This is a genomic window from Flavobacterium sp. RSSA_27, assembly GCF_051547125.1.
GTDB lineage: Bacteria > Bacteroidota > Bacteroidia > Flavobacteriales > Flavobacteriaceae > Flavobacterium.
Window position 1 is genome coordinate 1 of sequence record NZ_JBPTTN010000008.1, and the last position, 57,671, is coordinate 57,671.

Here is a 57,671-nt window from a genome sequence, read left to right on the forward strand (position 1 = left end):
AGTTCGCCCCAAGAGATATAACGGACAGCCGGAAATAGCTCCTAAAAAAAACACTACTATATATTGAAGGTGTTTTAGTAAACGTTTATATTTGCATTCCTAAAATAAAAAGAACAATGATTAGTATTACTTTACCCGATGGGTCGATTAGAGCGTTTGCGCCGGGAACCACTCCGATGGAGGTTGCCAAAAACATTAGTGAGGGATTTGCAAGGAATGTCATTTCGGCATCTTTTGAAGGCACTACTATTGAGACGAGCACCCCATTGACCACGGATGGAAGTCTTATTTTATACACATGGAATGATGCAGAAGGAAAGAAAGCTTTTTGGCATTCCACCTCTCATGTCATGGCTCAGGTATTAGAGGAAATGTTCCCAGGCATACAATTGACTCTTGGTCCAGCTATTGCCAATGGTTTTTATTATGACGTTGATTTTGGTGATCAAAAAATCACAGAAGCTGATTTCAAAGCTATCGAGAATCGTATTTTAGAAATTTCGAGAGAGAAGCATGAATTTAGAATGCGTGCTGTTTCTAAAGCAGAAGCCTTGGAAGTTTACAAAAACAATGTATACAAAACAGAATTGATTAGTAATTTAGAGGACGGAACCATAACATTTTGCGATCATGCTACTTTTACTGATTTATGTAGAGGAGGTCATATTCCGAACACCGGTATCATCAAGGCAGTTAAAATTATGAGTGTCGCAGGTGCTTACTGGAGAGGTGATGAAAAAAACAAACAATTAACCAGAGTTTATGGAACTTCCTTTCCTAAACAAAAGGATTTAAACGATTACCTAGAATTATTAGAAGAAGCTAAACGACGTGACCATAGAAAACTCGGCAAAGAATTGGAGTTGTTTGCTTTCTCTCAAAAAGTAGGACAAGGTTTGCCATTATGGCTACCAAAAGGGGCTGCTTTAAGAGATCGATTGGAGCAATTTTTGAAAAAAGCCCAGAAAAAAGCAGGTTACGAGCAAGTGGTAACTCCCCATATTGGACAGAAAGAATTGTATGTAACTTCGGGTCATTATGCCAAATATGGTGCTGATAGTTTCCAGCCCATCAACACCCCAGCCGAAGGAGAAGAGTTCTTGCTAAAACCAATGAACTGTCCTCATCACTGTGAGATATACAATGTACGCCCATGGTCTTACAAAGATTTACCAAAACGTTATGCTGAATTCGGAACCGTTTACCGTTACGAACAAAGTGGAGAGTTGCACGGACTAACTCGTGTTCGAGGATTTACTCAGGACGATGCTCATATTTTTTGTACTCCAGAACAGCTAGATGAAGAGTTCAAGAAAGTAATTGACTTGGTACTGTATGTTTTTGGGTCTTTAGGATTTGAAAACTTTACCGCTCAAGTATCTTTGCGTGATAAAGAAAATAGAGACAAATACATTGGAAGTGATGAAAACTGGGAGAAAGCAGAAAATGCCATTATCAATGCTGCCAAAGACAAAGGACTGAACACTGTTGTAGAATATGGTGAAGCCGCTTTTTATGGTCCAAAATTGGATTTCATGGTCAAAGACGCTTTGGGTAGACAATGGCAATTGGGGACTATTCAAGTAGATTACAACTTGCCAGAACGTTTTGAATTGACCTACAAAGGCTCTGACAACGAATTACATAGACCTGTAATGATTCACAGAGCCCCATTTGGTTCTATGGAACGATTTATTGCGATTTTGCTTGAGCACACTGCAGGAAATTTCCCTCTATGGTTAATGCCAGAACAAGCTATAATCTTGTGTTTGAGTGAGAAATATGAAAATTATGCTAAAAAAGTTTTAAATCTGCTAGAAAATCACGAAATTCGCGCCCTAATTGACAATAGAAACGAGACTATTGGAAAGAAAATAAGAGATGCCGAAATGCAGAAAACCCCATTTATGTTGATTGTAGGTGAGGAAGAAGAGAAGAACGGTACGGTTTCTATCCGACGTCACGGTCAGGAAGGCAAAGGAAATATAAGCGTAACAATAGATGAATTTGCCGCTATTGTTGCAAAAGAAATTAGCAAAACATTGAAAGTATTTACAGTTTAACTTAAATTATAAAGCCATAGCAATAAGAAGCAACAGAGGTTATCAACCTCGCGTAGAAAAAAAGGATGCCCACAGAATCAACAACAACATTCGTGGGATACAAGAAGTAAGACTTGTAGGTGAAAACATTGAACCTGGTGTTTTTAAATTAGCCGAAGCATTACGTCTTGCGGATGAATTTGAATTGGATCTAGTTGAAATTTCTCCAAATGCAGAGCCTCCGGTTTGTAAAATTATGGATTATAAGAAATTTGTCTACGAACAAAAGAAACGTGACAAAGTCCTTAAAGCCAAATCTTCGCAAGTGGTGGTAAAAGAAATTCGTTTTGGTCCTCAAACCGATGAGCACGATTACGAGTTTAAAAGAAAAAATGCGGAGAAATTCTTGAAAGAAGGTGCTAAATTGAAAGCGTTTGTATTCTTTAAAGGACGTTCTATCATCTATAAAGACCAAGGTCAAATCTTGCTGTTACGTTTGGCAACAGATCTTGAAGAGCATGGAAAAGTAGAAGCAATGCCGGTACTTGAGGGTAAACGTATGATTATGTTTATTGCACCGAAGAAAAAGAAATAAAGCCTCCCCCAGCCCCTCCAAAAGAGGGGAGAAAAAACTCTAACAAGATTCATAGGGTGAGTAATAATATCATTTCTCGTTTCCCCGTTTGGTGGAGCTTGGAAGGGAAAAATAAGTAAGTAAGAATAAATTAAAAATCTAGGAAAAAATGCCTAAAATGAAAACCAAATCTAGCGCCAAAAAACGTTTCAAAGTTACTGGTTCTGGAAAGATTAAAAGAAAGCATGCTTTTAAAAGTCACATCTTGACTAAAAAATCTAAAAAACGTAAATTAGCTTTGACTCACTCAGCGCTAGTTCACACAACAGATATGAAAAGCATCAAACAACAATTAAGAATTATCTAATAAAAGTATTAAGTCTTGAGAATTGAGTATTAAGACTATTACTTTACAGAATTCTTTAGGTTAAAAAACATTTAATAACCTTGGAGTATGGCCATAAGTTCCTTTGATTGAATTCAGGACGCCTGCTACAAAAAAAACAGTAAAATTATGCCAAGATCGGTAAATTCAGTTGCTAAAAGAGCAAGAAGAAAAAAAATAATGAAGCAAGCCAAAGGTTTCTTTGGAAGACGTAAAAACGTTTGGACAGTTGCTAAGAACGCGGTAGAAAAAGCAATGTGCTACGCCTACCGTGACAGAAAAGTGAACAAAAGAAATTTCCGTGCTTTATGGATTCAACGTATTAACGCTGGAGCTAGATTGGAAGGAATGTCTTATTCACAATTCATTGGGAAATTGAAAGCTAACAATATCGAATTGAACCGTAAAGTTCTTGCAGATTTAGCGATGAATCACCCAGAAGCCTTCAAAGCAATACTTAATAAAGTAAAATAAACGTTTTATCAACTCAATTTAGATTACTTACTTATAAAAAGTCCCATTCATATGAACGGGACTTTTCTTTTTCTTGTCATTACAATACTAATAACGGCGCTATAATTCCAAAATTTAATTGTCCGGTATTTCCATTAGCAACATTTAAATTATTGAGCGCATAATCAGAATACCTGTTTACATTTCCTATATAGGCAACATAGCACTTTAAGTTCAAATCTTTAAAAGGTAAATATTGGAATGTTGGTATGAAACCAAAAGAATGTAATAATAATTTTCCTCCTTTTGGATCTGGATTTCCGTTCCAACTTGCTTTACTGTTCATCAAAGTTACTAATAGACTGCATTTTGAATTTAACAAATATTCAGCACGGACCCAATTTTCAACATAGCTAACATCTTGAGCGGCATAATTTGAAATTGGCTTTATCATTCTAGAAACCACACCTTTACGGTCTAATTCTTCATTTGTGAATTTAAAATCATAAAATAAAACAAATTTTTTGAAGGAAAACTTGTTGCCTAAAGCCAGATAATTCATCCCTGTATTTTCTGCTTCATTATGGTAGCTGTAACTGTAAGTTGTAGACCACTTACCATTAAAAAACTTGCCTCTCCAATTAAAAACCATAGCCAAAGGAAACTTTGAAGGCACGATTTCTGGAGGAGCTGTTGCCCCATATTGTTCTTGGAAGGTTGCCGTCCTAGAATTTAAAAATTGCAGTCCAAACACATTTTTAGTATCTTTTAAAGCATGTGTCAACCCAGCTCCCACTAAAAAAATATCTGCATTCCCTATTATTGTATTATATTTTAGAATATCAATTGGATTAAAATCAAACTCATAACCGCCATAATCTGAAACCAATTTACCTACTGAAAGTTTGGTTTGACTACTTAGATCAAAACGTACTAAAGCTATATCGGTAGCCCGGCTCACACCGTCTAAATTTCCCGGATTAGTGTCTTTAGTATATCTATCGCGAAATCTAAAAAAGACTTTGTCATGAATTTTTCCTTTGAATTCCAATCGAAATTGATTGACATTAAAATTAGAAAATTGATGATCTCCATCGCTAAATTTGTTTTCAAATGCGATTCTAGTATTAAAAATAACATCTACATTTTTAAGAAGCGATTGTTTTGATAATGGTATGATCGACGGGATTGTATCAGGCTGGAGCAAACCTTCTTGATTCGATTGTTTTTGCATTTCTTGGCTATACCCAATTGCGATAAATAGAAGTAAAAAAATAGAGACGCTTTTTTTCATAAGTAGAAACTTTTATAAATTATTAAATGATCTCATTTATTACTTTTAGAACAACGAAAAGAAAGTAAAAATAAGCACAAAATTCTTGACCAGACACTAAGGTTCAAGAGGTTAAAAAATAAAACCTATCTGATAATTCCCTCAAATATAACAAAAAAGATAATACATTTTAACTGCTTATTGGTGCAATAATTTCAAAAAGACACTAGAACTATTGGCACTTTCAAAGTAAAACTTGTTTGGTTTTGAAATAATTTCGCTATATGTTTTAACCGCAAGGTGCGCAAAGGAAAATCACAAGCTTCAAAATGTATAGGGTCTGGTAGTTCAATTGAAAAACGTTTGCTACAATTCCACATTCGAAATTTAGAAGTAGCCAATGTCTTCAGTAATTTATAGGTAGTACTGATGATTTGTGCTAAACTCAATTATTTCAAACATTACTAATCTAAAGACTCACTTTACTATTACACTTAAGAGTTAATAAACCTAGGATTAATCAAATTATCAATAGCATAAATTTCGTCCCATTTGGCTTGTGTTATTAATTGGCGTTCCAAAACAGCAATCTGATGGACACTTTTGCCTGTTTTTAGAGCTTCTCCTGCAATACTTGCACTTTCTTCGTACCCTAAAATTGGATTCAATTGCGTCACAATTCCGATGCTGTTCATCACTAAGTCATAGCAATGCGTTTCGTTGGCTGTGATGCCAAGAATACATTTGTCTATTAAAGTATGAAGGGCATTAGATAAATAATCGAGAGAGGTAAACATAGCGAATGCTATTACAGGCTCCATTACATTCAATTGCAATTGTCCGGCTTCGGCCGCCATGGTTACTGTCAAATCTTGTCCTATTACGTAAAAGCATGTTTGATTGACTACTTCTGGAATTACGGGATTTACTTTTCCAGGCATGATAGAAGAACCAGGTTGGCGAGGTGGTAAATTGATTTCGTTGAAACCGGTTCTTGGTCCTGAGCTCAAGAGACGAAGGTCGTTACAAATCTTAGAAATTTTTACTGCGGTGCGTTTTAGTGTTCCCATGATTTGTACATAAGCGCCAGTGTCTACGGTAGCTTCGATTAAATCAGGAGAGAGTGTTAGTGGAATTCCGACTTCTTGGGCCAAATATCCCACACATTTTTCTGGGTAACCTTCTGGTGCATTTACCCTAGTTCCTATGGCAGTTGCTCCCATATTGATTTCGAGCACCAAACTTTGCGCTTATTTTAAACGTTTGATATCCTCACCTATAGTTGTCGCATAAGCGTGAAATTCTTGTCCTAAAGTCATGGGTACGGCATCTTGCAACTGGGTACGTCCCATTTTTAATACTTTACTAAATTCGCGTCCCTTAGTTGTAAATGCTTTTTCTAGTTCTTCAAGAGTAGCTAAAAAACTTTCCATTTTCAGGTACAATGCAATTCTGAAAGCAGAAGGATAAGCATCGTTTGTGGATTGAGAGCAATTGACATGATTGTTTGGGTGTAAGTATTGGTACTCCCCTTTTTTGTGTCCTAAGTATTCTAAGCCGATATTGGCGATCACTTCATTGGCATTCATATTTACAGAGGTTCCAGCCCCACCTTGAATTAAATCGCTCACAAACTCTTGGTCAAATTTTCCTGCTATCAATTGGTCGCTCCCGTAACAAATGGCTTCTGCAATTTTGGCATCTAAGACACCGCACTCTTTGTTGGCCAAGGCTGCTGCTTTTTTTACATAGCCTAAAGCTTTGATAAACAAAGGTTCTTTTGAGATTGGAATTCCTGTGATATTAAAATTTTCAATGGCTCTAAAAGTTTGGATTCCGTAATATACTTCGTTTGGAATTTCCAATTCTCCTAAAAAATCATGTTCTTTTCGTGTTGCTTTCATAAAAGTATTGTTTTTTATGTGGTGATTGGCTGAATTATGAAAAAATTTTTCTTTAAAAGACAAAATAAATAAAATATTAAACAAATGTACTAAATAATAAGTTAAATTCGTTTTATTTTTCAATAATAAGAAAAAATTAAATTCAAAGCAAAACACTTACTCTTGACGGTCTTGATGCTGTACTGTTTCCTTTTCGGGTGTTTTACCACCATTGTAATAGAAGAATAATCGAAGGGTATGGTTGGCATCGTACTGATAGCCCGAATATTTTTGTTGAAAGACATTCATATAACCAAAATCGTAACTGAGTTTTGGGGTTATGTTTTGACGGATTCCTATGAAAATTCGATTTTGATCGAGCGTATTGTACACTACTTCTTTGCCAAAATGCAGTAATAGCTCTTCGGCAACTACCACCGATGGGAGTGTCTTGTCTTTAAAAACAGGAATCGTAAAACTTAACAAATAGCGCACTCTATTGGTGAATCGGGTATCGACAGCGACGTCATTGACCATTTTTTCTTGCCATCGTTGCTCGTTTCTTAGCCTTTGAAGCACATTGATTTTTCCTATTTTGGATGTATACACCAGTTGTTGATACAAACGATTTTCATCCGCAAAATTGTTCCACTCGGGTTTGGCTGGGGCTAACCACAAATGAGCATAACCCAAAGCTAGAGTCAGCTTAGGATAAGCTTTATAAGTAATTCCGGTTCTAGCGAAATAAAAATTTTCTTTGTCGGCAAAATCTGTTCTTCGGATGTGCACATCATTCATCATGCCCCAACGGTCGTTGAATTTGTAATTGGTATTGAGACTTACCCATGTTTGGGCTTGATGATTGACTTCTTTGGCAGTTTTGGTTTGTGCGTAGTTAGAATAAAAACAACATGATCCAAAAAAAAATAATAGGAATCGGTACATTATGTGTAAATTATTTGAATAAAAAAAAACTCACTATTGTGGATGACAATTCACTCGTATTGCTTTTTTTTTACTTCCAAATTTAGGCAATTTTGGGGGACAACTGGTTGTTAATTTTTTCTTTATTTTGATTTATGGACAGGTCGCGATATGAAATTTGAACAGGTCATGATATGGAATTTGGAAAGGTCGTGATATGGAATTTTGGGCAGGTCACGACCTGTCCCTACGTATTATATTGTATTGTTTTATTTATTTTAATCATCTTTATAAATGTACTACTCCTTAAAATATTTTTTAATGATATAAGGCGTAATTGGTTTTAAGGTTTTACCTGTAGTAGGGTGTAATCCTGGTTGATTAAAAAGTTCAATCTTACCATCGATTTTAGCATACCAAACTTTTGGTTGGCCATTTTCAAAATAGGTATTTATTTTCTTTGAATCTAATTTTTTTAAACCTAATTTTTCTTTGCTTATTGGAACTCGTGAGTCAAAAAAATCACTACTCTCAGTAGAGCAATCCACAACTTCATAATGATTGGTATTCCATTGCATGCATTCATTTTTAGGGAGCAAAGTACCAAACCCAATTCCTAATCCAAACAAAACCGCACCAATTGTAAATACTTTTTTATAACGGATTAATAGCGATTTTCTTTGAAAATCATTCATCACCCTACCTCCTTCAGAAACTACAGAAAATTGTGCATCTCCTTTATTATCCTTTAAAATCATCTCCTCATTATTCAACTCGTTCCCTTCATTTTTAAAATAACTATGAAAAGGTCGTGGATTAAAATCTACAAGAATGGCGGCCAATTCTATTCGATTTCTATTTTCAGAATTTTTTTCACCCTTTAAAAAGGAAATCACTGATTTTAATTTCCCTATACCATAATTTTCTATGGCTCTAGTCAATTTTTCTTCCTCTTTTGCATTAAAAAAATACCTAAAAATCATTTCATCCTTTGGACTCATCTTATTTTCGGCCATTCTCAAACACAAATCTCTCAACTGAGCTGGTGTAACATTGGATAAGTCCCCGCTGCCATAAATCCCCACTCTTTTTATTACTTGAAATTGTGCTTTTATCCCCTCTTTGTACTCTTCAAAAGTAATTGTATTCATAAACTCCAACGGATTGTATTAGAATTAGTAGATCTCAACGGAATTACTGGAATTATTGGAATCTCCTTAGTATTAACCTCTAGAGTGGTCATTCCTTTGCTACTGAATTAGTGCTTGTTCTATTTCTTGAAACGTACAAATGTACAAAACAAGTTTAAAAAAAGTGCGGGTAAACTTTGGGTTTAGTTAACCTATAAAGAATCAATTCAGGATCAACTTTAATAGCACACTTCAATCCACATTCATATTAATACAAAGGGTTTTTAAGAATACACTCCTAATCCAACTCCTTCGATTATTTAATCGAACCGACTTTCCTATTTCAAATTTTAAATCAAATCTTATGAAAAGAATAGTTGTTTTTTCGTTTTATTTATTGGCAATTATGACATTTGTTTCTTGTACCAATGATGAATTGGAACCAATTACTCATTCATCCAACACTTCAATATTTTCTGATGATAGCGATTACACAGGTGGAAATTCGAGTGGACAAACCCCAATCACACCTCCAAAAAAATAAAAGATGACACTCTATTAATTCGAATTTATTTGATATTTTCGGGAAATGATTTTTCAAAAAACATCTATCCCTTTTTTCATGTTTCAACTGTTGTTGGGATGTTTTTTCTTTTCTTGTACTCGTAAAACTCCAATTACAAATGAGGTCCCTACTGTAAGTGCTTATGATCAATACATTACAACTGCAGAAGATTTTTATGCCAAAGGGGTTTATGACAGCGCTTACTTCTACTACAATCATATTCGCAACCAAAGTTCTGTCCAAACTGAGGCAGATAAAATAGCCTATTCCCTTATCAGAATGGCAGTTATTCAGCAAATGCTTGGCGATTATATAGGGAGTGAATCAACTGCAACTGAAGCAATCTCGTATTTTCAAAAAGACACCGAAGCCCAATACAAAGTGGCTATTTACAACACCTTAGGCATTAACTACAAAAACTTATTTGATTACCCAAATGCTATTCGGTATTATCAAAAAGCGAGTGCACTATCCGACACACCTCTTCAAAAAGCTATTCTACAGAATAACATCGCTGTGGTATATATGGAGCAACATCGTTATAAGCAAGCCATTCAACTATTAACGGCTCTATCTCAATCCCCTATCGCTTTGCAAAATCTAGAACATCAAGCGAGAGTTTTGGACAATTTAGGCTATTGCTATTTTAAAATCAACGATTCTAGAAGTAGCGCTTATTTAAAAAAGGCATTAGCCATTCATCAACAAATACAATTTGACTATGGCTTGATTACCAGTTATGGGAATTTGGCTAAATACTATCAAAAAAGTAATCCCCAATTGGCTGAAAAATACGCACTACAGTCCTATACTAAAGCCACTACCCTCCACAGTACCGAAGATCGCTTGTTTGCTTTGACACTCTTGATGGATGTAAGTGCGCCTTCAAAAATTCGCACCTTCTCTAAACAATACCTACAACTCAACGACAGTGTAAATAAGGTGAAACAAATCGCTAAAAATCAGTTTGCCAAAATCAAATACGATGCGACTCAGGAACGCAATGAAAATTTACAATTAAAAGCAGAAAAAGCAGAAAATGAGTTGACCTTAGCCCAACAAAGAATCAACAATTACCTACTGTTTTTTATACTTTTATTCGTATTAGCTTCGGTGGTATTGTTGTACCACTATCTAAAAAATAAAAGCCAGAAAGAAAAGCAAGCCGCTATAGAGGAAAGCGAAAGCCGAATGGCAAAAAAAATGCACGATGAGTTGGCCAATGATATGTATCAACTTATTGCTTTTGCGGAAACCCAGGACTTACAAAATCCCATTCAAAAAGAAACTTTATTGGATAATTTGGATAAAATTTATACTCTTACGAGAAATATATCCAGAGAAAATAGTCCGATTAGTACTGGTGAATCCTACGAATTGGAGTTAAAAGAAATGCTTTCAGGTTTTACCTCTTCGCAAGTACAAGTCATTTTAAAAAATATCAGTAGTATTCCTTGGGACAAAATAGCAAAAGAGCCAAAAATAGCATTGTATAGGGTATTACAAGAACTCATGGTCAACATGAAAAAGCACAGCCAAGGTTCTTTTGTGGTTTTGCGATTTGAAATGAATGCCAAAGCGCTCCTCGTACATTATTCAGACAATGGAATTGGCATGCCACATCCCATTCCTTCAAAAAATGGACTTCAGAATGTGGAAAACCGTATTCATGCTATTGGTGGAACTATTATTTTTGACCCTATCCACTCAAAAGGGCTAAAAATTCAACTAGTATTTCCTAAATAAAACCAAGTATGTTTCAAAAAGTATTGATTGTAGATGATATTGACTGCAATGATGTAGCAGCAATGCGTGTTTTAGAATCCTTAGACGTACCCCATATAGACTTTGCAAAATATTGTGACGATGCCTTGCTCAAAATCAGAAGAAGTTATCTAGACCATGCTCCATTCGATTTATTGATTACCGATTTGTCTTTCAAAGCAGACCATCGCTCGGTCCAACTTACTTCTGGAGAAGCGTTAATCGAAGTGGTAAAGGAGTTGTTTCCCGAAATCAAAATCATTGCTTTTTCTATTGAAGACAAATCTTATCGCATCAAATCGTTGTTTGACCATTTGGGCATCAACGGTTTTGTAATGAAAGGCCGTAATAGCATGATTGAGCTACGCAAAGCTGTAGAAATAGTGGCTAACCAAGATACCCCTTACTTATCCGCAGATTTACAGTATATTTTTCAGGATAAATTGGTTAATGAAATTGATGATTATGACATTCAATTACTAACCTATCTCTCAAAAGGCGTTTCACAAGAAGCGATGGAATCGGTTTTGAAGCAAGCCGGTATTACACCTAACAGCAAAAGCACTATCGAAAAACGCATCAGTAAACTCAAAATTTACTTCAAAGCACACAATACGACTCATTTGATATCGATTACTAAAGACTTGGGTTTGATTTAATCTAGATTGAAAAATTCAAATTTCAAATTTCAAAATCCAAATTCCAAAATCCAAATTACAAATTACAAATTCCAAAATCCAAAATCCAAAATCCAAATTACAATTCTGGAGAATAGGGATAAAAAATAGAGAAGCTTTGCTACTTTTTAATAATGAAAAACGCTGTATATAGTGAAAAGTTTAGAAAAGATTTCTGAAAACTTGCTGCAATTCATTTAGTAAAAGCACTTTTAGGAAACTGTAATTTTAACCGCAAGGTTCGCAAAGAAAAAAATCGCAAGGTTCGCAAAGTTTTCAATTGGGGTTGTAATTGAATATAGATAGGGAGGAATTCCAAAATTAAAATTTCAAATTCAAAATTCAAATTCCAAATCAAAAATTCCAAAATCCAAAATCCAAATTACAATTCTAGAGAATAGGGATAAAAAATAGAGAAGCTTTGCTACTTTTTAATAATGAAAAACGCTGTATAAAGTGAAAATTTTGTAAAGATTTCTGAAAACTTGCTGCAATTCATTTAGTAAAAAGCACTTTTAGGAAACTGTAATTTTAACCGCAAGATCCGCAAAGAAAAAATCGCAAGGTTCGCAAAGTTTTCAATCGGTGGTTTGATGCAATAGAGGTATAGAAATTCCAAAATCCAAATTACAAAATCCAAATTACAAATTACAAATTACAAAATCCAAATTCCAATATCTTATCAGGATGCCTTGGTATTAAATGCCGGGGAAATTTGATGCATTAAAAGTATGAGCTAGCTACATTTATGAGTTGTTTCTGAAGGGGTAGCACTATAAAAAAGCCTCTTTGCGGTTTCCCGTAAGGAAGTTATTCTATAGCACCCTATTTTTGACTTTTTTCAAAAACAATGCTTATGTTGCCTTGCTACCGTACTATAATTTTAGCATGTTGTTTGTTATTTTTATATCCATTGACCCTTTTGGGGTGCCATGAAAAAATAACACCACCCCAAGCAACTCCAATAGTTGTAGATAGTTTATCTCCTTTCCCGAAAAAACCTTATTTTATACCCTTCTATACCGATTCGTTGGTTGTAAAAGAGTTCCCAACCCAACAACACGTTTCCCCAAAAAAGAAAAGTATTGCCCGAAAAAGAAAAGGAAAAACCGCCTTTCCTTCCCAGTAATTTCCTTTTGCCAGTATCAGCAACTGTAAGGCCTTTTTTATAGAAAGAAAAGATGGTTGCTAAGTAAAGAACAAATTGCAAACAACTTCAATTACAAAAATAAAGGTGACTTGAAGCACCACTTCCTAACCCAATAATTATCAAAAGTTTAACACTGCATCATGACATAAATCAGCTCCTAAAACTACGTCTTACAATAAATTTGTATCTGTAAAAAAAATGCGACATCCAATACTTACTATCTTTATGTAGATTTAGAAGTTTTAATAGTTTTTTTTTGTTAGAAGCAGTATAGTTCAGTTATAAATGTAAAAAAAAGAAAACCCAACAATAAATTTATAGTAGTAGATCCTTCTGAAGATTTTTTAAAACAAAAATGGTTATACTTAAATTAATAGTGTTTCTCCTTTTTTGGACCTTTTTCACAAAGTATTATAGTAGCATTAAAAATAGTGTTATGGAAAAAATACAATCCCTTTTCAGGGGAATTAAATTCACCTTTCAACGAATATATAGATTGTTCAACGTGAAAAAAGATTCACATTATGTTTGGATGGAATTAATTAAATATCATAAAAACTCTGGACATACTTTTGGACAATTTGACAAAGAAAAATATATCGAAGGTGGTTATAAAGTTGATGATACAAACGGTATTAATTTTACACACTCCATTTGCTCAAGTGAATTGATATTTAGTGCAACAATCCTTCAAAGTTTTGATGAAGAATTTACCAATGATATATTAGTTTTAGCTTCCCATTTTAATGGAATTTTAAGATTTGGTGTCGTTAAGGTAAATGTGAAATACAACTATGTTGAATTTTATTATTCTAGGGATTTATTAATTTATTCCTTATTTCCTGAAGAAATAGCACATGATACCTACACTCATTATTATTTAACAAAAGATTGTTTTTGGTCCTTTAGAACTATGATTGAAACTGGAGATAATCCTGTGTTTGTTTTTTCAGAATTTTTGAGAAGGAAAGAGGAGAAAAACAAAAAAGATAACTAACTATTTAGTCACAATTATGGAAGGAATTACTATCAAAATAACGAAAGGTTTTAGAGGTGTTAGTGGTTTTAAAAAAAACACATTTTACGGTTTCCCGTAAGGAAATGCCTCTATAGCTATTTATATTTGGTTCTGTTAAAATCAAATTCTATGACGTCTTCCTTCCCTACTCTATTTGCATTTTACTGCTTGTTATTTTCATTTTCGTTTAGTAGTGTTAAAGGAAAAATTGTTCGATCCAGCTCCGCAGGAATTGAGACGGATGGCATCACCTCCTTACACAAAATGCCCTACGATTCCTCTTTCAACCCTCATCCCTTGGTAGTACAAGAGTTCCACAACCAAAAGTTTGTTTCCCCAAAAAAGAAAAGTAATGCCCGAAAAAGAAAAGGAAAAGCCGCCTTTTCTTCCCAGTAAATTCCTTTTCCAATGCAAGCAACAGTATGGACGTTATTATAGAAAGAAAAGATGGGTGGTTAGCAAAGAGCAACTACCAAACCCCTTTAATTATAAAAAAAGATGACTTGAAGCCCCACTTCCTAACCCAATAATTATCAAAAGTTTAACACTCTAACATGATATATATCAGCCCCTAAGACCTTGATTATGAATAATATTGCAGTACGAAAAAAAGGATTGGATTGAAGGGATTGGTGAGAAGGGAAAACGAAGAGTTTGTTTTATTAAGTCTAATAAAAAAACATTTATTAATACAATTAAACAAATTTAATAAACTAGTAAATAGTTAATATTATTAATGTATCTAAATCAAATAAAAAGAGAATTTTAAAATTATAGTAATGAATAAAAACCGTACAGTTACAATATTGTTAATATTATCAATTTTGGTTTTGCTGTTTTTTAATTGCAAACGTCATGATAGTGATAGTAAAATTGAAAATACTAAAACAAACAAAACTCCAGTAGTTACTTCTATTGACATTTACATAGAAAACTCATTGAGTATGTCAGGTTATATCAATGGAAATACGAGTTTCAAAAATAACATAAGAGAATTAATAACTGAACTTGAGTATTTTTATGGTAAAAACAAAGTGAATCTATTTTTAATTAATTCCGCTATACATCCTATAAATGTGACAAATAAAACCGATTTCGTCACACAATTAAATCCATCTAACTTCAATGTAGGCAAAACTAACGAAAGCAATTTAAATAACGTTTTCAAACAAGTTTTAAATAGGTCTAGTGAAAATAAAATTTCATTTTTAATATCTGATTGTATCTATTCTGTTAGTGGGAATGCTGCTCCTTTATCAGTACAAAAAAACGGTATTAAAAATGCTTTTTTGAATAAATCCAATAATGGAATAAATCTTTCTACTGAAATTGTGAAGTTAAATTCAAGATTTAATGGCATTTATTATGATAAGAACAACGGTAGACATCAATTAAACAACCAAGATAGGCCGTTTTACATTCTTGCTATTGGAGAAATCAATTGTATAAAAAAATTAAACTCAAAAATCCCTTTTGACAATGACCGTTTTGAAGGTTACATTGATAAGCTTATGTTATCTACTAAAAACTTCTCTGATAATTATTATTCTCTTGTTAAAACAAATTCAGATAAAGGAGTATATAGCTTTAGTAATGATAGAACAACGCAAAGTAGGTCTCATAAAAGGGGAATAGAAAATATAAGAAAAAACAACAACCAATTTTCATTTTCAATTGGAGTAGATTTTAGTGATACACCAATCCCATCTAGTTATATTTTAGATAAAAACAATTATAAAATAAGACAGGGAAGTTTTAATATTTCGAGTGTTATAGAGGTAAATGACAATGATTTAAATAGTTTAAAACCTAACTCAATAGCAATGTTAAAAAATAACAATAAAAGAATTACTCATATAATTACTTTCACTAGTACTTCCAATAGTCAAAATGATTTAGAATGTGCTTTAATCTATAAAATCCCAAATTGGGTTTACGATACAAGTATTTTAGATGACACTAGAAAACCTATTAACAAAGATAAAACTTTCGGGTTCAATTATCTAGTTGAAGGCATTAATGAAGCCAACGAATTAATTAGCAAGACCAATAAAACAATATTCACCATTAAAATTAAAATAGAATAAATATGAACGATTTTTTTGTACTTTTTTATGACAACTTATTTGCTAACCAAGACTTTTCTAGTGATTTATATGATAAAGACTTCTTTAGTTTTATTGGCACAATTACCATACTAGTATCGGTTGGTATAATGACACTTTATTATTTTTTACTTTCAAATTACAAAGATTTCTATAAAATTACTGGTTGGCTTACTTCTCTATTAATTGTTGCCATCCTAACCTTCGGAATTACATGGTATTTTGCTTCCGATGAAATAAATTTTATATACAGAGAGTCTGAAAACGGACATCCTTACAACGTAATGGACTTTGTTTTTTTAGCTTTTAGTTTAGCTCTTTATTCAATATTTTTTTCATTTGTAGCTTCACTTTTTCTCAAATTAAAAAGCACTTCTGCTTCTAAAACACCTTTCTAAAATTATGGCAAAATTATATGTATTCGGCATTGGAGGAACAGGGTCGAGAGTAATCAAATCGTTAACCATGCTATTAGCAACAGGAATAGAATGTAATGGATATGAAATTGTTCCTATTATTATAGATCCTGACCAAGCAAATGGCGATGTCACTAGAACTATCGGAATATTAAATAGTTACAAAAATATTAGAGGAGAATTAAGTTTTTCAGATACAAACATAAACAAGTTTTTTCAAGCATCTATAACTGATGCCACTAAAGGTTTTAAGCTTGAACTAAGTAATGTTAGAAACGATAAGTTCAAAGATTATATAGGTTATGCAGGACTTGACACCAATAATAAAGCACTAGCTAATCTATTATTTTCCGAGGATAATTTAAATTCAGACATGGAAGTGGGTTTCAAAGGAAATCCCAATATTGGAAGTGTGGTTTTAAATCAGTTTGATCAATCTCAAGATTTTATAGAATTTGCTTCTTCTTTTGGATCAGGTGATAGAATTTTTATAATAAGTTCAATTTTTGGAGGGACAGGAGCCGCTGGATTTCCGTTATTATTAAAAAACCTACGCAACGGAAGTAATAGAATTCCAAATCAAGCATACTTAAAAGATGCACCAATTGGCGCCATTACAATGTTACCTTATTTTGGAGTAAAACCAGATGAAAATAGCAAAATTGACAAAGCCACATTTATTTCTAAAACAAAATCGGCACTCAACTATTATGACAAAAATGTAAGCGGAACCAATTCAATTAATGCTTTATATTATCTTGGAGATGAACCCAACATGGATTATGAAAATAATGAAGGATCATTTACTCAAAAAAACGACGCTCACTTCTTAGAATTAGTTGCCGCGTTGTCGGTAATTGATTTTGCAAATATTGATTCTAATAAATTAACCAATATAGAAGGTATAGCTGATTCTCCAATTTATAAAGAATTTGGGGTTAAAGTTGATGTTAATGAACTAGAATTTTCAAATCTTGGCGATTTTTCACAAAGTATTCTCAAGAAAAATCTAACACAATATCAATTATTTCAACTGTATTTTTCTAAAAAACTAAAAGAGAATGAAGATAGAAACTGGGCACAGAAGATGGATATGAAAACCTTCTTTGGAAAACCTTTTTATAATGATTTAAAGTTATTCAACAAATCTTTCGTGGAATGGCTACAGGAATTAGAAAAAAACAGAAAAAGTTTCAAACCTTTTAATTTGAATGCCGACGATTCAAATTTATTTCAAATGGTTAACGGAATAAAACCCAAAAAGGGATTATTGGATCAAGGTGGAGACAATTATGGCCGATACAATCACATAATAAGTAAAGAGCACACCCAAATACCTTACAATTCACAGGAGCAATATTTTATCTCTCTTTTTTATAAAGCTACGGAAACATTAGTTAACGAAAAATACAATTTTTAAGATGGCAAAAGTTTTTAGATTTCATACTGACAACAATACAATTGAAGATTGGCAAAATTCTCAATCTTACGGATCAAATGCAATAAATGGCATTCAAGACCCTGAAGGAGGTAAAGCTTCTAAACAAATCACTTCTATCCCCTCCCCTTTTGCCAGAATAGATATAGTCAAAACTGCCTTTGAATATGTAACAAATATTGAATCTTTGGACGGTACAACTATTTATCACAAAATGGTATCGGACAGTTTTGATGTTGCCGAATTATTTTTCAATATAGATAAATTTTCGGATAAACTAAAAATCATAGTTTGGGACCCAAACACCGATTTATCAAATTTATTGAATTCAACAAACGAAAAACATCGATTGTTAGGTAAAACTCTTGACTTATTTCTTAAGCAAGACGCTAAAGCCAATAATTTTGACAAAATGAAACGTTTGTACTTATTGAACTACACCAATGGTCCTGACCAGATGAATATTATTGGGGGTACATCACCTGCAACTTTATTTTTCAATTCTGCAAATGATTTGAGTTATGTAAAAGCTCAATTTGGTAATGATAAAGTATTTGACAACGAGTTCCAACCGCTGTATAAAAGAAATTTTGAATTTCAAAAATACATTTACGGATTACGTCTTTCTAATCCTAATTTTAATTCAGATTTCAAAGCTGTAAACGACTATCTAAATTTAAACTACAGGCAACTTTCACAAGAAGAAAAAAATATCATAAATAATTTAACTGAAGCTGAATTTGAAAATCAATACTGCCTTCAACAAATAAATGAAGGTAATCAGGTGGAAATATTAGGTATGCCACTTCGAAAAAAAGTAGAATCTTTAGAAAGTATTGAAAAAGCAAGTGGTTTCACAATTGAAAGTTCTATTTATGACGACATAAAACCTTTGGTTTTACCTATTGATACCCTTACTGAGTCCATTAAATACATATCAGCCAACTGGGATTGCAACAATAAAGTACCATTTTTTGATAATGAATCACTTGAAAACAGAAAATTACCTTTTGAGGGAACTAAATATCCATACTTAACCGTTGGTGATTTTTTAGAAGATTACATCATCGCTACACCCTACCCAATAGACAACACGAAGTATTTCACAGCGAATTTAAATGGAGATTCTAAAAAAGGATATTTACTTCCTATAAAAGAATTATTTTTTAAGTTTTTCGATTCATCCTTTTTGATGGGACATATGCATGATGGCAAGAAAAACTTTGAAATTAAAGAAGGAATTCAAAATAGCATAACGGCAATTTTGAGAATTCCAATCAAAGACAAAAAATATATTACCTATACCAAAATTTATAAGCGCCCAATTGAAGAGCATCAAATGGCAGAAATAGATCAGGAGCGTAATATAGGGGCAATTATTGAAAATAGGTTTAACATCACAATTTATCCATTTCATAAATCTATCCAAGGAAATCCATCCTATCGCGTAGGAATCATGAATGTTGATAATCATCCACAATACCAGCATAGTGAATACAATTTCACCTTTTACAACCAAAAAGGAAAATTAAACTCTACTATTCATAAAACAAGACGAAGTAATAGAGCCAAAGGAGACGAATTAACTTCTGATTATTTTATTCTAGCAGACAATTTTAACTATATAAGAGTTGAACACCAATGGGCCAATGGAATCTTGATACCGCTTTTAAAGGAACAATATGGGGTTGGTAAATTTACATTTGCTGTTGATTTTGGAACAACCAACACACATATAGAATACAAAAAAGATGGTGGACATCCAATTGCATTTGAAATTTCTGATAACGATGCACAAATTGAGCCCCTATTCTTATGGAATGATTATACACAAGGCTTATTCAATCAATCGACTTTAGGTCTATTTAATGACAATTTAGAAGATGAACAAATTCCAAAAAAAATTAACTTTTTCCCAACGAGAACTGTTTTGAGTTCGAATGAAGAATTAAATTATAATCAAGCTGTACATACTTTAGCTGACACAAACATCCCTTTTTATTATCAAAAAAAGATCTCTAGAAAAAATACTGTAATTACATCCAATCTAAAATGGGATACAGTCGAGTTTAACGAAAAAAGAGTAGAATCTTTTCTTGAAAAAATTATACTGCTAGTCAGAAACAAAGTAATTTTAGAAAAAGGTGACCTTGATCAAACGGAATTAATATGGATGTACCCTACGAGTATGTCAACCTACAAAGTAAATCAATTTCAAAACATTTGGATTAAACTGTTTAACAAGCATATTAATAAAAATGAACCGATTAGGGTTTCTGAATCACTAACACCTTTTTACTATTATAGAAATGAAAAAGGGGTAATGGCTGGTCAAAACTCTGTACTTTCTATTGATATAGGAGGTGGCACAACTGATGTAGTAATATATAAAGATAACCAACCTTGTTTGGCTACTTCTTTCCGCTTTGCCGGAAATGCTTTATTTGGAGATGCTTTTGGGGATAGAAATGCCAATATGAGTGGATTTGTTCAACATTTTATTATTAAATATAAAAATTTATTAAGTGAAAATCATTTGATTAAATTATCTGAAGTTTTCGATCAATTAATATATAATAGAAAATCAGAGGAAATTATTTCATTTCTATTCTCTCTAGAAAATAATGAAGAAGTTAATGCAAAAGCACTTGATATTTCATTTACGAATGATTTATATAAAAACAGTGAATTTAAAATAGTAATAACTTTATTTTATGCTGCGATTATCTATCATATCGCCACAATTTTAAAGAAAAAAGATATTGTTTTCCCAAGATACATAACTTTCAGTGGGACTGGATCTAAAATAGTAAATTTAATTGGTAATCAAAGTACCCTACAAAAATTATCACAAATTATTATAGAAACAATCTTAGAAAATAAAGACAATACCAAAATAGATATTAAATCAGTAAACAATCCTAAAGAAATTAGTTGTAAAGGGGCATTGTATCAAACGCCACAGGATCGTCAAATTAATATGAAAGAGATAGAGTACACACATGTATCTAATGATGCAACTGTAACTACTGAAAAACTTAAATATTCTGATTTAAACGATTCAATTTACAATACTTCTAAGCAAGAATTTTTTGAATTTATAGATTGTTTTTTTCAAATAAAAGACAAATTTAATTTCAAAGACGAGTTAGGAATTAATCCAACCAATTTTGAAAAGTACAGAGAATATTTGGTAGAAGATACCATTGACAATCTAAAAAAAGGGGTAGAAGTCAAAAAAAGGGAGTTAAATGGAAATGTAGATGAAATTCTTTCTGAAACATTGTTTTTCTATCCAATTATAGGTGGCCTCAATAACCTTGCCTATAAAATTCATCAAGAACTTAGTTAATAGAATAATTTACACTTTGACTGCTTAACAAAGCAGTCAAAGTATTACCCAAAAACAATATTTATGAAAAAAACTATTTATTTATTTTGTTTGTTATTTTCGACCTTATATAGTATTGCACAGGATAAGCTTGACAAAGTAAAGTTTGAAAAAATTGTAGATTACATAACATGTATTTGTATTAATGATGCATTAGGAAATGGCCAAAAAAATTGCAATGAAAACATTATCACTTTAGATGAAATTGACAAATCAGAAGTAAAAACTATAGAATTATTTAATGAATTTCAGACTCTTAAAAAAAGTGGAGACAAAAACGAACGAACAATTTCATTTATAAATAATCAACTATTTTATTCAACTAAATATCAAAAAATTAAATCTTTTGCCGGAAAAAGAAAAGGCAAAAATATAGATGATATTAAAAGTAAAATCAATAGTAAAATTGAAGAACTTCAAGATAATTCTATTGTTAGTCAATCCACACATTCAAATACAACTAAAGAATTTGAAACTACAAAAAATTATCAGTATTCTGCTAATATTACCCCTACAGAAAGCAATAAAAAATCAAGCTATTTAGACACCTTTTTAATTTATTTTCCTCAAGCCATCTTGTTATTGTTGATTTTAGTGCAATTTTTATTTTTCAATAAAAAAATTAAAAAAATTAATAGTGAAATTATTGAGTTGAAAGGAATAAAAGATAAAAAAAATAACACCTTGGATATACAACCAAGTCATTCATTTCAATCAAGTTTTTTTGAGGAGAAGTTTAGAGATGTTTATAACAAAATTGATAATATTAACAATGAATTACTAAAAAAAATAAATGCATTTGAAAGAAATATTGAAAGTAAAGAAAATTTAATTAAAGAATCTAAAGAGTCAACCACTATTCAGCCAAAGATTGATAATTCTGATCCCTACTTTAATTCCTTTTATAAGCATGCACCTGACCAAAATGGGTTTGATACAAAATTTGATGTCCCATTAAATGATGCAGTATTTAAGTTTATTATTGACAAAAATAATCCAAACAAAGCAACTTATGAATTGATTAATGAGCCAAAACAAAAACAATTGATTCTAAATTATCCAAATAAATACATTAAACCTGTTTTTGAAGAAATTAATGCCTTAAATCAAAACGCACGAAATTTAATTGTTACCCCTGGAGTAGTAGAAAAAAGAAACGATTTTTGGGTAGTTACACAAAAAGCAAAAATTAAATACGAATAATATGAAGGAGCATGAACATGATATCATAATTGGACTATTAATTTTAGTCATTGTGACCATACAAATTATTGTATTTAGAATTACATTAAAAAAAATTGTACAATATAAAGCAATAATACCAAGTCAAAATAATTTCAAAACTATAAAGGTATTTATTCCAGAAAGCAAGATTGATACTATTGATTTAAAAGAAATCTATATGAGTTTAGATCAAAAGCATATAGACAATACTTTATTTGAAAATAAAACAAATAAAGATGCAATACCAATAAATCCAAGAATAAATGATATTGAAAAGGAATTGGGTTCTGATGAAAACATTAACCTACCTTACAATATAAAAGTTGAAGTAAGCACTAAAAAGGTGGTGTTGAATCAACCCATTACGGTCAAATACAGTATGAACAAGGAGGTCAGCATTGTTGCATTTAAGCCTTTTGAAGGTTTTGAAATGATAAATAAACCAAAATTAGAACATAATGATCTATTAATTGATGAAAAAGTGGTTAATGTAAAAAGTTTCACATATATGCTCAAACCAATTAAAACTGGAATTTTAAAAATTGAAAAAGTTTCTTTTCGTTTCAAAGATGTAATAATCGAATCAAAGGAAATTAATGTTGTAGTTAAGGAAGCATAGTTTTAAAACTGTAAATAATATGCAAGAAAAAAATATAGAAATGACTTTGGTCATATCTGATGAACATAATGAAGAACTAGGCAATATAATTGAATCAGTCAATACCTATTTAATTCGAAACAAAGGAGCTGTAAGCGATTTTAATCTAATAAAAGATATTGTTGATCGTAATTGTGATGCCGTTGATGAAGAAATTAATACATTACTTTCCATACCTCTGTATTTAGGATTAATGGGAACAATGGCTGGAATCATAATTGGTCTTTTTTTTATGCCTGAAATGAAGGATGATAATTTTGATAAGGCAATTGATATGCTTATTGGTGGAGTCAAAATTGGAATGATTGCCAGTTTTATTGGCCTTTTCATGACGGTGTATCTATCTGGATGGTACTACAAAGGTGCTAAATCAGTTGTGTTAAAACATAAAAACGATTTTTATTCTTGGATTCAAACCCGATTACTTCCAGTACTTTCCAACAATACAACCTCAAGTATCTATGCTTTGCAGTCTAACTTATTAAAATTCAACGATACTTTTTCAATTAATGTGCAAAATTTCAATGGCGTATTAACCAAAGTATTGCATTCATTCGACAGCCAAGTAGGATTAATGAATGAATTAAAGGAAATTGATGTTGCTCAATTAGCAAAATTAAATGTAAACGTTTTACAAGAATTGAGAACCAGTACTAAAGAATTTGAAAAATTTAACACATATCTTAACCAAGTGAATTCTTTTGTTGATAATGCACAAAAATTAAATTTTCAAATAAGCAATCAATTAGAGCGAACACAAACTATACAAACAGTTGCCGAATCTATAGGTACAAACATTGATGTAAATAAAGAATTGATTGGTGTTTTACAATCTGAATTGAGAGAAGTAGCGAATAGAAAACAATTTGTTGCTGATGCAGTTATCGATGTAGATGATTCGATAAAGAAAAGTCTAGAAGAATTAAAAAAACATATCAGTGCTCAAATAGAATCTATTCGAAATATTACCATTAAGGAAGAAAGTTTCTTAGAAAATTTATTAGGGGAAGATAGAGGAAATTTAAATGAATTAAAAAAACTAGCTCATTTAGACAAAACAATGTCTAAAATTGAAAAAGGCACATCGGAACAAAATAGAAAATTAGTGGCTTTAACAGATGGTATCTCAGAATTAACTCAAGTTCTTAAAAACCAACAGGAAAATACAAGTCCTAAATTAGAATTCGAAATTCCAAAAAAAATAGTCTACTTTACTTATGCTTTTTTAAGTACCGGTACTACGATTGGTCTTGGCTATGTATTATGGACACTTTATAAACTAATACGATAATGTCAAAAAGAGCTAAAATTTTCTGGACGAGTTATGCCGATTTAATGACTAGCTTATTTTTTATTATGTTGGTTTTATTTGTGCTTACTATTTCTTGGATGAAAAAGGAACAAAAAGCAACAAAAGATCAGTTAAATAAAATTAAGCAAATTGAAAAAACTGTTGAAAACATAAACAGAGAATACTTTAAATACGAAGAAGAATACAAAAGATATAAACTAATGATTGATGTCAATTTTTCTAGCAATAGTTCCAATATTAGAGATATTCCTGTAAGTTTAAGGGCCGATTTACTCAATGCAGGAAAGAAATTGTATGAAAAAATGATGGAGCTAGAAAAAGTCAAAGAAGTTGATTTTTTGTTAATTATTGAAGGTAACGCTCAAAAATATAATAGTAATTATATAAAAGCTCCGGATGTAGGTTACAATTTGAGTTATAACCGTTCTTTATCATTAGTTAATTTTTGGAAACAAAACGGTATTGATTTTTCTGAATTTGATAACTGTGAAATGTTAATAGTAGGAAGTGGATATTTTGGTAAAAACAGAGAATCCAATGAAGTTGAAAATAGAAAATTTACTATTCAAATTACTCCTAAAATACGTTTAGAAGATTTAAATAATACTAAAAAGAACTAGAATGAATAAATTTGTTTTGATTGGAGTTGCTTGTTTATTTTGTCTTTTTTTAATGTGTCCTCGTAAACATCGCGACAAAACAACAACTTACAATACAACCAATGAAAGAAAGTCTGTTGAAAGAAAAAAAAGTAATAAAACAAGGAATTATAGCAATTCCAATCAAGGAAGCAGCAGCATTCAAATGATTAAAGAATCAGGAGTTTATATGATTCCTGTAGAAATTAACGGAAGTTCAATGAAATTCATATTTGATACTGGTGCATCTGACATAACAATATCTGAAACTGAAGCCATGTTTTTATACAAACAAGGAACACTTGAAAAAGAAGATATTTTAGGTACTCAACAATATCAAATTGCTGATGGATCTATTGCAGAGGGGACAATTATAAATTTAAAAACGGTAAAAATTGGGAACAACCTTTTAAACAATGTAAAAGCTTCAGTAGTTCACAATAATGATGCACCATTATTATTGGGCCAATCTGCACTTGCTCGTTTTGGAAAAGTTTCAATTGATTACAAAAAAAACAAAATTACTTTTGAATAAACAACAATGATCCCTTTAAAATTAACAAATCTATTTAAACAAGCAAGTCGTTTTGTTTGTACTCATCCAAAAATATCCATAATCATAGGAATATTTGTGCTTATATTTATTATTAGTTTAATTTTCTATTTTTTAGAATCTAATAAAAAGGTAGTAAATGTCAAACAAAAAACCATCAATCTCCTAGCGATTACCTCACTTGGACTGTTAATCACTTTTTTTATTGTTTTTAAGAGAAATGATCGAAATGCGAATGACTTGGAAAACCTGAATATGACAAATACTGACTATGTTTTTGGCATTGATTTATCGCATTATCAAGGGAACATCAACTGGAAAAAATTTGAGCAAACCCATCATCCTATAGAATTTATCTTCATAAGAGCTACAATGGGAACTAATTCCAAAGATAGAAAGTTTGAGGAATATTGGAATCATCTTAAAAAAACCAATTATATTATTGGAGTCTACCATTATTACCGCCCAAATCAGGATCCAGTTGCTCAATTTGAAAATTTCAAAAATCAAGTAAGGTTATCTGAAGGAAATTTGATACCTGTTTTAGATATAGAAAAGCAAAGCATACATGGTAATAAAAAGTTAGTAGAAGGGTTAAAAAAATGGTTAGAGTTGGCTGAGGAACATTTTGGAGTTAAGCCCATCATCTATACTGGACATAAGTTTTATACCAGTTATCTACAAAGAGATTTTAATGATTATCCACTGTGGGTTGCTTCGTATAGTAGAAAAACAGAATCTTTACATTTAAGATGGGATTTTCATCAATTCACGGATAAAGTCAGAATTAAAGGCATCGATTATCCTGTTGATGGAAATAATTTTAGAGGGTCGTTATCTAATTTAAAAAGTACATTTTGTTTTTAATTGAGTACAGAGTTTAACACAAAAAATTTGTTGTATTACCTCTTGTAGTAAATTTTATTTTATGCTTAGACTTTTCTATATTCTATTTCTCCTCCTCACCTCCCTCTCTTTTGCTCAAATCAAACTTGTCTCTTGGAACATTGAAAATTTGGGGAAATCGAAATCGGTAAATGAGGTGGCGTTTATGGCGCAAACCTTAAAGGATTTTGATCTCGTGGCTATTCAAGAAGTAGTGGCTGGTGATGGTGGGGCTCAAGCTGTGGCGTTGTTGGCAGACGAATTGAACCGAAAAGGAGCAAAATGGGACTATGTCATTAGCAACCCAACCAGTAGCAGTGCCTACAAAACCGAGCGCTATGCGTTTCTTTGGAAAACAGCGCAGCTCCAAAAAATCGGGCGCCCGTGGTTGGAACAGCGCTACCATTTAGCCATTGACCGCGAACCTTTTTATGCCACTTTTGCCTACCAAAAGAAACTATTTACTGTGGTGAATTTTCACGCCATTACCAAAAGCAAACAACCGGAAACTGAAATCAAATATTTCAAATTCTTACCGGCTCAGTATCCTCAATTGAATCTGATTTTTGTAGGCGACTTCAATTGTCCCCAATCGCATAGTGTTTTTAACCCTTTAAAAAAAATGGGGTATACCTCACTACTGCGCAATCAAAAAACATCGCTAAAAAAACAATCCAAAAACGGGCAACATCTTGCCTCTGAATTCGACAACATGTGGTATTCCAAACCGGTTCAAAAGAAAAACGGAGGGGTCATTCATTTTTACAAAAGCTTTCCTTCTTTGCAAGAAGCTAGGAAAATCTCCGACCACATTCCGATTTGGATGGAATTGGATCTTTAATACCACAGACCGTTTCAATTGGGATTGTAATTGAATATAGATAGGGAGAAATTCCAAAATTCAAATTCCAAAATAAAAATTCCAAAACAAGAGAGTCAAGAGAAGAAAATTCCAAATTCCAAATTCCAATACGGAAGGCTATTGATTAGGTTTTTAACTTTTTTTTCTTTGCGGCGGGAAACAAAACATTGTTTAAGATTAGCCGATATCCTGGTGAATTGGGATGCAAATCAAGAACCGTTGCAGGATCGCCGACTTGGTGTTGGAAATCCTCTGGATCATGTCCGCCATAAAAGGTAAACATGCCTTTTCCTTTTTGGCCGTGAATATAGCGTGCTTCACCATTGAGTTCACAACTCCCTAACACAAGGATATTCGATTTGACCAATTCAGCATCGAAAGCGGTTGTTTGCCCCATAAATCCTTTAATCAATTGGGTATGATTCTGACATAACATACTGGGTATGGGGTCCCACTTGGCAGAAAATTCCATTAAGGTAAAATAATCTTTCTCCATCGGAATCTTTCTCCTTCCAGTCATATCAATATCTGAAAATTCATAAAACTCGGGGCGGCGTTCCAAAGTAAAATTTTTGAAAGCAAAAGAATGCTCATACTTTAATTGGGATTGATAGTTCGGAGTACTGGCATCACCGTCAAACATTGCTTCACAAATATCAATTCCATGAGCTGCTAAGGCAATATCGAAACTGTCGGTTGCGGAACACATGGCAAACATAAATCCCCCTCCAATTACAAAATGGCTAATTTTTTGTGCCACAGCTCCTTTTTCTTCGGATACCTTAGTATACCCCAACTTCTTTGCCAAAGCTTCGGCCTCTTTTTTTTGATCAATGTACCAGGGCGTATTCTTATAAGCTCCATAAAATTTACCATATTGACCGGTAAAATCTTCATGATGCAAATGTAACCAATCGTACAACAGCAATTGATCGGATAAAACTTCTTCATCATAAACTGCTGTAAATGGAATCTCAGCATAAGTTAGCACTAGCGTCACAGCATCATCCCAAGGTTGCTTCCCTTTTGGCGTATATACCGCAATTTTTGGCGCTTTCTCTAACAAAACCGATTCCATATTTTGGGAAGGACTTGCAATGAGATTCAGCAAATCGGTTTCCTCACTATCCGATAACACTTCAAAGCTCACGCCTCGAATTTGGCATTCTTTCCTGATTTCTGGGGCATCTGGCAGCAAAAAAGAGCCACCTCTATAATTGAGCAACCAACTGGCTTTGTAGTTTTTATCCAAACACCAATAGGTGATGCCATACGCTTTTAAATGATTTTGCTGGGCCGTTTCGTCCATGGGCAATAAAAGAAATCCCGCTTTGCCAACAACGGAAACCAATAATGCTATACCAATAAAAAATGATTTGATGGTCATACAAATGTTACTAAATCTCAAAGATAAAAGTAATAATTAATATATAAGAGCTTTTACAAAATACTTACAGGGCAAATGCATGAGTTAAAAAAAAATGACCACGAATTTCAAGAAAGCGGAAAAACTTTGACGGCAGTACGGCTAACTTTATTACCGCTGATGCGCTGATTTTCAAAGAATAAAAAAAGTTAGATAGGATGACACTACTACCCACTACTATTTGTGATAGTAAAATTTGTGTTAGTTTGTGTAATTGCTTCGCCTATTCGCTATCCCTCGGTTGTGGGTAATTATTATTCTAAACTCATGAGTTTGCTCTGAAAATACTTACTTTTTATAACAACTCCTATCTCCTTTTATTTAAACCCAGATTCCGCATTAGAAATCTACTACAACTAAATTACTTCACCATTTTTTTATTTTTTAGAGGAGTTCAGTGAATGAATTTCTTCTTCAAAAGCAAGAGCTTTTTTCACGAGTTTATATTTTTTGAGAGGAGTTCAAGATACGCTACGCTTGATTCTCCTATTTTTAAATTCAAAATACAAAAGTATTAGCTCATTGGTATATATTTTACAGAGGTATTCGCTGAACGTTGTTTCATTCTTCAATAATAGTCCGTGAGCTCTTGCTTTTATTGAATAATTCAGTTTCGCTACGAAGTCTAATGCGGAATCTGGGTTAAAAAAACTACAATTGATTCAAAATCAGGTAGAATTGCGTATTTCCATTTTAAACGATACTTCTACATTTGAACTATAAATAAAAAAACTATGAGATACATTATTAACCACCTAGATCAAAACCAAATCGATTTGGAAAATTCAAACACTTTTAGAAAAATAGGCATTGTTTTGCTCATCATTCTTTTGATCAGCTTTTATGTTTTATCTTTTCAATTTCTCTTGAGTTAAAGCCTCTTTTCACAAGAGTAAAAGCTGTTTTTTTTTCACAATCCAACCTACTTATTTACTCAAATAAATAATTAAAAGATTGTATTATGAAAAAGATTGTTTTACCATTAGTTGTTTTGTTGTTGACTACTATTATGTATAGTCAAAAAACTTATTTTATTGAAATTGATGATAGCGCTTCACTTTCTGCTAAAAAAAATGAAGGAATTGCTCTCCACAAGAACAGCAATTACAAAAATGATGCGTCTGCCGAAGGAACGGTAAAAAAATTAGAAGAAGCATTTTTACACTTCAACTCAAACATTACCTATACTGAAGGTGAAGCTGTGGTGGTAAAAATTTACTGTGCCAAAGGAGAATTAAATGCATACTATGATGCGAATTTAGTTTTACAGCGCGTTGAAGAAACGTATAAAGCGATTCAAATACCCAGCAAAGTTAGAGCTAGTGTGAGCCGAAATTACCCAGGATGGTCCATAGTAAATAGTAAGTATTTTTATAATCAAGAACAAGAAACCGTCGAAAAACAAGAATATTGGGTAAAAATTCAAAAAGACGGCCTCAAACAAAAAGTAAGAATGAATCCTGAGGGAGCAATTTTAAAAGAATAAAGAATTGTTTTGAATAGTAATTGGTGAGAGGATAACTGAAAATCAGTTATAATTTCACCAATTCGTTTTGTATAGCATACACTACCAGTCCTGCCACATTTCTTGAATCGGTTTTAAGCAGTAAATTATTTCGATGTCCTTCTACAGTTCTTGGACTGATGAATAACACTTCGCCAATTTCGGCGGCATTTTTTTGCAGACAAATCAATTGCAATACTTCAATTTCTCTTTCAGAGAGCAATGATTTATCCAAACTGCATTTTAATTTATTCCCAGACAATACTACTTCTTGAACCACTTTAAGTACTTGTTCAGAATAATAAAATCCCTTGGAATACACTTCATTTATGGTTTTAATTAATTCTGTAGGAGAACCATTTTTAACCATATAAGAAACGGCACCCACATCTATCATATTCGCAACAAACGACTTGGTATCATAGCTGGTTAAGGCTATAATTTTAATATCTGGAAATTCTTTATGTATGATTTTAGTGACCTCTACTCCATTCAAACCAGGCATCTTTAAATCCGTAATGACAATATCAGGCAATACCTCAGTGGTATTCAGGAAATCAATCAATTCCTGACCGTTGGAGGCTTCATGAACAATGTCAAAATTAGCCTCGCGTCCTAAAATGAACGACAAGCCTTTTCGAAACAATTCTTCATCGTCAACTAATACTATTTTAATGGTTTGATTCATACTTAAAAAACAAATTCAACTTGTACTCCTTGATTTACTTCTGATTGAAAAGACAAACTTCCTTTCAAAAAAGAAATTCTACTCTCTATATTTTTCAATCCTAATCCTTTTTGATGTGCTTCATTGGTTTCATCAAAACCAACTCCGTTATCGGTATACAAACATTTAGTATAGTGGCCCTGTTGCACAAAACTAACGGTCATATTTGTGGCTTTTCCGTGTCTAATGGAATTATTTAATAGTTCTTGCAGAATTCTAAAGACATGCAAATGTCTTCGCGTTTCAGCTTCATCGAATGTGACTTCGTTATTATACACCACTTGAACTCCTTTGGCAGAGCTAAACTCCATACACAACTCTTCTACACCTGCATCTAATCCAAATTTCTCTAACACTGGGGGCAATAAATCATGCGCAATCTTTCTTGAATTTTCTAGAGCCTTTCCTGTCAAGGTGATGACATTCGATTTAATTTCCTCTAATTCTTTTAATGAGAGATTTGGTGTAGTTAACAAATGGGCATTCAAAGCCACTACATTCAGCTTTGAACTAATATCATCGTGCAAGTCTTGGGCAATGCGTTTTCGTTCCGTTTCTTGCGTTTCGATCATGGCTTTCAAAAGCTCCTTCTGATGGGCTATTTCACTATTTTTCTTTTCAATTTCTTTTTGAATGATTTTTTTTCTAGAAAAATAGAAGAATACAATCAGTACCACTGCCAAAATCATAAAAAAGAAGGACGTATATAAAATAACTAGAACAATTTCTTTTTCTGAAATGGAGGCTGTTTCCATGAAATAAGTGGTATTTAATTATGCACTACTAAAAGTCAAAAGTAGTGTATTTATCATAAAACCGCACCCATTTCAATTAAAAAACTAGGGCAAACTCCCTATTTTTTTTTTTCACATGGCTAACTTTGTTTACCGCTGATGCGCTGATTTTCAAAGATTAAAAAAAAAGTTAGATAGCATTGCAACTTGGCGACTTGGCGAGAAATAAAATGACACAGATTACACAAATTAACACAAATTTCAAGAAAGTGGAAAATCGTTGATGGCAGCTTGGCTAACTTTGTTTACCGCTGATTCGCTGATTTTAAAAGATTAAAAAAGTGTTAGATAGAATGACACTACTACGCACTACTATTTGTGATAGTAAAATTTGAATGACACGAATTGTATCTTTCTTTGGCAGATTTGTGCTATTTATGATACTCTAATTTGTGTTAGTTTGTGTAATTGCTCCGCCAATTCGATAACGCTCAGGTTGTAGCTAACTTTATTTTTTTTAACTCATTCGTTTGCCTTTATAAAAAAATAAGGCTATTCGTTTTTAGTAGTAAAATAACTCACTTTCCATTCGTATAAAATAAAAAGATGATAAATAATTATCAAAATGGCATTCAAATTCCATGTAATTAACTTCATACTATTTGATAAGTTAATCGTTAAGCCACCTACTAAATAAAGAATAGTACTACTGCATAAATAAAGAAGAAGTCCTATCGTAAAAAAATAATATACTTTTTTACCTGTCAACATATTGTACAAATGCATCAAAGCAAACAGTATCGTTGCCAAGCAAGTTATGGCAATTTCGAACAAATTGAATTTGAATAATTGGTCTGGTTCCCTCATTATTTGTACCAACAGTAACAACAAAACGATCACTACGCTGCTCTTTACCACTTTTTCTTGTGTTTTATTTTTAAGAATGGAGGCATAAAACAATCCCAACAAAACCATATCTCCAATAAAAAAGAAGTTCATCACGATCAAATTGTCTTTATGCAGCATGTACAACAGATGCATGACTGCATTCATGAGAAAGTTAAAGTACAAATAGACCATAAAAAAACCATTAGCTTTTTTTCCTTGAAAAAAACTAATGGTATATAATGCAACATTTAGTACTAAAAAAAAGTACCCAACGTAAACACAATATCCATAAAATCCATTCATATTACGTATTCATTGGACTATTGGGGTCTCCATTTGGCGGACATGGTACAGTACCATCATACACAATTTCGGTATCGCCAGATTCCGCATTTCCAATTCCATTTGGGAAAACATCTACATAAATCCCTGTTTTGCTATCCAAGACTGTTCCTACCAACATCAAGGTTTCTTCACCTGCATCATTAATGCCTTTGTAAGCACGAACAGCATCAATTTTTTGATCCATTACTTTTTGTAAAGATTCCAGCGGAATTAAATAAGCATCGACTTTTTTTGAATTGTCTTCTGCCTTTGGTGCTTTGTATTTTTTTACCCATTCTTGTGCGGTTGGTAAGGTGATTTCAATTTTTCCAGGAAATTTTTCTTCGGTCATAGTGTTACTAAATTTTATAGTTCATAATAGTTTAGGCTAAAATAAAACTTTTTTAGCTTTCAAAAGATACAATTAGGAAGAATTTTCTTTTGAAAAAATATTAAAACGGTACGTCGCTATCGTCTTCTGGATCATTATTGAAAGTACTTCCAAAAGCTTCATTGGGCGAAGGTAGATTTTTGGTAAAATCCTCATGATTCATACTCGAGGGCAAATCATCATAACCGCTACTATAATCCTCTAAATTGTCAAATTTACCAAGACTACCTACGAATTTCAATCGTACGTTTTCTAGTCCACCATTTCTATGCTTCGCAATGATAAATTCGGCTTGTCCTGCTGTAGGTGATTGCTCTTCATCGTCCCATTCATCAATTTTATAGTATTCGGGACGATAAATGAAAGAAACAATATCCGCATCTTGCTCAATCGCACCCGATTCACGAAGATCCGAAAGCAAAGGACGTTTACTAGAACCACGAGTCTCCACCGCACGCGATAATTGTGAAAGGGCAATTACAGGCACGTTCAATTCTTTTGCTAAAGCTTTTAAATTTCTAGAAATGGTTGAAATCTCTTGTTCACGGTTTCCGCCTCCTTTTCCGTTACCTCCAGCAGTCATCAGCTGCAAATAATCGACAATAATCAGTTTGATACCATGTTGAGAGGCCAAACGACGGCATTTCGCACGCAAATCAAAAATAGAAAGCGAAGGAGAATCATCTATAAACAAAGGCGCTTTCTCTAGATTCTTCACTTTGGTACTCAATTGCTCCCACTCGTGTTTTTCGAGCTTACCGGTACGTAGTTTTTCGGAAGACAATCCCGTTTCGGAGGATATCAAACGCGTGATTAACTGAACGGATGACATCTCTAGCGAAAATACGGCTACTGGTTTTTGAAAATCAATTGCAATATTTCTAGCCATCGATAATACAAAAGCCGTTTTACCCATACCTGGACGAGCCGCAATAATAATCAAATCCGAAGGTTGCCAGCCCGAAGTTACTTTGTCTAGCTTTTCAAAACCAGTGGCCACACCACTCAAACCTTCTTGACCCGCAATTTCTTCGATTCGCTTTTTGGCTTGGAGTACTAAACTTTGTGCCGTTTCCGAACTACGTTTCACATTTCCTTGAGTAACCTCGTATAATTTGGATTCGGCTTTGTCTAACAAATCGAATACGTCGGTTGTTTCATCATACGATTCTTCGATAATTTCAGATGAAATACGAATTAAACTACGTTGAATGTACTTCTGCAAAATGATTCTCGAATGGAATTCGATATGTGCCGAAGACGATATTTTTTGGGTGAGCTGAATAAGGTAAAAATCACCACCTGCAAGCTCTAATTTGGCGTTCTTTTTGAGTTGAGCCGAAACTGTTAATAAGTCAATTGGTTGTGACTCAGTAAAGAGTTGTACAATCGCCTCAAAAATATGTTTGTGGCCCTCTTTGTAAAAGGCATCGGGTTGTAAAATATCAATAACCTCATCTACACCTTTTTTATCGATCATCATTGCACCTAACACGGCCTCCTCTAAATCGAGGACCTGTGGCGGTAACTTTCCTTTTTCCAGGTTAATAATAGTGGATTTATCCACTTTGATAGGGCTTATTGCTTTAAAATTTTCCATGCAGCGAATTTAGAAAAAAATAGAAATGTTGCGCTATAGAGTTATTACAAAAATATGTTTATAACTAATAGTTTTTTGTTGATAACCATAAAAAAAGTCCGAAACCCAAAGGCTTCGGACTTTAAAATATTTTGTAAGATATTATTCTTTAAAATGACCCATTTTACTGTATTTATCCATCCTTTGAGCGATTAAATCGGCTGTTGATAAGTCTTTCAATTCGTTATATCCTTTCAAGATATAATGCTCTACCGTTTTAAATGTTGTCTCTCTATCATAATGGGCTCCACCCAATGGTTCAGGAATGATATCGTCTACTAGTTTTTGCTTTTTCATATCTGAAGAAGTCAATTTCAAAGCCTCGGCAGCTTGCTCTTTGTACTCCCAACTTTTCCATAAAATAGACGAACAGGATTCTGGTGAAATTACAGAATACCAAGTATTTTCCAACATGTAAACGCGATCACCAACGCCAATTCCAAGAGCTCCACCAGAGGCCCCTTCACCAACGATTACTGTAATGATAGGCACTTTTAATCGTACCATTTCAAAAATATTTCTTGCAATCGCTTCTCCTTGCCCTCGCTCTTCCGCTTCCAAACCTGGATATGCACCGGGAGTGTCAACTAGTGTCAACACAGGAATGCCAAATTTTTCAGCCATTTTCATTAATCGAAGGGCTTTGCGATAGCCTTCAGGATTGGCCATACCAAAGTTGCGGTATTGACGGGTTTTGGTATTGTATCCTTTTTGTTGTCCTACAATCATAAAGGATTGTCCACCTATTTTTCCTAAACCACCAATCATCGCTTTATCATCTTTAAAACCACGATCCCCGTGTAATTCCAAAAAGGTATCACCACAAAGTGCTCGAACATGGTCTAAAGTATAAGGGCGATTTGGATGTCTGGACAGTTGTACACGTTGCCAAGCCGTCAAGTTCTTATAGATATTTTTTTTGGTCTCTACTAACTTCTTGTTAATTTCATTACAAGTTGCGGTAACATCAACCTCTGACTCTTTACCGATAATGACGCATTTTTCTAACTGCTCCTCTAATTCTTTTATGGGTAGCTCAAAATCTAAATATTCCATAGGATTTTTGCGTTTGTATAATTTTGTAATTGGATGTGCAAATGTAAAAATTTAAAATCGTTTCAAAAGATTATTTTTTATTTAACTCGCAATTAAATCATAATTAGCTATTGTTTTTGCCTTTTTCCAGATAGTGCTTAATGACTCCGTTTAGTATTACGGTGATCACTATTATCAAGGCGCCGATATAAAATTCGGTACTCATTTTTTCCTTGCCTCCAATAATAAAATAGGCTAAAATAATACCATAAACAGGCTCCAAATTGGTGGTAAGCATCACAGTATAAGGCGTTAATCGTCGCATCACTTTTACCGATGCCGTAAAAGCATAAGCGGTACAAATCGAAGCTAAGAGCAAGATCAGAATCCAATTTTTTGGAGTTAAAATAAAAAAATCTGCCGAAAAGGAACCATTAAAAATAAAGTAAATACTTATAAAAACAAAGCCAGATAAAAATTCATAAAAGGCAATAACCGATGGTTCATGGTGCTCAATTAATTTTCCGTTAAATAAGGTAAACACTACCCCTAAAACAATTGAAACTAACGCTAACAACATTCCATGCAAATAATTGATTTCAACTTGCAAAATCAAAGCCAAACCTGCAATAATTACTAAACCGAAAAACACTTCATACCAAAGGATTTTTCTCCCATAGAAAAGAGGTTCTAAAATGGAAGCAATAAAAGCACCTAAAGAGAACACAGATAAGGTTATAGAGACAGTTGAGACTTTTATCGATTCAAAGAAAGTTATCCAATGTAAAGCAATTAGCAATCCAACAAAAATCAATTTCAGTACTGCACTAAAGGAAATTTGAAAAGGAATTTTCTTCAACAACAAAAAGCTTCCTAAAAAAAGAGCGGCAAATAACATTCGATACCAAACTAAAAAATCGGCATTGATGGTAATTAAGGCACCTAAAACGGCTGTAAAACCCCAAATAAAAACAATTAAATGAAGGTTCAAGTAACTTTTTAACTTATCGTTTGGCATTGCGTAATAAATAAATGGCTAATATTCCGAAAAAAATGTTGGGCAACCATACAGCTAATAAAGGAGAAAAAGAAGATTTCTCAGCTATGGTACCAAATATTTTATCAAAGAAAACAAAGGCAAAAGCAATTGCAATTCCGATGGCTAAATTGGTACCCATGCCGCCTCTGCGTTTCATAGCAGAAACCGAAACTGCAATTACCGTAAGAATAAAGGCTGAAACCGGTACACTGTATTTTTTATATAAGACTACTAAATAGGTATTGATTGTAGAGGATCCTCTTTTACGTTCTTTTTCAATAAAAGCATTGAGTTGCGAAAGATTCAAGGTTTCTGCAATATATACAACTGGAGTAAGGTCTTCTAAATCAAAAGCAAAGTGAAATTTTTTCTCAGGAGCTTTCTCAATCACGTCGCCCATTGTACCAACAGTTCGTTTCGTATAATCATACAACGTGTAGGTACTATCTTTTGGATTCCACTTGATTCTACTCGCCGTCATTTTAGACACCAGCTGTTCTTTTTTGAACTTCTCTAGCGAAAAATTAAAAGCCATTTTGGTTTCTGGATTAAAACTATTCACATAAATGAATTCGTGATCGTTAATTTGTCGGTACACATCGGTATTGTCCCCACGCATGGCTTCTTTCCCTCCTCCTTTTAGGTAAGTGTACCTAAAATTATTAAATCCTTCGCTGGCAGAGGGCACCAAGAAAAAGCCCATCAACAACACCAAAACAGACACGATGGAAGCTCCAATAATATAAGGACGTAAAAATCGAGTAAACGAAATACCAGAGCCTAAAATGGCAATAATTTCAGTATTATTGGCCAATTTGGAAGTAAACCAAATGATTGACAAAAACAAAAATATCGGAAAAAGTGAATTGGCAAAATAAATGGTAAAATTATAATAATAGGTCGCTATATCCCAAAACGGAATTTTGTTCTCTAGCATTTTATTGATTTTCTCCGAAACATCAATTACTATTCCAATCGGGATAAATAATAATAACATTACAGCAAAAGTCGCCAAGTAGCGCTTGAGAATGTATTTGTCAATTATGGTCAATTTCATTTCTTAAAGTTAGAGGTTAGAGGTTAGAAGTTAGAGGCTAGAAATTTGTTGGTCTCCCGACACTTCTAATTTCTAACTTCTAACTTCCTATTTTTTTTATAATCTCTGGCTCATGTTTTTGACCATCATTTCTTTCCAAGGTCTAAAATCGCCCGCTAAGATATGTTTTCTTGCCTCACGAACCAACCACATATAGAATCCTAAATTATGAATCGTAGCAATTTGCTTTCCAAGCATTTCATTCGAAGCAAACAAATGGCGTAAGTAAGCTTTAGTATAAAAAGTATCTACATAAGTAATTCCCATTTCATCAATTGGAGAAAAATCGGATTCCCACTTTTTATTTTTAATATTGATAGACCCATTGGCGGTAAACAACATTCCGTTTCTAGCGTTACGAGTAGGCATCACACAATCGAACATATCGATTCCTAAAGCAATGTTTTCCAAAATATTAATTGGTGTTCCCACCCCCATCAAATATCTCGGTTTGTCTTCGGGCAAGATTTCGCATACCACTTCGGTCATCGCATACATTTCTTCTGCAGGCTCTCCTACTGAAAGTCCACCGATAGCATTACCTTGTTGTCCCGCATTGGCAATGTATTCTGCGGATTGGCGGCGTAAATCCTTATACGTACTTCCTTGTACAATAGGGAAAAACGACTGCTCAAATCCATATTTATAAGGCACTTTTTCCAAATGCTTGATACAACGATCCAACCAACGGTGCGTCATGTGCATGGAACGTTGTGCGTAGCGATAATCACAAGGGTAAGGCGTACATTCATCAAAAGCCATGATAATATCTGCTCCAATAGTACGCTGAATCTCCATTACATTTTCAGGGGTAAAAATATGATACGACCCATCAATATGTGACTTGAACTTGACCCCTTCTTCTTTAATTTTTCGGTTGGCAGACAAAGAATAGACTTGATATCCTCCAGAATCTGTCAAAATAGGACGTTCCCAATTGATGAATTTATGCAAACCACCCGCTTTTTCCAAAATATCGGTTTGCGGACGCAGGTATAAATGATAGGTGTTTCCTAAAATAATATCCGGATTAATATCGTCTGCCAATTCGCGTTGATGCACTCCTTTTACCGTTCCTGCAGTTCCCACAGGCATAAAAATAGGGGTTTCAATTACCCCGTGATCGGTAGTAATACTACCCGCTCTTGCTTTAGACTGTGTATCTTTTTGTAATAAATCAAATTTCATCTCTCTCGTTTTTCTCCCGACCGTTCGGGACGGCAAAGATAATTTATTTCAGATTTACGAATTAGGATTTACGATTTTATTTAACAATGCTATCTTTTGGGCGTATCACCACCTCCGCAAGCTACGGTGCTGTCGGGCTGTACACTATATCTCTTGGGTCGAACCCCGCCACAAGAGGATGCCGCTTCCATCCCTTACGCATCTGTAGAAACCCTACACATAAACTACAACATATTATCAATACATATAATATTGAAACAGGTCTAGATCTATCCCTACGAGAATCCAAAAATTATTTAATTGTGTAACAATTGTTACTCAAAAACCCATTTTGTACCTTTACTTTTGCCCTACTCAAACAAAAACAAAATTGAATACTTATGACACTAGAACATTTCATTAAAGAAAACCACGGCACCATTGTAGATGTAAGAACCCGAGAGGAATTTATGGGCGGGCATGTTGCTACGTCTATCAATATTCCACTAAATGAAATCCCAGAACGCCTAGAGGAAATCAAAACTTTAGCTACTCCACTAATTTTATGTTGTGCTTCTGGTGGACGCAGTGGTCAGGCAGAGTCGTATCTTTCACAACAAGGAATAGAGTGTCTGAATGGCGGTTCTTGGTTGAATGTGAATTTTTATCAATCCTTACAAAACAAAATCGATTAAAATGATACCTTTCTTACAACGCCTTTTGGGTCTAGTTCCAGCCATAAACTATAAATCCTTACTTCAACAAGGTGCTCTAATCGTTGATGTACGCAGCAATGGAGAATTCCGTGGAGGGCATATTCAAGGTGCTCTCAATATTCCAGTTAATGAGTTACAACAAAATTTAGATCAATTGAAAAATAAAAACCAAATCATTATTACTTGCTGTGCCTCAGGTATGCGAAGTGCTTCTGCCAAAAGCATCTTAAAAGCCAGTGGCTATACCAAAGTTTACAATGGTGGAGGTTGGCATAACTTAAAAAGCAAATTGTAAACTTAGCCGTTAATTTTTTACCACAAAGCAGCACGAAGAAGGCACGAAGCAACACGAAGTTATTTAGTTGTTTTTGCGCCCCTTGCGTAAATCTTTGCGATCTTTGCGGTTAAATTTTTAGACACAAATTCCACAGATTTTCACAGATGGATACTTCTATGTCATTATTTGCCTTAAATGGTTCAAAATAAATAGCCCAATTCAAAAAACTGTTTTGACTTATATGTTTTAATTTTTTGCGCCCCTTGCGTAAATCTTTGCGATCTTTGCGGTTAAATTTTTAGACACAAATTCCACAGATTTTCACAGATGGATACTTCTATGTCATTATTTGCCTTAAATGGTTCAAAATAAATAGCCCAATTCAAAAAACTGTTTTGACTTATATTTTTTAATTTTTTGCGCCCTTTGCGTAAATCTTTGCGATCTTTGCGGTTAAATTTTTAGAAGCGTATTCAAAAATAACTTCTATGTCCTTATTTGCCTTATTATGGTTCAAAATAAGCATACCAATTCATAAAAACTTCAATGACTTATATGTTTTATTTCAAGTTTTGTGTTAATCACTAATCACAAACTTCCCTTTTTCAGGGTCAAAAACAATATGTTCGTCTTTGAAAAGTGTATTGAAATTTCCTTTCGCAATCAAATTGCAAGGTTCATCTTGCACAACGATTTCTGGAGTCATTATAATCATTTCGTCACTCAATTGAATCGCCATATCAATATCGTGCGTGGAGAAAAGAATACATTTTCCCGTTTCGTGAGTGAGCTTTTTGAGTAATTTCAATAGCGACACTTTGTGTAGCAAATCCAAGTGCGTTGTGGGTTCATCCAAAATAATCAAAGGCGTGTCTTGGGCTAAGGCGCGTGCAATGAGTACTTTTTGCAATTGCCCATCACTGATTTGATAATGCTTTTTATCGGCCAAATGACTGATTTGAGTAAGCGACAACGCTTTTTCAACTTGATTTTTATCTTCTTGGGTCAAAGTTCCCAACCAATTGGTATAAGGCTGACGTCCTAACGCCACCAATTCATACACAGTTAAATTACTAGGAGGTAATTTTTCGGTCAAAACCAAGCTCATTTCTAGTGACAAATCGGAAATACTGTAGGCTGCTATATTTTTACCGTGTAATTGTACATCACCCTCAAGAGGTTTTTGAATTCCAGTAATGGTTTTTAAAAGTGTTGATTTTCCAATGCCATTAGCACCAATCAAAGCCGTTAATTTTCCTTTTTTTAGCGCTATAGAAACGGCTTTAGCAACAAAAGTGTTACCTTTTTTGTTTTGATATCCAATACTTATCGATTGGGTTTGAAGGATAATTTTATTTTCCATTAGCCCATCATTTTTTGTTTTCTAACCAATAGCCAAATTACCACAGGAGCTCCTAAGATAGAAGTCACCGCATTAATGGGTAGACTCACTTCGGTGCCGGGGACTTGTGTAACTATATCGCAAACCAACATAATACCTGCGCCTAAAAGGAGTGTACTCCAAAATAAAATGCGATGATTGCTGGTTTGAAAGGTCAATTTGGCGATATGTGGGACAGCTAATCCCACAAAAGCAATGGGGCCAGCAAAAGCAGTAATGCTTCCGGCTAGAATACTAGTAGCTATAATAATAATCAATCGCGCTTTGTTGTAGTGGAGTCCCATACTCTTGGCGTAATTTTCACCCAAAAGCAAAGCGTTAAGCGGTTTAATACTAAAGGCACTTAGGGTTAATCCAATGCCGACACACAGACTCAAAATCCACACCGATTCCCAAGATAAATTTCCTAAGTTTCCCAGCGACCAGAAGGTGAATTTTTGCAATTGTTCCGCTGTACTAAAATAGGTCAATGTTCCCACTATGGCCGAGGTAAAACTGCCAAACATCAAGCCAATTATGAGTATCGCCATCGTGTCTCGCAACCTTTGGGATACGATGAGTACCAGTAATAAAACACTACTACTTCCTAGGGTTGAAGCTAAAACGACACCATAATTGGAAAGTAAAAGAGGACTTAAAAAAGAAGGTAAAAAACCAGCACCCAAAATCACGAAAGCCACCCCCAAACTCGCACCAGAACTCAGTCCTAATACGTAGGGGCCTGCCATTGGATTTCTAAACAGCGTTTGCATCAACAGGCCGCTCATCGATAGCCCCATTCCTACCAATACAGCGGTAATGGCTTTGGGCAAACGATAATTTAGGATAATGTATTCCCAAGTGTCTTTGGAAGCAGATTGACCTAGCAGACTTTTCACCACTTCTTTTACAGGAATAGCGATAGCACCATAACATATGTTGAGTACAAAAAGCCCAACCAATCCGATACTTAAGATTGTAAAAAGAATACTATGTTTATAAGGAAACTTCAATTTATTGTAATTTATCGGCAAAGGTAAATAGATACTTCGGAAGTAATTCGGGATGAAATATTTTAATATAATCTTTCAAAACCAAATCAGGTCGACTGGTGGATACTTCATAGTAAATATTGCCTCCTTTGGGTCCAATTTTGGATTCAAAAGTATAGATGTTTTTGGTTTTAAAAGCCTCAAATTGAGAATAATGAGGGTTGGCTTGCTTCATTTCTGCTAAACTGTGAAAAGATCCCGTAGCAATCCAAAATTGGGCTTTTTGCGCTTTTTCTAATACTTTTTCAAATGGCAAAGCCAAGCTTCCCGTTCCGTTGGTATCCTTCCATAGATAATGGGTTTGGGCATCTTTTAAAAATTGTGCCACCCAGCTTTCTCCTTTGGCTACAAACCATTGATCTTGGTACATGGACCCATAAAGAACAGTGGGGTTTTCTTTTTTTGAAGCCACTAACTGTAAGGTTTCCTGGTAACTTTTTTCGATGTATTGGAATTGAGCAGCTGCTTCTTTTTCCTTACCAAACAAAGCGCCATAGAGTTTGATCCATTCTGCTTTTCCTAGTGGCGTTTGTTCCATCCAATCGGCTTGAATGAGTACCTTTAAGCCACTTTTTTGTAAATTATCAATTGTGGGATTTGAATTGTCAATTCCAAAAGCTACAATCAAATCAGGGTTCAAATCAATCAATAGTTCGGTATTTAAAGTTTCGTTTTGTCCTACATTTTTAACCTTGCCTTGATCGATTAACTGTCGCGTTTTTTTTGAGGAAATATAATCCGTATGAGGAAAACCCAATAGCTTTTTTTCAACACCTAACATTTCTAAAAAAGGAACATTAGTAGTTGATGTTACTACGATACTTTGTAATGGAACTGGAATAATCGGATAATTTTGAAGGCTATCTGGAATATTTCCATTTTTTTCTTGCAATACATACTTAAAATGATGCTGAGCCTTTGGCCAAGGGTTTTTTATGGTAACTACAGTATAACCTTTTTGTGTAAGGATTGAAAGACATGATGCATATTGAATCCTTTCATTTGTTGCTACTGAATTGGCTTTGGAAGGGAGTTGCGTTGTTTTTTTGCAGGAACCCAAAGCAAATAACAGACTAAAAAGCACCAATAATAAGAGTTTGTTCTTCATGATTGTTGTTTGAATGGAAGCAAAGGTAATTCAAAAATCGACTTTTGTGTTTAAAAAAGTGAGGACAATGTTCTAAGTCTACATTTGAATAAATTTGTCAATCCATCCTTGAATTTATTTTATAAAGGCTATATTTGCACCCGAATAAAGGTTGCGTTTTACTTTTTTTTAGGAAACGCATGAAAAGGGAATTAGGTTAAAAACCTAAGCTGTACCCGCAACTGTAAGCTATCAAGCTTGTTGTTATCTACACAACCACTGTTTCAAAGTGGGAAATTAGAAATTTAAAATTAGAAGTATAACTTCTAACCACCAACTTCTAACTTCTACCTTGGAATGGGAAGGTCAACAACAAGACGCAAGCCAGGAGACCTGCCTTTTTTCTTAATCAATAACGAACTTTCGGGAAAAAAGGTTCAGGAAATTATGATATATATTAAATCTTTTCTTTGTTTTTGCTTGCTGTTCAGTCAACTGATTTTTAGTCAGCATGATACCATTACTCCGCTCAAAGAAGTAATTGTTTCGGACACTAAACTGCGTAAATTCTCTAGTTCTCAAACCATTCTGAGTTTGAACGATGCTGTTTTGTCTAAAAATAGTGCGTTGTTGACCAATGTCCTCAATTACAATTCGGTTTTGTATTTTAAAGAATACGGTCGTGGTATGCTTTCGACGGTGGCTTTCAGGGGAACTACTGCATCGCAAACTGCGGTGATTTGGAACGGTATCAACATCAATTCTCAGATGAATGGGAGTACCGATTTTAATACTGTCTCAGGAACGGATTATAATTCGATTGCAGTTAAAGGAGGTGGAGGAAGTGTTATTTATGGCAGTGGGGCTATTGGTGGTACCGTGCATTTGAACAATGACTTGCAATTTGATCGTTCTTTTTCAAATCAATTACGTCTGGATTACGGAAGTTTCAATACGCAGGGCATACATTATAACAGCCATTTTTCCAAAACAAAATGGTCGGCCCAAATTGGTTTTTCAAGAACCTATTCAGATAACGATTATCCATATCTTGATCGTTTTGATTGGAAAGGCAATCAGCGTTTTAATGAAAACGGAGAATATGAAGTGATTGGGTTCAATGCAGCTATTGGTTTTAAAATCGCTGATAAGCAACTACTAAAAGCATACAGTCAGTCTTCGAATACTGATAGGAATGTTTCTTTGCTCTCACCCTCAGAATCTAGAACAAAATACAAGAATGAATTTAGTCGGAATTTGTTGGAGTATAATGGTGTTTTTGACCAATGGACGATGAATGGTAAGATGGCTTACCTCACCGAAGGCTATCAGTATTATCCTGATAACACTAACAATCAATATACTTTTGGACATACGAATACTTGGATTACCAAAGCAGATGTTAGTTTTCAGGCGACTCCAACTTTGTTGTTGAATACGATTTTGGAACACAATACAACCAAGGGTAAAGGATCTGGTTTTAGTAATCGCCATCGCGATATTACCAGCTGGGCTTTTTTGCTGAAACACGAGGTGTCAACTGCATGGCAAAATGAATTGGGAATTCGAAAAGAATTTACCAACAATTACCAATCGCCATTCCTTTTTTCTTATGGTACAGCCCTTCGTCTGGCAAAATGGTACCAGTTGAAAGCCAATGTATCACGAAATTTTAGAATCCCTACTTTTAACGATTTGTATTGGGAAGAAGGTGGTAACCCCAATTTAAAACCCGAAAGTGCTTACCAAGGCGAACTGGCCAATGTCTTTACTTATAAAAATTTCAGCTTGACGCAAACGGCCTATTACAATAAAATTAAAGATTTGTTGCGTTGGGTTCCTGGTAATAATGGCATTTGGTCTCCTCAAAATACGGATCGTGCCGTCGCTTATGGAATAGAAACGGTATTGGCTTGGCAACAACAATTTGGAAATAGTATATGGCTAATTAACAGTACTTATGCCTACACCATTTCTAAAAATGAGGCCACGCAAAAGCAATTGTTTTTTGTCCCTTATCACAAAGCAACGGCTTCTTTGGCTTACAATTACAAAAAATGGAACGCTAATTATCAGTTCCTGTTTAATGGTTTTGTTTATACCCAATCCGATAATGATCCTAACACTATTATTCCTTCCTATTGGGTTTCAAATTTGGGCGTGGATTATGAGTTTTTCAAAAAAAACCCAATAAAAATAGGAGTTCAAGCACTGAATCTTTGGAATGAAAAATATGTGAGTGTGGAGAATCGTATCATGCCTGGACGAAATTTTAATCTGTATCTAATCTTTAAATTTTAATATAATGAAGTTAACTAGAGTGTTGTTAGTAGCCTTTACTTTTGCCTTTTTGGCGTCGTGTAGTAACGATGACATCGAGGATGTATCCAAAGGGAATTATGATAATGGTGTGTTTATTTTAAATGAGGGCAATTCTTCTGGCGGTTCGGTATCGTTTTTAGGAGATGATTTGACAACTTTCAAGCAAGATGTGTTTCGAGCAGAAAACCCAGGAGAGTTTTTGGGTAAATATTTGCAATCCATTTTTTTTGATGGCGATAAGGCCTTTATTATTGCAAGTGGCTCTAATGTAATAACCGTTGTCAATCGATATACTTTCAAAGTTGTTGCCAAAATTGAAACAGACTTAGTGGCGCCAAGGTATGGGGTTGTAAAAAATGGTAAAGCCTATGTGACCAATGCGAATACCTATTCGTATGTAAATCCTACTACAGGAAATACCGATGACTATGTGGCTGTAATTGATTTGACTACCTACAAAGTAGAATCCAAAATAAATTTGAATGCTACCGCCAATCGTATTGTTTTGGATGGTGATAAATTATACATCACCGAACCCTACAATAACGACAAAGTTTTGGTAGTAAATACAATTACTAAGGCATTAGAAACACCAATAACTGTTGGATCAAGCGCCAATACTATGGAAGTAAAAAACGGTATTTTGTATGTGTTAGCTTCACCTTACGGAAGTGCAAGCAAAATTGTGAAAGTGAAATTATCGGATAAGTCGGTTACTGAAGTGGTGTTCCCAACAGCTTTGACAGCTGCAGAAAATTTGGACATTTATGGTTCTAAAATCTATTTCACAAAAGATACAGGAGTATATAGTATGGATATTACGGCTACACAGCCTTCGGATAAACCTATTTTTAACTACACCTCTACTTCTCAATATGGAGTGATGTATGGTTTTGCGGTTGACAATGATAAAATTTACATTGCCGATGGAGGGGATTTCGCTTCGAATAGTAAGGCTTATGTGTACTCTTTAACTGGAGCTTTACAAAAAGAATTAACTGTAGGAATTGGACCAAATGGAATCTATTTTAATAATTAGGAGCTAATTCTAATACCTAAAAAAGGCGTTTTCATTTAGTGAAAACGCCTTTTTTTTTGAGAGAAGAGCTTATTATTTGCCTTATTTTTTTTTTACAACGATTGCAATAACCCCTCAGGAATCGTTTCTAGATACATGTCATTTCTAAAGCCTTTGATGGATTTGGCATCTTTGAAATATTCAAATGTTTTGCCTTTGGTAGTAGGTGTTCCTTTTGCTGTACCTGTAATTTTTCCGATCGCTAATTTTAATAAAGGTTCGTTAACATCGCCTAAAACACCAAAAGTACTGATAGTTTCAGCTTGTTGGAAAGTTGGCGTTAATCCACTTTGGTAGTCGCCAAAGCCATCAGCGTTTACAATTTTGAGTACCAAGGGTTGCATAGCATATTTGTGAGAAGGGTTTACATTTTCTTTTTGAAACGTTGGAGAATCATACAAAGTAATCGAACCTACATTTTTACCTGTTGTGGCATCTCCAATTTGAATGACATTGATAAAAGGCTTCAATCCATTGATCACCAATTCACTAGCAGAAGCTGTGCTTTTTGAAGTAATGATATAGACTTTGGTCAAATTCAAACTATTGATTGGAGTACTTCCAATTTTATCAGTAAAAAAGTTTTTGAGGGCATCTGGATTGTTGGTGCTAAAATAAGCCTCAATTTTTTCGTTCCATTGTTGTTTTGCAAATACTTTTCCTGTGAATTGACCCGTAATCATACTCGCCAATCGCGTCGCGGTTTGTACGGAGCCTCCGCCATTATAGCGCAAATCCAACACCAAATCGGTGATGCCTTGTGACTTTAAACTCGCAAAAGCCTCGTTGAGTTGGGTGTCATAATTGGCAAAAAATCCGTTGTACATCAAATATCCTATTTTTTTTCCTCCTGCATCGATAACTTTATTGATAAAAATTGGATTTTCATTCAAAACAGTTTTGGTTAAAGCCACTGTTTTTCCGTTACTCACGATGGTAGTTCCATTATAATCGGCTAAATTCAAGGTGTAACTTTCGGCATTCAATAATAATGTTTGATAATTGCTGGCGGTTAATTGGGTTCCATTAACTCCTGTAAACATATCTCCTCGTTTGATGGCTTTGGTTGCTGCATCAGAGCCAGGAATAATGTATCGCACATAACCAAAAATTTCGGTAGTACTTCCGGGTTTGAAACTCAATCCAAAATCAACGCCGTCGTTTTTGGTAGTACCTTGAAAGGATTGCTCCAACGCAACATAGTCATCCACAATCCAGCTAAAACGATCGATGGTTTTGTCTACTCTCAAGGCTTCAAACAAACTTTCAGGAGTGCTGTAGCTTTTCAGAAAGGCATTTAATTCCGTTTGATTTTTGAATTTATCATCGGCCAAATTGGGAACATCACTTTGCCATAAATAATATTGATTCATTCCTTTCCAAATAAAGTTCTGAATCTCTAAAGATTTTGGTGCAGCAATATCATCCTCATCTTTTTGGCAGCTCTGTAAAAGGAAAAGGCTTATAAATAATAGCAATACAATTTTGTAGTTTGTTTTCATTTTTTGGTTATAGTAAATAGTTTTCGTAAAAATACTAACTTTAAAACTATTTTTTTATTGTTTGTAACAAAAATAATTGTCGTTCGTCTTGCTTATAGGAACCGCTAGAAACAACCCTTAGAATGAACCAAAATGAGTTTGTACAACTGATTGCTCCTTTCAAAGACAAGGTCTTTCGATTGGCCAAACGATTACTCGTAAGTACCGAGGAGGCGGAAGATGCCACGCAAGATATTTTGGTAAAGTTGTGGAATAAAAATGAAAGTTTGTCCGGTTATGCCAGCGTTGAAGCCTTGGCCATGACCATGACTAAGAATCATTGTTTGGATCAGTTGAAAGCAAAACGTTCTAGCAATTTGAGAATTGTACACAACAATTACACGGATCGAGAACCAAGCTTGCAGCAAAAAGTGGAAGACAACGATAGTTTGCATTGGGTGGCTAAAATAATTGATCAATTGCCAGAACAACAAAGAATGATTATTCAGCTTAGAGAAGTAGAACACTATGAGTTTGAAGAAATCGCCAAATTATTAGAAATGAATGAAACCGCCATTCGCGTGGCACTCTCTAGAGCAAGAAAAACCATTAGAGAGCATATGTTAAAAACACACCGTTATGGAACTGTATAAAATAGAAACGCTTCTAGAAAAATACTTTCAAGGAGAAACTAGTATTGCCGAGGAAAAAGAGTTGACGAATTATTTTTCTTCATCGAATGTTGCGCAGCATTTAGAGCAATACAAACCACTATTTGGTTATTTCTCTTTAGCAAAAGAACAAATAAACCCTAAAGAATTACTAGAATTCCCTACTCAAAAGCAGGCTACATCAAAACCCGTTTGGTGGTCTTTAGCGGCTTCGGTTGTTATTTTGCTCGGAATTGGAATGTATGTTTACACCACCAATGAAACCAAAACTAGTGTAGCTACCAACGAATTGGGGACTTATGATTCTCCCGAGGAAGCATTTAAAGAAACTCAAAAAGCACTAGCCTTGTTATCAGGTCACGTAAACACCGGCATAGGAAGTGTGCAGGTCATTCAAGAATACAATGAATCAAAAGGAAAAGTTTTTAATCAGTAAATCAAAAAACAACATGAAATCAACAGTTATAAACAACAGCACAATTCGTTTAAGTATGGAAATGAAAAAAGTATTTTTAGCTTTAGTCTTTTTACTAGTTGCTAACCCCTTTTTTGCACAAGGTGCCTTCGATAAATTTGATGGTCAAGACGATGTCACTTCGGTTATTGTCAATAAAAAAATGTTCGAAATGATGAGTAAAGTCAAAGTAGATGCCTCTGATAAAGAGATGCAACAATACTATCATTTAATCAAAAAACTAGATAATTTAAAAGTATTTACTACCAAAAGTGCACGTGTTGAAGCCGAAATGAAAGCCACTGCTGAACGTTATATGAAAACGGCTAACCTAGAAGAACTTATGCGTGTAAACGATAATGGTCGAAGCATTAAAATTTTAGTAAAATCAGGAGCCAAAGACACACAAATCAGAGAGCTATTGATGTTTATCGATGGCGGAAAAGGCGAAGACAGTGTCTTGATGTCCTTAACAGGCGATTTTGATTTGAATGAAATCTCGGTATTGACCGATAAAATGCGTTTTCCTGGCGGAGACGATTTGAAAAAAGCTACCAAAGGGAAAAAGTAGCGCTTAGTTACTAGTCTTTAGTGATTAGTAATTAGTACATAGTAATTAGCTCCTATTCTGAATCTTAAATAGTAAAAAAAAGAACTAAAAGAATTGGAGTAAACTAGAGTTAAGACCATTCAAAATGGAACGCAATTAATTTAAAAAGTTAGAAAAAATGAAAGCAATAGTTGGATTGGCTATTTTCCTATGCCTGTGGTTGAGTAGTTGTAACTCAGAACCGAGTTTGCAAAAATATTTTGTAGAAAATACAGAAAATAAAAATTTTATAGCGTTTGATATTTCTTCTTCGATTTTGAATGTGGATAAAACGAAACTCTCTTTAGAGCAGCAAAAAGCTTTGCAGTCTTTTGAAAAAATAAATATTTTGGCTTTTAAACGCAATCCAAATAATACGGCTGAGTTCGAAACTGAGCGCACCAAATTGAACGGAATCTTGAAAAATCCAAAGTACCAACAACTTATGAAAATTGGTTCTGGCAAAGAAGGTGCTTCGGTAAGTTTTGTGGGAACCGATGAGCATATCGAAGAATTTGTTTTATTTGCCAACCAAAAAGAAACGGGTTTTGCAGTAGTTCGCGTATTAGGTAAAGACATGAATCCTACCCATATTATGAATATGATGTCTGTTATGCAACAATCTAAAATTGATTTGGATCAGTTGAAGCCTTTGCAAGAATTGTTGAAGAAATAAAAAAAAGAAAATCTCAGTTAAATTTTAAAAAATGATGTGTTTGTTCCTAAAATTGGTTTTATTTTAGCCTTTTTTTAAATCCCCAAATGATGAATACTAAAAAATGGAAAATTGCTGGTCTTGTTTTTTTAATAGGATTTAGTAGTAGTTTGCAAAATTGTACAGTACACCACGTTTATCATCCTACTAAAGTGGTTAAGGTAAAAAAAATTCCACCAGGACAAGCCAAGAAAATAACAGGCGAAAAGAGTGCACGTAAGCATGCTCATGGTTAAAAAAAACCGTTTTAGGATTAACTCTTAAAACGGTTTTTTTGTTTAAAAATCTGTCGATTGTAAGTAAAATATAGAAGGCAAAAAAAAACACCCTAAAAATAGAGTGTTTTTAAAAATGGTTAACTAATACCAATCAAAATCAATGCAACAATTGATATTCAATGTTTTTTTGTGACCATGGAGGGATTTGAACCCTCACGCCCTTGCGAGCACCACCCCCTCAAGATGGCGAGTCTACCGTTTCTCCACATGGCCTTCAAATAAAAAAAGGTCATTCGCATTGACGAACAACCTTTGTGACCCGACTGGGGCTCGAACCCAGGACCCCATCATTAAAAGTGATGTGCTCTACCGACTGAGCTATCGAGTCAATCATTCAAGAAACTAATGCGTAGTTCACAGTAATTGTGACCCGACTGGGGCTCGAACCCAGGACCCCATCATTAAAAGTGATGTGCTCTACCGACTGAGCTATCGAGTCAATTCGTTTCTTGAATGCGGGTGCAAATATACGTACTTTTTTTTCAAGTTTCAAAGCAATTTTATTATAAATTTGCCTTTTTTAATCAAAAAGCTACAATACCTTAATTAGTAAGGTTTTATTACTATGAAAAAAATTATTTTATTAGGATATATGGGTTGCGGTAAGTCAACCATAGCCCATAAACTGTCTGAAAAAACATCCATACCTTTTATAGATCTAGATCAATATATTGAAAAAACAACCCATTTAACAATAAAAGAACTCTTTGAAAAACACGGAGAAGTCTATTTTCGTAAGCTCGAACACCAGGCTTTTGTATCCCTTTTAGAGCAAGAAGAAACCATAATCCTTGGCCTTGGCGGAGGAACTCCTTGTTATGCCAATAATCATGAATTGTTGCAACGACCCGATGTAATTTCTATTTATTTAAAAGCTTCAGTGGCTACTTTGTTCGAAAGATTGTCTAGAAACAAAAGCAAACGTCCTTTAATTGCCGATTTAAACGATGCCGAATTACAAGAATTCATCGCCAAACATTTGTTTGACAGAAGTTATTATTACAATCAAGCCCAGCATAAAATAGCTGTTGACGATAAAACAATAACAGCAACAGTAGAAAGCATTGCAACGTTATTAGCTTAAATACGCATAATTGTTGCCTGAGTCTTCAAAAACTACTTGAACATGTTCAAACAAGGAAGTAGATAATGAAATCCCTTTGAAATCAGCTTTTACAGGATATTTTTTGTGGTTTCTATCAATAAGTACTGCTGTTTTGAATTTTTTCAAAGGTACCTCTAAAAAATGACATACAGCATAGATAAGTGTTGTTCCTGAATTCAATACATCATCCACTAGAACTAGGCCTTTATCGGTATAGTTTTCTTTCGCCAATGAAGTACGGATTGCCAAATCGGGTTGGTGTTTGTTGAGTTCGACTTCGCATAGCGAAACTTTAATGGGAGCAATCAAAGCCAAAGCAGCAGCAATTTTTTGCGCAAACACAAAGCCATTTTTGGTGATACCAGCGAGTACAATTTCTTCTTCATCTACAAAAGTTTCATAGATTTGGTAAGCAATTCGCTTGATTTTGTGTTCTATTTCTTGATGGGTTAAAATGATATTTTGGCTCATGGTTTTTATTTTAAAAAGTACAAAAAGATGGTTTAGGTTTGATGGAAATAATGAATTTCTTAACAATTTTCCTGATTACAAAAGGGAATCCGTTTCTTCATCTTCTATAATGACATTACCAAATTCATCAATGTCACGACGGTCTTTTTTAGTGGGGCGTCCGGTTCCATTTTTTCGATAATGTTCTTTAGACAGTTTAAGCAATTCAAGGTGCTGGTACACTTCAGGAGGCGTATCATTACGGCGATACCTATCAACTAATTTTGCACCAACACGATTTTCGGGAATATCTAATATTGTTATGATTTGGGTAATTTGATCTTTGCGAAAAGTAATCTTGTCAGTAGGAAAAACTTCTTTCGATGCTTTGGCTACTTGACCATTTACGGTTATTTGGTTTTTTTTACAAGCCTCGGTAACCATATTTCTGGTTTTATAATAACGAACACACCATAAATATTTATCTATTCGCATAAATTTTCAAAATTCAAAGTTAAATAGTTTATCAAAATCAATCTAAATTGTATCTTGCGCACTCAAAAAGCAGTACTAATGAACAAAATTAAGTTTTATTTTATTTTATCAATGCTATCTTTGGCATTATTTTCATGTTCCAAAGACAAAGAGGAAGAGATCACGCCACCAAGAGAATTTAGTGTACAATACGACACTGATATTAAAGACATTGAAGAATATTTGAAAACGTTTTATATTGAAGAAGTTACCGCAGACTTCGATATTAAAATTACCAAAATCCCTGCAGGTGGCACTCAAAAGTCTATTTGGGAGCAAACAACTTACCCCCTTAAATTCAGAGAGGTAAATTTACATGGATTAAAGTATAAGTTGTATTATTTGATTTTAAACGAAGGAGTTGGAGACTCACCAACTAATGTGGATAATTATTTCGTAGCATACAAGGGAGATTATTTGCAGCAAGTAACTAAAGATGAAGTAACTACACTTACAGTAACCGAATTTGAAAGAAATAGTTTTGTTCTTTTACCTAATGCTGGTTTACGAGTAGGGTTTTCTGAGATGATGCCTAAATTAAAAACAGGAACCTATACTTCTAATCCAGATGGTACAGTTTCTTACAAAGATTTTGGTGCTGGTGTTGTTTTCATTCCTTCTGGATTGGGGTATTTTAATAGCGCACAAGGGAGTATTCCCGCTTATTCGCCGCTTATTTTTAATATTAAAGCTTATGAGATTCAACGCAACGACCAAGATGGAGATGGTATTCCTTCCTATTTAGAAGATTTAGATGGAGATGGTTATATCTACATTTTTACCAATACTACTTTGTATCCAACCAAACCTACGACCAATCCAGATGATACCGATGGCGATGATATTCCTAATTGTTTTGATGTAGATGATGATGGCGATAATTACACCACCAAATTAGAGCGTTCTTACAAAGATGCTAATGGTGTGGTTAAATACTATGATTTTGCTGATATTCCTTTGTGTACTGGAGGTAATGGAAAGAAAAGACATTTGGATCCAAAATGTTATAATTAGTGTCTACTAAAGATTTATAAATGAAACCGTTCTTTTTTAAGAACGGTTTTTTTTGGACTTAACTTTTATGGTTCTAGATTTGTCTTCTTAGGTGTTATTCAAAAATACGCTTTGATACAATTTTAGTTATTGATTGGGTTTCAATAGTATTTAGAGGTAGCGATTTTACTTGACTTTTAGGTATAAAAAATCCCGCCAAGTTGGACTTGACGGGATAAATATAAAATTACTGAATATTATTTTCTAGCCAACACGCGCTCAACTGCAGCTTCAATTGCTTGGTGATTCAATTGGTATTTTTCCATCAATTGTTCTGGCGTTCCTGATTCTCCAAAACTATCATTTACGGCTACAAATTCTTGTGGTGCTGGAGTGTTTAAAGCTAAAACTCTAGAAACGCTTTCACCTAAACCACCAAGAATGTTATGCTCTTCTGCAGTTACCACACATTTGGTTTTGGCAATCGATTTCAAAATAGCTTCTTCATCCAAAGGTTTGATGGTGTGAATGTTGATTACTTCTGCTGAAATTCCTTTGGTTTCCAAAGCTTCTGCAGCTAGTAAGGCTTCCCAAACTAAGTGCCCTGTTGCAACAATTGTAACATCTGTTCCTTCGTTCAATACAATAGCTTTTCCAATTACGAATGGTTCGTCTGCTGGCATAAAGTTAGGCACTACTGGGCGTCCAAAACGCAAGTAAGCAGGGCCATGATGCTCTGCTAAAGCAATCGTAGCTGCTTTGGTTTGATTGTAATCGCAAGTATTGATTACCGTCATACCTGGTAACATTTTCATCAAACCGATATCTTCTAGAATTTGGTGTGTAGCTCCATCTTCGCCAAGAGTTAAACCTGCGTGTGATGCACAAATTTTTACATTTTTATCAGAATAAGCTACCGATTGACGAATTTGATCGTAAACACGTCCAGTAGAAAAGTTAGCAAATGTTCCTGTAAATGGAATTTTACCTCCAATAGTTAAACCCGCTGCAATCCCAATCATATTAGCTTCTGCAATTCCGATTTGGAAGAAACGCTCTGGGTGATTTTTTTTGAAATCATCAAATTTTAATGACCCAATTAAATCGGCACAAAGGGCTACAACATTTTCGTTCTTTTGACCCAATTCTGTCATTCCCGCTCCAAAACCTGAACGAGTATCTTTACTTCCTGTATTTGTATATTTTTTCATTATTTGATTTTAATTGAAAGATTAAAAAATTAAAAGATTAGTCATCTGAAGTCAGAAATCTTTAATCTGTTATCTTAATTCTAGTAATCTGCTAAAGTTGAACTATTTTGAGCTAATCCGGTTGCTAATTGAGCATCGTTTGGAGCTTTTCCGTGCCATGCATGGGTGTGCATCATGAAATCAACCCCGTTCCCCATTTCGGTATACAATAATACACAAACAGGTTTTCCTTTACCAGTTTTAGCTTTAGCCTCAGTCATACCAGCAATAATCGCTTCGATGTTGTTTCCTTCTTTGATTTCAAGAACCTCCCAATCAAAAGCTTCGAATTTAGCTTTCAAGCTTCCCATGTTCAATACCTCATCAGTAGTACCGTCAATCTGTTTTCCGTTAACGTCAATCGTAGCAATTAAGTTGTCTACGTTTTTAGCAGAAGCATACATAATGGCTTCCCAGTTTTGACCTTCTTGCAATTCGCCGTCACCATGCAATGTATAAACGATATGAGCATCTCCATTTAATTTTTTCGCTTGAGCAGCGCCCAAAGCAACAGATAAACCTTGTCCTAACGATCCAGAGGCCATACGAACACCAGGAAGTCCTTCATGTGTAGTTGGATGTCCTTGCAAACGAGAGTTCAATAGTCTAAAGGTAGCAAGCTCAGCTACTGGAAAATAACCACTTCTAGCTAATACGCTATAAAATACAGGTGAAATGTGACCGTTGGATAAAAAGAATACATCTTCTCCAATACCGTCCATATCAAATCCTTCTTTGCGATCCATTAGGTATTGATAAAGAGTAACCAAAAATTCTGTACATCCTAAGGAACCTCCTGGGTGTCCTGAATTAACAGCGTGTACCATACGAAGAATATCTCTTCTAACTTGGATAGTTAAATCGTTTAATTGTTGTGTGTTAGGCTTCATTTTGTGTGTAAAAGTTAAACTGCTGCAAAAGTAAATTTTATTTTCCGTAAGACCAATGATTTTACAAGCAATTTCATGAGAATGATAAGTGGATTTTTAGAATGCATTAGTACCAGGCATAACAACAAAAAAAGACTAGCGAGAAGCCAGTCTAAAAGCGAATAGTATGTGATTATTGCTGCTGTGTATAACCAAGAATCCCTTGGCATAGCTAATTCAAAATTCAAAATAGCATCGATAATAAATCATTGACTAAAAGCTACTTACCATAAAAAACCAACCTTCACAACTGTAAACTACCCGATAAATTTGCCCACCGAAAGCTGTCTTCTCGCCTCCCCCACCACAAAAGCAACAGAATTGGCAATATTAAAACTGCGAATTAGAGGCGACATAGGGATTTTTAATTGATTTTCTTTGGCGAACAAATCCAATACTTCTTGGCTCAAGCCCACACTTTCTTTACCAAAAACCAACCAATCTTCGTCTTGAAATTCGATATTCAGATAAGAATGCTCCGCATGCGAACTCATCAAAAAAACTCTTGAAGGATCTGGCACCACTTTGAACCATTCGGCTACATTTTGATATTCGGTTACATCGAGATGCACCCAATAATCCAGTCCAGAACGTTTGAGATTTTTGTCATTAATTACAAAACCAAAAGGATGTATCAAATGCAAACGACTTTCGGTACCTACACATAAGCGACCAATGTTCCCTGTGTTATTTGGAATTTCGGGTTCTACAAGAACGATATTTAACATGTCTAAAAATTAAGGATTTGAGATTCTGGATTTTAGGATTTGGAATTTGGAATTTAGGATTCTGGATTTGGGATTTCAAAACCCTTTACTTCAAGAACTTCTCCTGCTTGTAAATGATTTAACTGCACATTTCCAACACGCACACGAACCAAACGCAAGGTAGGAAATCCGACTGCTGCCGTCATTTTGCGCACCTGACGGAATTTGCCTTCCTTGACCGTAATCGATGCCCATGATGTGGGACCATGTCGTTCGTCTCTTATTTTTTTTCCTCTTGGACCAAAATCGGGG

General features: G+C 34.1%; 55 protein-coding genes, 3 tRNA genes, 1 pseudogene and 1 riboswitch (1 of these 60 running past the window's edge). Of the genes and pseudogenes, 32 read left to right on the top strand and 27 right to left on the bottom strand.

What is annotated here, in order from left to right; translation table 11 throughout:
• Window positions 1-116: 116 nt before the first annotated feature.
• The 4 genes from thrS to rplT all read left to right on the top strand — a co-directional run bounded on the left by thrS (window position 117) and on the right by rplT (window position 3,475).
• Window positions 117-2,063, top strand: coding sequence for a threonine--tRNA ligase (gene thrS / locus ACSVH5_RS11700; RefSeq protein WP_438061608.1), 1,947 nt, complete (start codon window positions 117-119; stop codon window positions 2,061-2,063).
• A 16-nt stretch (window positions 2,064-2,079) separates the two neighbouring features.
• Window positions 2,080-2,637 (top strand): translation initiation factor IF-3, encoded by a 558-nt coding sequence (gene infC / locus ACSVH5_RS11705; RefSeq protein ID WP_370516465.1) that lies wholly within the window; start codon window positions 2,080-2,082, stop codon window positions 2,635-2,637.
• A 148-nt stretch (window positions 2,638-2,785) separates the two neighbouring features.
• Window positions 2,786-2,983 (top strand): 50S ribosomal protein L35, encoded by a 198-nt coding sequence (gene rpmI, locus ACSVH5_RS11710; protein WP_024982756.1) that lies wholly within the window; start codon window positions 2,786-2,788, stop codon window positions 2,981-2,983.
• 147 nt (window positions 2,984-3,130) lie between these two features.
• A complete protein-coding gene (gene rplT / locus ACSVH5_RS11715) occupies window positions 3,131-3,475 on the top strand; it encodes a 50S ribosomal protein L20 (RefSeq protein ID WP_342693462.1) in 345 nt (114 codons plus the stop codon).
• 79 nt (window positions 3,476-3,554) lie between these two features.
• On the opposite strand, the gene ACSVH5_RS11720 is transcribed toward rplT, so the two are convergent.
• The 4 genes and pseudogenes from ACSVH5_RS11720 to ACSVH5_RS11735 all read right to left on the bottom strand — a co-directional run bounded on the left by ACSVH5_RS11720 (window position 3,555) and on the right by ACSVH5_RS11735 (window position 8,685).
• Entirely contained in the window at window positions 3,555-4,748 is a 1,194-nt protein-coding gene (locus ACSVH5_RS11720; RefSeq protein WP_438061609.1) for a porin, read from the bottom strand.
• 473 nt (window positions 4,749-5,221) lie between these two features.
• Window positions 5,222-6,631: pseudogene (aspA, locus tag ACSVH5_RS11725) on the bottom strand (aspartate ammonia-lyase).
• A gap of 156 nt (window positions 6,632-6,787) precedes the next feature.
• A complete protein-coding gene (locus ACSVH5_RS11730; RefSeq protein ID WP_438061610.1) occupies window positions 6,788-7,555 on the bottom strand; it encodes a DUF2490 domain-containing protein in 768 nt (255 codons plus the stop codon).
• Window positions 7,556-7,833: 278 nt separating this feature from the next.
• The gene (locus tag ACSVH5_RS11735) at window positions 7,834-8,685 is read right to left on the bottom strand and encodes a hypothetical protein (RefSeq protein ID WP_438061611.1); all 852 of its coding nucleotides are present in this window, start codon (window positions 8,683-8,685) and stop codon (window positions 7,834-7,836) included.
• Between the two features lie 343 nt (window positions 8,686-9,028).
• Here ACSVH5_RS11735 and ACSVH5_RS11740 point away from each other — a divergent pair, with 343 nt between their 5' ends.
• The 16 genes from ACSVH5_RS11740 (at window position 9,029) to ACSVH5_RS11815 (ending at window position 27,299) form a co-directional block, all read left to right on the top strand.
• A complete protein-coding gene (locus ACSVH5_RS11740; protein ID WP_438061612.1) occupies window positions 9,029-9,208 on the top strand; it encodes a hypothetical protein in 180 nt (59 codons plus the stop codon).
• Between the two features lie 45 nt (window positions 9,209-9,253).
• Window positions 9,254-10,975 (top strand): tetratricopeptide repeat-containing sensor histidine kinase, encoded by a 1,722-nt coding sequence (locus ACSVH5_RS11745; protein ID WP_438061613.1) that lies wholly within the window; start codon window positions 9,254-9,256, stop codon window positions 10,973-10,975.
• An 8-nt stretch (window positions 10,976-10,983) separates the two neighbouring features.
• Window positions 10,984-11,652: a response regulator transcription factor gene (locus ACSVH5_RS11750; protein ID WP_438061614.1), complete on the top strand. Its 669-nt coding sequence runs from the start codon at window positions 10,984-10,986 to the stop codon at window positions 11,650-11,652.
• Between the two features lie 1,604 nt (window positions 11,653-13,256).
• A complete protein-coding gene (locus ACSVH5_RS11755; protein WP_438061615.1) occupies window positions 13,257-13,817 on the top strand; it encodes a hypothetical protein in 561 nt (186 codons plus the stop codon).
• Between the two features lie 150 nt (window positions 13,818-13,967).
• A complete protein-coding gene (locus tag ACSVH5_RS11760; RefSeq protein WP_438061616.1) occupies window positions 13,968-14,234 on the top strand; it encodes a hypothetical protein in 267 nt (88 codons plus the stop codon).
• 383 nt (window positions 14,235-14,617) lie between these two features.
• The gene (locus ACSVH5_RS11765) at window positions 14,618-15,925 is read left to right on the top strand and encodes a hypothetical protein (protein WP_438061617.1); all 1,308 of its coding nucleotides are present in this window, start codon (window positions 14,618-14,620) and stop codon (window positions 15,923-15,925) included.
• Window positions 15,926-15,927: 2 nt separating this feature from the next.
• Window positions 15,928-16,341, top strand: coding sequence for a hypothetical protein (locus tag ACSVH5_RS11770; protein WP_438061618.1), 414 nt, complete (start codon window positions 15,928-15,930; stop codon window positions 16,339-16,341).
• Between the two features lie 4 nt (window positions 16,342-16,345).
• Complete coding sequence (locus ACSVH5_RS11775; protein WP_438061619.1) at window positions 16,346-17,779, top strand: hypothetical protein; 1,434 nt, start codon at window positions 16,346-16,348, stop codon at window positions 17,777-17,779.
• Window position 17,780: 1 nt separating this feature from the next.
• A complete protein-coding gene (locus ACSVH5_RS11780; protein WP_438061620.1) occupies window positions 17,781-21,149 on the top strand; it encodes a hypothetical protein in 3,369 nt (1,122 codons plus the stop codon).
• 63 nt (window positions 21,150-21,212) lie between these two features.
• On the top strand, window positions 21,213-22,391 hold the full coding sequence (locus ACSVH5_RS11785; protein WP_438061621.1) for a hypothetical protein: 1,179 nt from the start codon (window positions 21,213-21,215) through the stop codon (window positions 22,389-22,391).
• 1 nt (window position 22,392) lies between these two features.
• Entirely contained in the window at window positions 22,393-23,031 is a 639-nt protein-coding gene (locus tag ACSVH5_RS11790; RefSeq protein WP_438061622.1) for a BatD family protein, read from the top strand.
• 19 nt (window positions 23,032-23,050) lie between these two features.
• Window positions 23,051-24,361, top strand: a complete 1,311-nt coding sequence (locus tag ACSVH5_RS11795) for a hypothetical protein (RefSeq protein ID WP_438061623.1) — start codon at window positions 23,051-23,053, stop codon at window positions 24,359-24,361.
• Window positions 24,361-25,002, top strand: coding sequence for a hypothetical protein (locus ACSVH5_RS11800; RefSeq protein ID WP_438061624.1), 642 nt, complete (start codon window positions 24,361-24,363; stop codon window positions 25,000-25,002). Before ACSVH5_RS11795 ends, ACSVH5_RS11800 begins: the two co-directional genes overlap by 1 nt.
• A gap of 1 nt (window position 25,003) precedes the next feature.
• Window positions 25,004-25,555 carry a retropepsin-like aspartic protease family protein gene (locus ACSVH5_RS11805; protein WP_438061625.1) on the top strand — a complete coding sequence of 184 codons (552 nt, stop codon included), beginning with the start codon at window positions 25,004-25,006 and terminating at the stop codon, window positions 25,553-25,555.
• A 6-nt stretch (window positions 25,556-25,561) separates the two neighbouring features.
• Window positions 25,562-26,440: a glycoside hydrolase family 25 protein gene (locus ACSVH5_RS11810; RefSeq protein WP_438061626.1), complete on the top strand. Its 879-nt coding sequence runs from the start codon at window positions 25,562-25,564 to the stop codon at window positions 26,438-26,440.
• Between the two features lie 61 nt (window positions 26,441-26,501).
• Entirely contained in the window at window positions 26,502-27,299 is a 798-nt protein-coding gene (locus tag ACSVH5_RS11815) for an endonuclease/exonuclease/phosphatase family protein (RefSeq protein ID WP_438061627.1), read from the top strand.
• Window positions 27,300-27,444: 145 nt separating this feature from the next.
• Here ACSVH5_RS11815 and ACSVH5_RS11820 read toward each other — a convergent pair whose 3' ends face one another.
• Complete coding sequence (locus ACSVH5_RS11820) at window positions 27,445-28,707, bottom strand: asparagine synthetase B (protein ID WP_438061628.1); 1,263 nt, start codon at window positions 28,705-28,707, stop codon at window positions 27,445-27,447.
• Window positions 28,708-29,707: 1,000 nt separating this feature from the next.
• On the opposite strand from ACSVH5_RS11820, the gene ACSVH5_RS11825 reads away from it, so the two are divergent.
• Window positions 29,708-30,232 (top strand): hypothetical protein, encoded by a 525-nt coding sequence (locus ACSVH5_RS11825; RefSeq protein ID WP_438061629.1) that lies wholly within the window; start codon window positions 29,708-29,710, stop codon window positions 30,230-30,232.
• A 46-nt stretch (window positions 30,233-30,278) separates the two neighbouring features.
• Here ACSVH5_RS11825 and ACSVH5_RS11830 read toward each other — a convergent pair whose 3' ends face one another.
• The 9 genes from ACSVH5_RS11830 to tgt form a co-directional block, all read right to left on the bottom strand.
• Window positions 30,279-30,938: a response regulator gene (locus tag ACSVH5_RS11830; RefSeq protein ID WP_438061630.1), complete on the bottom strand. Its 660-nt coding sequence runs from the start codon at window positions 30,936-30,938 to the stop codon at window positions 30,279-30,281.
• A gap of 2 nt (window positions 30,939-30,940) precedes the next feature.
• The gene (locus ACSVH5_RS11835; protein ID WP_438061631.1) at window positions 30,941-31,732 is read right to left on the bottom strand and encodes a sensor histidine kinase; all 792 of its coding nucleotides are present in this window, start codon (window positions 31,730-31,732) and stop codon (window positions 30,941-30,943) included.
• Between the two features lie 531 nt (window positions 31,733-32,263).
• The gene (locus ACSVH5_RS11840; RefSeq protein ID WP_438061632.1) at window positions 32,264-32,764 is read right to left on the bottom strand and encodes a hypothetical protein; all 501 of its coding nucleotides are present in this window, start codon (window positions 32,762-32,764) and stop codon (window positions 32,264-32,266) included.
• Between the two features lie 139 nt (window positions 32,765-32,903).
• A complete protein-coding gene (locus tag ACSVH5_RS11845; RefSeq protein WP_438061633.1) occupies window positions 32,904-33,275 on the bottom strand; it encodes a hypothetical protein in 372 nt (123 codons plus the stop codon).
• A 100-nt stretch (window positions 33,276-33,375) separates the two neighbouring features.
• Entirely contained in the window at window positions 33,376-34,914 is a 1,539-nt protein-coding gene (gene dnaB / locus ACSVH5_RS11850; protein ID WP_438061634.1) for a replicative DNA helicase, read from the bottom strand.
• Between the two features lie 141 nt (window positions 34,915-35,055).
• Entirely contained in the window at window positions 35,056-36,009 is a 954-nt protein-coding gene (locus ACSVH5_RS11855) for an acetyl-CoA carboxylase carboxyltransferase subunit alpha (RefSeq protein WP_438061635.1), read from the bottom strand.
• 103 nt (window positions 36,010-36,112) lie between these two features.
• Entirely contained in the window at window positions 36,113-37,006 is an 894-nt protein-coding gene (locus ACSVH5_RS11860) for a DMT family transporter (protein ID WP_438061636.1), read from the bottom strand.
• A complete protein-coding gene (locus ACSVH5_RS11865; RefSeq protein WP_438061637.1) occupies window positions 36,993-38,084 on the bottom strand; it encodes an LptF/LptG family permease in 1,092 nt (363 codons plus the stop codon). The genes ACSVH5_RS11860 and ACSVH5_RS11865 overlap by 14 nt, the downstream gene beginning before the upstream one ends.
• A 96-nt stretch (window positions 38,085-38,180) precedes the next feature.
• Window positions 38,181-39,311, bottom strand: coding sequence for a tRNA guanosine(34) transglycosylase Tgt (tgt, locus tag ACSVH5_RS11870; RefSeq protein ID WP_438061638.1), 1,131 nt, complete (start codon window positions 39,309-39,311; stop codon window positions 38,181-38,183).
• 380 nt (window positions 39,312-39,691) lie between these two features.
• Between tgt and ACSVH5_RS11875 the strand changes: the two genes are divergently transcribed.
• Window positions 39,692-39,985, top strand: coding sequence for a rhodanese-like domain-containing protein (locus ACSVH5_RS11875; RefSeq protein WP_438061639.1), 294 nt, complete (start codon window positions 39,692-39,694; stop codon window positions 39,983-39,985).
• Window position 39,986: 1 nt separating this feature from the next.
• Window positions 39,987-40,301: a rhodanese-like domain-containing protein gene (locus ACSVH5_RS11880; RefSeq protein ID WP_438061640.1), complete on the top strand. Its 315-nt coding sequence runs from the start codon at window positions 39,987-39,989 to the stop codon at window positions 40,299-40,301.
• 559 nt (window positions 40,302-40,860) lie between these two features.
• Here ACSVH5_RS11880 and ACSVH5_RS11885 read toward each other — a convergent pair.
• The 3 genes from ACSVH5_RS11885 to ACSVH5_RS11895 are packed head-to-tail and all read right to left on the bottom strand — an operon-like array spanning window position 40,861 to window position 43,824.
• Window positions 40,861-41,646, bottom strand: a complete 786-nt coding sequence (locus ACSVH5_RS11885; protein ID WP_438061641.1) for an ABC transporter ATP-binding protein — start codon at window positions 41,644-41,646, stop codon at window positions 40,861-40,863.
• Window positions 41,646-42,677 carry an iron chelate uptake ABC transporter family permease subunit gene (locus ACSVH5_RS11890; RefSeq protein WP_438061642.1) on the bottom strand — a complete coding sequence of 344 codons (1,032 nt, stop codon included), beginning with the start codon at window positions 42,675-42,677 and terminating at the stop codon, window positions 41,646-41,648. The genes ACSVH5_RS11885 and ACSVH5_RS11890 overlap by 1 nt, the downstream gene beginning before the upstream one ends.
• Before the next feature lies 1 nt (window position 42,678).
• Entirely contained in the window at window positions 42,679-43,824 is a 1,146-nt protein-coding gene (locus ACSVH5_RS11895) for an ABC transporter substrate-binding protein (RefSeq protein ID WP_438061643.1), read from the bottom strand.
• Between the two features lie 131 nt (window positions 43,825-43,955).
• A riboswitch (cobalamin riboswitch) is annotated at window positions 43,956-44,218 on the top strand.
• A 32-nt stretch (window positions 44,219-44,250) separates the two neighbouring features.
• Here ACSVH5_RS11895 and ACSVH5_RS11900 point away from each other — a divergent pair.
• Together ACSVH5_RS11900 and ACSVH5_RS11905 are read left to right on the top strand one after the other, a co-directional pair.
• Window positions 44,251-46,104: a TonB-dependent receptor plug domain-containing protein gene (locus ACSVH5_RS11900; RefSeq protein ID WP_438061644.1), complete on the top strand. Its 1,854-nt coding sequence runs from the start codon at window positions 44,251-44,253 to the stop codon at window positions 46,102-46,104.
• Between the two features lie 4 nt (window positions 46,105-46,108).
• Window positions 46,109-47,164, top strand: a complete 1,056-nt coding sequence (locus ACSVH5_RS11905; RefSeq protein ID WP_438061645.1) for a YncE family protein — start codon at window positions 46,109-46,111, stop codon at window positions 47,162-47,164.
• 92 nt (window positions 47,165-47,256) lie between these two features.
• On the opposite strand, the gene ACSVH5_RS11910 is transcribed toward ACSVH5_RS11905, so the two are convergent.
• Window positions 47,257-48,705, bottom strand: a complete 1,449-nt coding sequence (locus ACSVH5_RS11910; protein WP_438061646.1) for a S41 family peptidase — start codon at window positions 48,703-48,705, stop codon at window positions 47,257-47,259.
• Between the two features lie 122 nt (window positions 48,706-48,827).
• On the opposite strand from ACSVH5_RS11910, the gene ACSVH5_RS11915 reads away from it, so the two are divergent.
• The 5 genes from ACSVH5_RS11915 to ACSVH5_RS11935 all read left to right on the top strand — a co-directional run bounded on the left by ACSVH5_RS11915 (window position 48,828) and on the right by ACSVH5_RS11935 (window position 51,349).
• Window positions 48,828-49,337: an RNA polymerase sigma factor gene (locus tag ACSVH5_RS11915; protein ID WP_438061647.1), complete on the top strand. Its 510-nt coding sequence runs from the start codon at window positions 48,828-48,830 to the stop codon at window positions 49,335-49,337.
• Window positions 49,324-49,791, top strand: coding sequence for a hypothetical protein (locus tag ACSVH5_RS11920; protein ID WP_438061648.1), 468 nt, complete (start codon window positions 49,324-49,326; stop codon window positions 49,789-49,791). The genes ACSVH5_RS11915 and ACSVH5_RS11920 overlap by 14 nt, the downstream gene beginning before the upstream one ends.
• 61 nt (window positions 49,792-49,852) lie before the next feature.
• Window positions 49,853-50,380: a DUF4252 domain-containing protein gene (locus ACSVH5_RS11925; RefSeq protein ID WP_438061762.1), complete on the top strand. Its 528-nt coding sequence runs from the start codon at window positions 49,853-49,855 to the stop codon at window positions 50,378-50,380.
• 157 nt (window positions 50,381-50,537) lie between these two features.
• Window positions 50,538-51,074, top strand: a complete 537-nt coding sequence (locus tag ACSVH5_RS11930) for a DUF4252 domain-containing protein (protein WP_438061649.1) — start codon at window positions 50,538-50,540, stop codon at window positions 51,072-51,074.
• An 89-nt stretch (window positions 51,075-51,163) separates the two neighbouring features.
• Entirely contained in the window at window positions 51,164-51,349 is a 186-nt protein-coding gene (locus ACSVH5_RS11935; RefSeq protein ID WP_438061650.1) for a hypothetical protein, read from the top strand.
• Between the two features lie 172 nt (window positions 51,350-51,521).
• Here the strand turns inward: ACSVH5_RS11935 and ACSVH5_RS11940 are convergent.
• The 3 genes from ACSVH5_RS11940 to ACSVH5_RS11950 form a co-directional block, all read right to left on the bottom strand.
• Window positions 51,522-51,604 (bottom strand) — tRNA-Leu (locus ACSVH5_RS11940).
• Between the two features lie 42 nt (window positions 51,605-51,646).
• Window positions 51,647-51,719, bottom strand: a tRNA-Lys gene (locus ACSVH5_RS11945).
• 38 nt (window positions 51,720-51,757) lie between these two features.
• A tRNA-Lys gene (locus ACSVH5_RS11950) sits at window positions 51,758-51,830 on the bottom strand.
• Window positions 51,831-51,956: 126 nt separating this feature from the next.
• Here ACSVH5_RS11950 and ACSVH5_RS11955 point away from each other — a divergent pair.
• Window positions 51,957-52,475 carry a shikimate kinase gene (locus ACSVH5_RS11955; RefSeq protein ID WP_438061651.1) on the top strand — a complete coding sequence of 173 codons (519 nt, stop codon included), beginning with the start codon at window positions 51,957-51,959 and terminating at the stop codon, window positions 52,473-52,475.
• Here ACSVH5_RS11955 and ACSVH5_RS11960 read toward each other — a convergent pair.
• Together ACSVH5_RS11960 and ACSVH5_RS11965 are read right to left on the bottom strand one after the other, a co-directional pair.
• On the bottom strand, window positions 52,467-52,967 hold the full coding sequence (locus tag ACSVH5_RS11960) for a phosphoribosyltransferase domain-containing protein (RefSeq protein ID WP_438061652.1): 501 nt from the start codon (window positions 52,965-52,967) through the stop codon (window positions 52,467-52,469). The two genes, ACSVH5_RS11955 and ACSVH5_RS11960, sit on opposite strands and share 9 nt — an antisense overlap.
• A gap of 75 nt (window positions 52,968-53,042) precedes the next feature.
• Window positions 53,043-53,441 carry an RNA-binding S4 domain-containing protein gene (locus ACSVH5_RS11965; RefSeq protein WP_438061653.1) on the bottom strand — a complete coding sequence of 133 codons (399 nt, stop codon included), beginning with the start codon at window positions 53,439-53,441 and terminating at the stop codon, window positions 53,043-53,045.
• Window positions 53,442-53,519: 78 nt separating this feature from the next.
• Here ACSVH5_RS11965 and ACSVH5_RS11970 point away from each other — a divergent pair, with 78 nt between their 5' ends.
• Window positions 53,520-54,494, top strand: coding sequence for an FKBP-type peptidyl-prolyl cis-trans isomerase (locus ACSVH5_RS11970; RefSeq protein ID WP_438061654.1), 975 nt, complete (start codon window positions 53,520-53,522; stop codon window positions 54,492-54,494).
• Between the two features lie 236 nt (window positions 54,495-54,730).
• Here the strand turns inward: ACSVH5_RS11970 and ACSVH5_RS11975 are convergent, their stop codons facing one another.
• The 4 genes from ACSVH5_RS11975 to ACSVH5_RS11990 all read right to left on the bottom strand — a co-directional run.
• Window positions 54,731-55,684, bottom strand: coding sequence for a transketolase family protein (locus ACSVH5_RS11975; RefSeq protein ID WP_438061655.1), 954 nt, complete (start codon window positions 55,682-55,684; stop codon window positions 54,731-54,733).
• Between the two features lie 80 nt (window positions 55,685-55,764).
• Entirely contained in the window at window positions 55,765-56,613 is an 849-nt protein-coding gene (locus ACSVH5_RS11980; RefSeq protein ID WP_438061656.1) for a transketolase, read from the bottom strand.
• Between the two features lie 296 nt (window positions 56,614-56,909).
• Complete coding sequence (locus ACSVH5_RS11985) at window positions 56,910-57,380, bottom strand: tRNA (cytidine(34)-2'-O)-methyltransferase (RefSeq protein ID WP_438061657.1); 471 nt, start codon at window positions 57,378-57,380, stop codon at window positions 56,910-56,912.
• 53 nt (window positions 57,381-57,433) lie between these two features.
• On the bottom strand, window positions 57,434-57,671 hold the final stretch of the coding sequence (locus ACSVH5_RS11990; protein ID WP_438061658.1) for a pseudouridine synthase. Its footprint extends 344 nt past the window's final position; 238 of the gene's 582 nt are visible here — the last part of the coding sequence; its start codon lies off the right edge, out of view; its stop codon occupies window positions 57,434-57,436.

Bases quoted from the DNA above. Each gene is read 5' to 3' on its own strand.
- thrS (WP_438061608.1), top strand. From the start codon at position 117: ATGATTAGTATTACTTTACCCGATGGGTCGATTAGAGCGTTTGCGCCG.
- rpmI (WP_024982756.1), top strand. From the start codon at position 2,786: ATGCCTAAAATGAAAACCAAATCTAGCGCCAAAAAACGTTTCAAAGTT.
- rplT (WP_342693462.1), top strand. From the start codon at position 3,131: ATGCCAAGATCGGTAAATTCAGTTGCTAAAAGAGCAAGAAGAAAAAAA.
- ACSVH5_RS11720 (WP_438061609.1), bottom strand. From the start codon at position 4,748: ATGAAAAAAAGCGTCTCTATTTTTTTACTTCTATTTATCGCAATTGGG.
- ACSVH5_RS11730 (WP_438061610.1), bottom strand. From the start codon at position 7,555: ATGTACCGATTCCTATTATTTTTTTTTGGATCATGTTGTTTTTATTCT.
- ACSVH5_RS11735 (WP_438061611.1), bottom strand. From the start codon at position 8,685: ATGAATACAATTACTTTTGAAGAGTACAAAGAGGGGATAAAAGCACAA.
- ACSVH5_RS11740 (WP_438061612.1), top strand. From the start codon at position 9,029: ATGAAAAGAATAGTTGTTTTTTCGTTTTATTTATTGGCAATTATGACA.
- ACSVH5_RS11745 (WP_438061613.1), top strand. From the start codon at position 9,254: ATGATTTTTCAAAAAACATCTATCCCTTTTTTCATGTTTCAACTGTTG.
- ACSVH5_RS11750 (WP_438061614.1), top strand. From the start codon at position 10,984: ATGTTTCAAAAAGTATTGATTGTAGATGATATTGACTGCAATGATGTA.
- ACSVH5_RS11755 (WP_438061615.1), top strand. From the start codon at position 13,257: ATGGAAAAAATACAATCCCTTTTCAGGGGAATTAAATTCACCTTTCAA.
- ACSVH5_RS11760 (WP_438061616.1), top strand. From the start codon at position 13,968: ATGACGTCTTCCTTCCCTACTCTATTTGCATTTTACTGCTTGTTATTT.
- ACSVH5_RS11765 (WP_438061617.1), top strand. From the start codon at position 14,618: ATGAATAAAAACCGTACAGTTACAATATTGTTAATATTATCAATTTTG.
- ACSVH5_RS11770 (WP_438061618.1), top strand. From the start codon at position 15,928: ATGAACGATTTTTTTGTACTTTTTTATGACAACTTATTTGCTAACCAA.
- ACSVH5_RS11775 (WP_438061619.1), top strand. From the start codon at position 16,346: ATGGCAAAATTATATGTATTCGGCATTGGAGGAACAGGGTCGAGAGTA.
- ACSVH5_RS11780 (WP_438061620.1), top strand. From the start codon at position 17,781: ATGGCAAAAGTTTTTAGATTTCATACTGACAACAATACAATTGAAGAT.
- ACSVH5_RS11785 (WP_438061621.1), top strand. From the start codon at position 21,213: ATGAAAAAAACTATTTATTTATTTTGTTTGTTATTTTCGACCTTATAT.
- ACSVH5_RS11790 (WP_438061622.1), top strand. From the start codon at position 22,393: ATGAAGGAGCATGAACATGATATCATAATTGGACTATTAATTTTAGTC.
- ACSVH5_RS11795 (WP_438061623.1), top strand. From the start codon at position 23,051: ATGCAAGAAAAAAATATAGAAATGACTTTGGTCATATCTGATGAACAT.
- ACSVH5_RS11800 (WP_438061624.1), top strand. From the start codon at position 24,361: ATGTCAAAAAGAGCTAAAATTTTCTGGACGAGTTATGCCGATTTAATG.
- ACSVH5_RS11805 (WP_438061625.1), top strand. From the start codon at position 25,004: ATGAATAAATTTGTTTTGATTGGAGTTGCTTGTTTATTTTGTCTTTTT.
- ACSVH5_RS11810 (WP_438061626.1), top strand. From the start codon at position 25,562: ATGATCCCTTTAAAATTAACAAATCTATTTAAACAAGCAAGTCGTTTT.
- ACSVH5_RS11815 (WP_438061627.1), top strand. From the start codon at position 26,502: ATGCTTAGACTTTTCTATATTCTATTTCTCCTCCTCACCTCCCTCTCT.
- ACSVH5_RS11820 (WP_438061628.1), bottom strand. From the start codon at position 28,707: ATGACCATCAAATCATTTTTTATTGGTATAGCATTATTGGTTTCCGTT.
- ACSVH5_RS11825 (WP_438061629.1), top strand. From the start codon at position 29,708: ATGAAAAAGATTGTTTTACCATTAGTTGTTTTGTTGTTGACTACTATT.
- ACSVH5_RS11830 (WP_438061630.1), bottom strand. From the start codon at position 30,938: ATGAATCAAACCATTAAAATAGTATTAGTTGACGATGAAGAATTGTTT.
- ACSVH5_RS11835 (WP_438061631.1), bottom strand. From the start codon at position 31,732: ATGGAAACAGCCTCCATTTCAGAAAAAGAAATTGTTCTAGTTATTTTA.
- ACSVH5_RS11840 (WP_438061632.1), bottom strand. From the start codon at position 32,764: ATGAATGCAGTCATGCATCTGTTGTACATGCTGCATAAAGACAATTTG.
- ACSVH5_RS11845 (WP_438061633.1), bottom strand. From the start codon at position 33,275: ATGACCGAAGAAAAATTTCCTGGAAAAATTGAAATCACCTTACCAACC.
- dnaB (WP_438061634.1), bottom strand. From the start codon at position 34,914: ATGGAAAATTTTAAAGCAATAAGCCCTATCAAAGTGGATAAATCCACT.
- ACSVH5_RS11855 (WP_438061635.1), bottom strand. From the start codon at position 36,009: ATGGAATATTTAGATTTTGAGCTACCCATAAAAGAATTAGAGGAGCAG.
- ACSVH5_RS11860 (WP_438061636.1), bottom strand. From the start codon at position 37,006: ATGCCAAACGATAAGTTAAAAAGTTACTTGAACCTTCATTTAATTGTT.
- ACSVH5_RS11865 (WP_438061637.1), bottom strand. From the start codon at position 38,084: ATGAAATTGACCATAATTGACAAATACATTCTCAAGCGCTACTTGGCG.
- tgt (WP_438061638.1), bottom strand. From the start codon at position 39,311: ATGAAATTTGATTTATTACAAAAAGATACACAGTCTAAAGCAAGAGCG.
- ACSVH5_RS11875 (WP_438061639.1), top strand. From the start codon at position 39,692: ATGACACTAGAACATTTCATTAAAGAAAACCACGGCACCATTGTAGAT.
- ACSVH5_RS11880 (WP_438061640.1), top strand. From the start codon at position 39,987: ATGATACCTTTCTTACAACGCCTTTTGGGTCTAGTTCCAGCCATAAAC.
- ACSVH5_RS11885 (WP_438061641.1), bottom strand. From the start codon at position 41,646: ATGGAAAATAAAATTATCCTTCAAACCCAATCGATAAGTATTGGATAT.
- ACSVH5_RS11895 (WP_438061643.1), bottom strand. From the start codon at position 43,824: ATGAAGAACAAACTCTTATTATTGGTGCTTTTTAGTCTGTTATTTGCT.
- ACSVH5_RS11900 (WP_438061644.1), top strand. From the start codon at position 44,251: ATGATATATATTAAATCTTTTCTTTGTTTTTGCTTGCTGTTCAGTCAA.
- ACSVH5_RS11905 (WP_438061645.1), top strand. From the start codon at position 46,109: ATGAAGTTAACTAGAGTGTTGTTAGTAGCCTTTACTTTTGCCTTTTTG.
- ACSVH5_RS11910 (WP_438061646.1), bottom strand. From the start codon at position 48,705: ATGAAAACAAACTACAAAATTGTATTGCTATTATTTATAAGCCTTTTC.
- ACSVH5_RS11915 (WP_438061647.1), top strand. From the start codon at position 48,828: ATGAACCAAAATGAGTTTGTACAACTGATTGCTCCTTTCAAAGACAAG.
- ACSVH5_RS11920 (WP_438061648.1), top strand. From the start codon at position 49,324: ATGGAACTGTATAAAATAGAAACGCTTCTAGAAAAATACTTTCAAGGA.
- ACSVH5_RS11925 (WP_438061762.1), top strand. From the start codon at position 49,853: ATGAAAAAAGTATTTTTAGCTTTAGTCTTTTTACTAGTTGCTAACCCC.
- ACSVH5_RS11930 (WP_438061649.1), top strand. From the start codon at position 50,538: ATGAAAGCAATAGTTGGATTGGCTATTTTCCTATGCCTGTGGTTGAGT.
- ACSVH5_RS11935 (WP_438061650.1), top strand. From the start codon at position 51,164: ATGAATACTAAAAAATGGAAAATTGCTGGTCTTGTTTTTTTAATAGGA.
- ACSVH5_RS11955 (WP_438061651.1), top strand. From the start codon at position 51,957: ATGAAAAAAATTATTTTATTAGGATATATGGGTTGCGGTAAGTCAACC.
- ACSVH5_RS11960 (WP_438061652.1), bottom strand. From the start codon at position 52,967: ATGAGCCAAAATATCATTTTAACCCATCAAGAAATAGAACACAAAATC.
- ACSVH5_RS11965 (WP_438061653.1), bottom strand. From the start codon at position 53,441: ATGCGAATAGATAAATATTTATGGTGTGTTCGTTATTATAAAACCAGA.
- ACSVH5_RS11970 (WP_438061654.1), top strand. From the start codon at position 53,520: ATGAACAAAATTAAGTTTTATTTTATTTTATCAATGCTATCTTTGGCA.
- ACSVH5_RS11975 (WP_438061655.1), bottom strand. From the start codon at position 55,684: ATGAAAAAATATACAAATACAGGAAGTAAAGATACTCGTTCAGGTTTT.
- ACSVH5_RS11980 (WP_438061656.1), bottom strand. From the start codon at position 56,613: ATGAAGCCTAACACACAACAATTAAACGATTTAACTATCCAAGTTAGA.
- ACSVH5_RS11985 (WP_438061657.1), bottom strand. From the start codon at position 57,380: ATGTTAAATATCGTTCTTGTAGAACCCGAAATTCCAAATAACACAGGG.